The 57,671-nt window shown below is 64.0% G+C and carries 50 protein-coding genes (2 of these 50 only partly in view); 30 read left to right on the top strand and 20 right to left on the bottom strand.

Annotated features, from left to right (window positions below; translation table 11 throughout):
- From D779_RS10550 to D779_RS10540, 3 genes are all read right to left on the bottom strand, one after another.
- Window positions 1-1,017, bottom strand: the beginning of a protein-coding gene (locus tag D779_RS10550; RefSeq protein ID WP_081763452.1) for a dynamin family protein. The gene continues 1,824 nt to the left of window position 1, outside the view; only the first 1,017 of its 2,841 coding nucleotides appear in the window; it begins with the start codon at window positions 1,015-1,017; its stop codon lies off the left edge, out of view.
- A gap of 265 nt (window positions 1,018-1,282) precedes the next feature.
- Window positions 1,283-1,657, bottom strand: a complete 375-nt coding sequence (locus D779_RS10545) for a helix-turn-helix domain-containing protein (RefSeq protein ID WP_043753463.1) — start codon at window positions 1,655-1,657, stop codon at window positions 1,283-1,285.
- 23 nt (window positions 1,658-1,680) lie between these two features.
- Window positions 1,681-1,983: a type II toxin-antitoxin system HigB family toxin gene (locus D779_RS10540; protein WP_043753558.1), complete on the bottom strand. Its 303-nt coding sequence runs from the start codon at window positions 1,981-1,983 to the stop codon at window positions 1,681-1,683.
- A 510-nt stretch (window positions 1,984-2,493) separates the two neighbouring features.
- Between D779_RS10540 and D779_RS10535 the strand changes: the two genes are divergently transcribed.
- Window positions 2,494-2,775 (top strand): BrnT family toxin, encoded by a 282-nt coding sequence (locus tag D779_RS10535; protein ID WP_043753557.1) that lies wholly within the window; start codon window positions 2,494-2,496, stop codon window positions 2,773-2,775.
- A complete protein-coding gene (locus D779_RS10530) occupies window positions 2,762-3,049 on the top strand; it encodes a BrnA antitoxin family protein (RefSeq protein ID WP_198295704.1) in 288 nt (95 codons plus the stop codon). The genes D779_RS10535 and D779_RS10530 overlap by 14 nt, the downstream gene beginning before the upstream one ends.
- A gap of 46 nt (window positions 3,050-3,095) precedes the next feature.
- Here D779_RS10530 and D779_RS10525 read toward each other — a convergent pair whose 3' ends face one another.
- From D779_RS10525 to D779_RS10515, 3 genes are all read right to left on the bottom strand, one after another.
- Entirely contained in the window at window positions 3,096-3,290 is a 195-nt protein-coding gene (locus D779_RS10525; protein WP_043753461.1) for a CPXCG motif-containing cysteine-rich protein, read from the bottom strand.
- Window positions 3,291-3,388: 98 nt separating this feature from the next.
- Window positions 3,389-4,930 carry a glucose-6-phosphate dehydrogenase gene (gene zwf, locus D779_RS10520; protein WP_052348033.1) on the bottom strand — a complete coding sequence of 514 codons (1,542 nt, stop codon included), beginning with the start codon at window positions 4,928-4,930 and terminating at the stop codon, window positions 3,389-3,391.
- A gap of 420 nt (window positions 4,931-5,350) precedes the next feature.
- A complete protein-coding gene (locus tag D779_RS10515) occupies window positions 5,351-6,676 on the bottom strand; it encodes an ABC1 kinase family protein (RefSeq protein WP_043753460.1) in 1,326 nt (441 codons plus the stop codon).
- Window positions 6,677-6,993: 317 nt separating this feature from the next.
- Between D779_RS10515 and D779_RS10510 the strand changes: the two genes are divergently transcribed.
- Entirely contained in the window at window positions 6,994-7,683 is a 690-nt protein-coding gene (locus tag D779_RS10510) for a histidine phosphatase family protein (RefSeq protein ID WP_043753458.1), read from the top strand.
- 107 nt (window positions 7,684-7,790) lie between these two features.
- On the opposite strand, the gene D779_RS10505 is transcribed toward D779_RS10510, so the two are convergent.
- On the bottom strand, window positions 7,791-9,950 hold the full coding sequence (locus D779_RS10505) for a methyl-accepting chemotaxis protein (RefSeq protein ID WP_043753456.1): 2,160 nt from the start codon (window positions 9,948-9,950) through the stop codon (window positions 7,791-7,793).
- Window positions 9,951-10,206: 256 nt separating this feature from the next.
- On the bottom strand, window positions 10,207-11,064 hold the full coding sequence (locus D779_RS10500) for an NAD(+)--dinitrogen-reductase ADP-D-ribosyltransferase (protein WP_043753454.1): 858 nt from the start codon (window positions 11,062-11,064) through the stop codon (window positions 10,207-10,209).
- 180 nt (window positions 11,065-11,244) lie between these two features.
- Between D779_RS10500 and nifH the strand changes: the two genes are divergently transcribed.
- The 13 genes from nifH to D779_RS10435 all read left to right on the top strand — a co-directional run bounded on the left by nifH (window position 11,245) and on the right by D779_RS10435 (window position 28,205).
- Entirely contained in the window at window positions 11,245-12,126 is an 882-nt protein-coding gene (gene nifH / locus D779_RS10495) for a nitrogenase iron protein (RefSeq protein WP_043753453.1), read from the top strand.
- Between the two features lie 120 nt (window positions 12,127-12,246).
- Complete coding sequence (gene nifD / locus D779_RS10490) at window positions 12,247-13,731, top strand: nitrogenase molybdenum-iron protein alpha chain (RefSeq protein ID WP_043753451.1); 1,485 nt, start codon at window positions 12,247-12,249, stop codon at window positions 13,729-13,731.
- Between the two features lie 134 nt (window positions 13,732-13,865).
- Window positions 13,866-15,437: a nitrogenase molybdenum-iron protein subunit beta gene (gene nifK / locus D779_RS10485; protein ID WP_043753449.1), complete on the top strand. Its 1,572-nt coding sequence runs from the start codon at window positions 13,866-13,868 to the stop codon at window positions 15,435-15,437.
- A 93-nt stretch (window positions 15,438-15,530) separates the two neighbouring features.
- A complete protein-coding gene (gene nifT, locus D779_RS10480; protein WP_043753447.1) occupies window positions 15,531-15,749 on the top strand; it encodes a putative nitrogen fixation protein NifT in 219 nt (72 codons plus the stop codon).
- A gap of 79 nt (window positions 15,750-15,828) precedes the next feature.
- Complete coding sequence (locus D779_RS10475) at window positions 15,829-16,029, top strand: 4Fe-4S binding protein (RefSeq protein WP_043753445.1); 201 nt, start codon at window positions 15,829-15,831, stop codon at window positions 16,027-16,029.
- Between the two features lie 136 nt (window positions 16,030-16,165).
- The gene (locus tag D779_RS10470) at window positions 16,166-16,873 is read left to right on the top strand and encodes a dinitrogenase iron-molybdenum cofactor biosynthesis protein (protein WP_043753444.1); all 708 of its coding nucleotides are present in this window, start codon (window positions 16,166-16,168) and stop codon (window positions 16,871-16,873) included.
- Window positions 16,870-17,139: a DUF6129 family protein gene (locus tag D779_RS10465; RefSeq protein ID WP_043753442.1), complete on the top strand. Its 270-nt coding sequence runs from the start codon at window positions 16,870-16,872 to the stop codon at window positions 17,137-17,139. Before D779_RS10470 ends, D779_RS10465 begins: the two co-directional genes overlap by 4 nt.
- A 20-nt stretch (window positions 17,140-17,159) precedes the next feature.
- Window positions 17,160-17,921 carry a 4Fe4S-binding leucine-rich repeat protein gene (locus D779_RS10460; RefSeq protein WP_043753551.1) on the top strand — a complete coding sequence of 254 codons (762 nt, stop codon included), beginning with the start codon at window positions 17,160-17,162 and terminating at the stop codon, window positions 17,919-17,921.
- A 35-nt stretch (window positions 17,922-17,956) separates the two neighbouring features.
- Window positions 17,957-18,928, top strand: coding sequence for a hypothetical protein (locus D779_RS10455; RefSeq protein WP_232424151.1), 972 nt, complete (start codon window positions 17,957-17,959; stop codon window positions 18,926-18,928).
- Window positions 18,929-19,307: 379 nt separating this feature from the next.
- Entirely contained in the window at window positions 19,308-21,368 is a 2,061-nt protein-coding gene (locus D779_RS10450; protein WP_043753437.1) for an EAL domain-containing response regulator, read from the top strand.
- Window positions 21,369-21,492: 124 nt separating this feature from the next.
- Window positions 21,493-25,500, top strand: a complete 4,008-nt coding sequence (gene hrpA, locus D779_RS10445) for an ATP-dependent RNA helicase HrpA (RefSeq protein WP_043753435.1) — start codon at window positions 21,493-21,495, stop codon at window positions 25,498-25,500.
- A gap of 315 nt (window positions 25,501-25,815) precedes the next feature.
- Entirely contained in the window at window positions 25,816-27,315 is a 1,500-nt protein-coding gene (locus D779_RS21095) for an MraY family glycosyltransferase (RefSeq protein ID WP_052348032.1), read from the top strand.
- Between the two features lie 212 nt (window positions 27,316-27,527).
- Complete coding sequence (locus tag D779_RS10435; RefSeq protein WP_043753433.1) at window positions 27,528-28,205, top strand: OmpA family protein; 678 nt, start codon at window positions 27,528-27,530, stop codon at window positions 28,203-28,205.
- Window positions 28,206-28,261: 56 nt separating this feature from the next.
- Here D779_RS10435 and cydX read toward each other — a convergent pair whose 3' ends face one another.
- The 6 genes from cydX to D779_RS10405 form a co-directional block, all read right to left on the bottom strand.
- The gene (gene cydX / locus D779_RS21645) at window positions 28,262-28,381 is read right to left on the bottom strand and encodes a cytochrome bd-I oxidase subunit CydX (protein WP_043753432.1); all 120 of its coding nucleotides are present in this window, start codon (window positions 28,379-28,381) and stop codon (window positions 28,262-28,264) included.
- A 99-nt stretch (window positions 28,382-28,480) separates the two neighbouring features.
- Window positions 28,481-29,623, bottom strand: a complete 1,143-nt coding sequence (gene cydB, locus D779_RS10425) for a cytochrome d ubiquinol oxidase subunit II (protein ID WP_043753430.1) — start codon at window positions 29,621-29,623, stop codon at window positions 28,481-28,483.
- A 12-nt stretch (window positions 29,624-29,635) separates the two neighbouring features.
- Window positions 29,636-31,240, bottom strand: coding sequence for a cytochrome ubiquinol oxidase subunit I (locus tag D779_RS10420; protein ID WP_043753428.1), 1,605 nt, complete (start codon window positions 31,238-31,240; stop codon window positions 29,636-29,638).
- Between the two features lie 342 nt (window positions 31,241-31,582).
- The gene (locus D779_RS10415) at window positions 31,583-31,960 is read right to left on the bottom strand and encodes a NifB/NifX family molybdenum-iron cluster-binding protein (protein WP_043753426.1); all 378 of its coding nucleotides are present in this window, start codon (window positions 31,958-31,960) and stop codon (window positions 31,583-31,585) included.
- Between the two features lie 48 nt (window positions 31,961-32,008).
- Window positions 32,009-32,416, bottom strand: coding sequence for a DUF6858 family protein (locus tag D779_RS10410; RefSeq protein ID WP_043753548.1), 408 nt, complete (start codon window positions 32,414-32,416; stop codon window positions 32,009-32,011).
- A gap of 283 nt (window positions 32,417-32,699) precedes the next feature.
- On the bottom strand, window positions 32,700-33,407 hold the full coding sequence (locus D779_RS10405; RefSeq protein ID WP_043753425.1) for a Crp/Fnr family transcriptional regulator: 708 nt from the start codon (window positions 33,405-33,407) through the stop codon (window positions 32,700-32,702).
- Between the two features lie 234 nt (window positions 33,408-33,641).
- Here D779_RS10405 and D779_RS10400 point away from each other — a divergent pair, with 234 nt between their 5' ends.
- From D779_RS10400 to soeC, 7 genes are all read left to right on the top strand, one after another.
- Window positions 33,642-35,537 carry an ATP-binding cassette domain-containing protein gene (locus tag D779_RS10400; protein ID WP_043753423.1) on the top strand — a complete coding sequence of 632 codons (1,896 nt, stop codon included), beginning with the start codon at window positions 33,642-33,644 and terminating at the stop codon, window positions 35,535-35,537.
- Between the two features lie 181 nt (window positions 35,538-35,718).
- Complete coding sequence (locus D779_RS10395) at window positions 35,719-36,570, top strand: ATPase (protein ID WP_043753422.1); 852 nt, start codon at window positions 35,719-35,721, stop codon at window positions 36,568-36,570.
- 108 nt (window positions 36,571-36,678) lie between these two features.
- The gene (gene metA, locus D779_RS10390) at window positions 36,679-37,773 is read left to right on the top strand and encodes a homoserine O-succinyltransferase MetA (protein ID WP_043753420.1); all 1,095 of its coding nucleotides are present in this window, start codon (window positions 36,679-36,681) and stop codon (window positions 37,771-37,773) included.
- Window positions 37,774-38,155: 382 nt separating this feature from the next.
- Window positions 38,156-38,431, top strand: coding sequence for a hypothetical protein (locus tag D779_RS10385; protein WP_043753418.1), 276 nt, complete (start codon window positions 38,156-38,158; stop codon window positions 38,429-38,431).
- Window positions 38,432-38,607: 176 nt separating this feature from the next.
- A complete protein-coding gene (gene soeA, locus D779_RS10380; RefSeq protein WP_043753416.1) occupies window positions 38,608-41,505 on the top strand; it encodes a sulfite dehydrogenase subunit SoeA in 2,898 nt (965 codons plus the stop codon).
- Window positions 41,506-41,593: 88 nt separating this feature from the next.
- Window positions 41,594-42,316: a sulfite dehydrogenase subunit SoeB gene (gene soeB, locus D779_RS10375; RefSeq protein WP_043753414.1), complete on the top strand. Its 723-nt coding sequence runs from the start codon at window positions 41,594-41,596 to the stop codon at window positions 42,314-42,316.
- A gap of 59 nt (window positions 42,317-42,375) precedes the next feature.
- Window positions 42,376-43,353 (top strand): sulfite dehydrogenase subunit SoeC, encoded by a 978-nt coding sequence (gene soeC / locus D779_RS10370; protein ID WP_043753412.1) that lies wholly within the window; start codon window positions 42,376-42,378, stop codon window positions 43,351-43,353.
- Window positions 43,354-43,389: 36 nt separating this feature from the next.
- On the opposite strand, the gene D779_RS10365 is transcribed toward soeC, so the two are convergent.
- From D779_RS10365 to D779_RS10350, 4 genes are all read right to left on the bottom strand, one after another.
- Entirely contained in the window at window positions 43,390-44,859 is a 1,470-nt protein-coding gene (locus tag D779_RS10365) for an FG-GAP-like repeat-containing protein (RefSeq protein WP_043753410.1), read from the bottom strand.
- A 3-nt stretch (window positions 44,860-44,862) separates the two neighbouring features.
- Window positions 44,863-45,669: a hypothetical protein gene (locus D779_RS10360; RefSeq protein WP_043753408.1), complete on the bottom strand. Its 807-nt coding sequence runs from the start codon at window positions 45,667-45,669 to the stop codon at window positions 44,863-44,865.
- Window positions 45,670-45,811: 142 nt separating this feature from the next.
- The gene (locus D779_RS10355) at window positions 45,812-46,465 is read right to left on the bottom strand and encodes a CpsD/CapB family tyrosine-protein kinase (protein ID WP_043753406.1); all 654 of its coding nucleotides are present in this window, start codon (window positions 46,463-46,465) and stop codon (window positions 45,812-45,814) included.
- A gap of 261 nt (window positions 46,466-46,726) precedes the next feature.
- Window positions 46,727-48,805: a M1 family metallopeptidase gene (locus tag D779_RS10350; RefSeq protein ID WP_043753404.1), complete on the bottom strand. Its 2,079-nt coding sequence runs from the start codon at window positions 48,803-48,805 to the stop codon at window positions 46,727-46,729.
- 186 nt (window positions 48,806-48,991) lie between these two features.
- On the opposite strand from D779_RS10350, the gene D779_RS10345 reads away from it, so the two are divergent.
- Both D779_RS10345 and trhP read left to right on the top strand, forming a co-directional pair.
- Window positions 48,992-50,080, top strand: coding sequence for a ChaN family lipoprotein (locus D779_RS10345; RefSeq protein ID WP_094300781.1), 1,089 nt, complete (start codon window positions 48,992-48,994; stop codon window positions 50,078-50,080).
- Window positions 50,081-50,136: 56 nt separating this feature from the next.
- Window positions 50,137-51,372, top strand: coding sequence for a prephenate-dependent tRNA uridine(34) hydroxylase TrhP (gene trhP / locus D779_RS10340; RefSeq protein ID WP_052348037.1), 1,236 nt, complete (start codon window positions 50,137-50,139; stop codon window positions 51,370-51,372).
- 14 nt (window positions 51,373-51,386) lie between these two features.
- On the opposite strand, the gene D779_RS10335 is transcribed toward trhP, so the two are convergent.
- Window positions 51,387-51,821 carry a YcgN family cysteine cluster protein gene (locus tag D779_RS10335; protein ID WP_043753400.1) on the bottom strand — a complete coding sequence of 145 codons (435 nt, stop codon included), beginning with the start codon at window positions 51,819-51,821 and terminating at the stop codon, window positions 51,387-51,389.
- Between the two features lie 449 nt (window positions 51,822-52,270).
- Between D779_RS10335 and D779_RS10330 the strand changes: the two genes are divergently transcribed.
- The 5 genes from D779_RS10330 (at window position 52,271) to D779_RS10310 (ending at window position 55,848) form a co-directional block, all read left to right on the top strand.
- A complete protein-coding gene (locus D779_RS10330; RefSeq protein WP_043753398.1) occupies window positions 52,271-52,762 on the top strand; it encodes a methylated-DNA--[protein]-cysteine S-methyltransferase in 492 nt (163 codons plus the stop codon).
- Window positions 52,762-53,661, top strand: a complete 900-nt coding sequence (xerD, locus tag D779_RS10325) for a site-specific tyrosine recombinase XerD (protein WP_043753396.1) — start codon at window positions 52,762-52,764, stop codon at window positions 53,659-53,661. The genes D779_RS10330 and xerD overlap by 1 nt, the downstream gene beginning before the upstream one ends.
- Before the next feature lie 103 nt (window positions 53,662-53,764).
- Window positions 53,765-54,247 carry a YajQ family cyclic di-GMP-binding protein gene (locus D779_RS10320; RefSeq protein WP_043753394.1) on the top strand — a complete coding sequence of 161 codons (483 nt, stop codon included), beginning with the start codon at window positions 53,765-53,767 and terminating at the stop codon, window positions 54,245-54,247.
- Window positions 54,248-54,280: 33 nt separating this feature from the next.
- Window positions 54,281-55,024 (top strand): disulfide isomerase DsbC N-terminal domain-containing protein, encoded by a 744-nt coding sequence (locus D779_RS10315; RefSeq protein ID WP_043753392.1) that lies wholly within the window; start codon window positions 54,281-54,283, stop codon window positions 55,022-55,024.
- A gap of 44 nt (window positions 55,025-55,068) precedes the next feature.
- Window positions 55,069-55,848, top strand: coding sequence for a PP2C family protein-serine/threonine phosphatase (locus D779_RS10310; RefSeq protein ID WP_043753390.1), 780 nt, complete (start codon window positions 55,069-55,071; stop codon window positions 55,846-55,848).
- Window positions 55,849-55,905: 57 nt separating this feature from the next.
- On the opposite strand, the gene mutS is transcribed toward D779_RS10310, so the two are convergent.
- Window positions 55,906-57,671, bottom strand: partial view of a DNA mismatch repair protein MutS gene (mutS, locus tag D779_RS10305; protein WP_043753387.1) — the 3' portion only. It continues 832 nt past the right edge of the window; only the last 1,766 of its 2,598 coding nucleotides appear in the window; its start codon lies off the right edge, out of view; the stop codon is at window positions 55,906-55,908.

Here is a 57,671-nt window from a genome sequence, read left to right as displayed (position 1 = left end):
GCTGCTCAGTTCATTGAGCGTCGACTCGATCTCATCCCGAATCCGCCGTTCCTCACGCTGTACTCGCTGCGCGATTGTTTCAGGATCTTCATCGTTGTCTTCAGCGGCGGAAAGATGCTGCTCGTAGGTCTTGTCGACCTGCGTGATGACGAAGATAAGCTGCTTGACGGTTCCACGTCGCAGTAGGGTCAACATGAAATCTTTCTCAGACTGACCGTAGGCGACCCCCGACTGGGTCAGAAATAAAACCGCGTCAACGTCTTCGACGGCCTTTTCTGTCAGCGTGACCCGGAAGCGCTCTGTATCGTCCAGCCCAGGCGTGTCGACGAGTAAAACCCCCTCATCGAGTAACGGCGATGGTGATGTGATCTCGATCCCTTCGACAAGACAGTGGTGTGGACGGGTGCCCGAAGTGAACTCCTTCAACCGGCGGCGAAATGCATTCTCCGATTTCCGGTCGCCCGGCTGCTCCAACACGAGTTCGACACTGTGGCCTCCGAGCTTGATGTAGTTCATTTCGATCGAGGCGAGATCAAAGGTTTCGACCACCTCCCCATCGGAGTTCTTCCGTGCTTTGCCGTCGAAGCTCATCCACATCTTCATGCGATGAGCATCGATATGCTTTGGATCCTCTTGGTAAAGCTGGCGTAGACCATCCCACACCTCCCTCCCGACAAAGCGGATCGTCGCCTTGACTGTTGCGCCATGGCGAAATGAGGTCACGGCTGCCGTTTCAGGGCTGGTATCCTCGCCAGCCAACCGAGCCCCTAACAGTTCATTGACGAAAGCTGACTTTCCAGCTTTGAAGCGTCCAACGACGGCAACCTTGTACCAGTCAGGAACGACTTGGCTCGTCAATATCTCCCCAAGCGCCTCCGCCGTTTTCACGCAGTCGTGGCCTATTCCCCAGGTTGGCTCCCGTGGATCGAGCACTCTATCGGCGAGGACATCCCTCAGAGATGCAACTTGACTCCGCAGGCTTTGGATCTCAGTGCGAAGTTGTTTTGGCGACTTCATGTTCTGTTGTTCCTTATTTATTCCTTACATTCAACGCAAGTGGCATAGAGGCCGAATCACCCGGTCGTCACCGGCCTTCAAACTGCCTTTTCAAATCATTAGAACCATCCTACCAAGTAATCCCGATTCGGCTGATGCCCCGCGAGAGGAAGAGGATGGACCCAACGCCCCTGGAATTCCTTGACAGTTGGCATTCCTCGCAGGGTTACTCGATACCCTGGTGCGTCAACCGCTCCAGCGCAATTCCGGGCTAGATACTTGACTCTCACCCCGATGCGGTGTCCTGAGGTGGTCTGATCAGGCTTTCTGCGGGAATGCCCAGATCCCGATGCAGACGCCAGATCATCTTGAGGGTCAGTGGGCGCTTGCGGTTCAGGATTTCGTAGACGCGATTGGGTCGGCCGATCATCGGCTCCAGATCTTTCGGTGCCAGTCCTTTCTGCTCCATCTGGAATCTGATGGCTTCTATCGGGTCCGGTAGATCGAGCGGGAAATTCCGCTGCTCGTAGGCTTCCACCAGGGTCACAAGAATGTCGAGTCGCTCGCCCTCTGGCGTGTCGATCTGGGCCGTCATCAGGCTTTCGATGTCGCTAAGCGCCGCTCGGTAGTCGGCTTCGGTCTTGATGGGCTTGATGTCCATGAGTTGCGAACGGCTGCTCCGATTCAAATGGTTTGGGCGTCAATGTCGTCGTATTGGGCGTGGGTTCCGATGAAGCGGATGTAGACCACCCGATAGGGGTAGTTGATCCAAACGACTAGCCGATACTTGTTTCCACCCAGGTTGAATACGACACGACCGTCTTTGAGAATGCTGGCGTTTCGGAAATCGGCTTTCACATCGGCGGGTGTCGCCCAATCTGCCCGGCAAGTGGCTCGGTACCAAGCGAGTGCAGGCTCCTTGGCATCCTGAAATGGCGGTTGCTCGTCCCAGAATGCCTTGAGAGTGGAAAGGGCGATGACGCGCATGCTCGACAGGCTAGTCCCGAATTGGGACTTGTGCAAGGCCGATATTTTCGACCTGGAAGCGGGTCTGGGGCTTGTCCACGAGCCTGGTATATTCAAGTCGATAGAGCGAAAGGGGCGGAAGAAGGGGCGGAAGGGTCAAGGGGCGGAAGGGTCAGGTGGAAAGGGCACAGCAGCCGGCAGGGTCAGAAGGCGGCAGGGTCAGAAGGCGGCAGGGTAAGGTCTTGAATCCCAGTCACAGTTGCTGTTGGATAGTTCCCGTTTCTTCCTCGCTGCTCGCGTTTCCCGCTAAATTACGCCATTCCTTGCCGCGTCAACCGCTCCAGCGCAATCTCTAAAGCGCAGTCGGCAAACAGCCGACCATTCCAGGTTTCAGCATCAGGATCGCCAAGAAAACGCTTCGACCCTCCAGGTCGGGCTGGTCCCGCTGGCTCGCCGATTCCTTTGCCATACATCCCCAGGAGGTGTCAGCGAACATCGCTGGCTGATATTTTTGTTACTACAATAATGTTCGTGGATATCTCCTTCGACCCAACCAAGGATGCCTGGAACCGCGCCAAGCATGGCGTCTCTCTTGCGTTGGCGGCGGACATCGAATGGGACACTGCGTTGGTCTGGACCGACACGCGTGAAGACTACGGGGAAGAGCGCCAATGTGCGCTGGTGTTATACGGTGTGCGCCTGTACTTCGTAGCCTTTGTGGATCGGGAAGACGGCCGGCGCATCATCAGCCTGCGCAAGGCCACCAACCAGGAGCAAGCCCGCTATGTCCGAGACGTATTTGACGACCCGTAACGGCCGCAAAATTCTCCTCAACACTCCGGAAGAAGACGCCGCCATCACGGCGGCGGCCGAATCCGACCCGGACGCTCGGCCCATGACCGATGAGGAATGGGAGGCGGCCAAGCCGACGGCATGCCTCGGCCGTCCTCGCGCAGAGCAGCGCAAGGTCTCGACCACCATCCGCTTCGATGCCGACGTGCTGGCCGCGATGAAGGCCACGGGACCGGGGTGGCAGACGCGGATCAACGACATCGTGCGCGAGTACGTCAAGACTCGAACTGGGTGAGGTATCAAGTACCCTATTTTTCGCCTTTCTTCTCTCTCCGCTCGGTTCAGCCGCCCTCGCGGGTCAGTTCGACGTGCAAATGGTCGCCGATAGGATCGACTTCGACAGCGACTTGAATGGGGGAGCAGCAGACTTGGCAGTCTTCGACGTAGATCTGGTTGCCGACGCCGGTCTCGATGCTGAGCTCGAGTTCGACGCCGCACCAGGGGCATGCCGAGCGATAGGGTTCGATTGGGTTCATCGGGTTGGCCCTCGGTAACCGGCGGCGGAGCAGGTCGGGTGCGAGGCGGTTGGTGTGCGCGCCGACCTTTCGGCTGGCGCGCGGTGCGATGGAGGGGATCAGGTGCCCTGGCCGGGCGTGAGGATGCGCCGCCATTGACGTCCGTCGTTCTTGAGCAGGTCGCCGGCGGCGGAGGGTCCCCAGGTGCCGGGGGCATAGTTCGGGAATTCGCGGGCGGGCAGGGCGGACCAGACGTCCTGTACCGATTCGACGATCTCCCAGCCCTTCTCGACGGTCTCGGCGTGTTTGAAGAGCGTGGCGTCCCCGTTCATGCAGTCGTAGATCAGGGTCTCGTAACCGGTGGCGGGCGCGTTGCCGAAGTAGTCGGCATAGCAGAAGTCCATGTTGACGGTGCCGACCCGCATCCGCGGCCCTGGGACCTTGGCGCCGAAACTCATCTGGATGCCCTCGTTGGGCTGGATGCGCAGGACCAGCATGTCGGGCGAGATCTGGTCGACATCGGTGTCCTTGAACATGATCTTGGGGGCACGTTTGAACTGGATGACGATCTCGGTGTACTGGGCGTTGAGTCGCTTGCCGGTACGCAGATAGAAGGGCACGCCGGCCCAGCGCCAGTTGTCCATGGTGAGCTTGAGCGCGGCGAAGGTCTCGGTTCCGGACTTGGCGTCGACGCCGGGCGAGGAGCGATAGGCGGGGACCTTTTCGCCGTCGGGTATGGTGCCGGCGTCGTACTGGCCGCGCACGGCGTGGGTCAGCACCTGTTCGGGCGTCAACGGCTGTATGGCGTCGAGCACCTTGTTGATCTCGTCGCGCACCGCCTGCGAGTCGAAGGAGTTCGGCGGTTCCATGGCGAGGAAACCGAGCAGCACCAGCAGGTGGTTTGGGATCATGTCGCGCAGTGCGCCGGCCTTGTCGTAGTACTCGCCGCGGTGCTCGACGCCGACCGACTCGGCCACCGTGATCTGCACGTGATCGATGTGCTGGCGGTTCCACAGTGGCTCGATGAAGGCGTTGGCGAAGCGGAAGACCATGATGTTCTGCACGGTCTCCTTTCCCAGATAGTGGTCGATGCGGTAGATCTGATCCTCGTCGAGGGTCTCGTGGAGCATCCGGTTGAGTTCCTGGGCGGATTCCAGGTCGGTGCCGAACGGCTTCTCGATGATCACACGGCGCCAGTCGTTCGGGGTCTCGGCGGTGAGTCCGACGGTGCCGAGGTGGCGGGTGATGTCGCCGAACAGCGACGGCGGTACCGCGAGATAGAACAGATAGTTGCCGTCGGTGCCGCGCTCGGCGTCGATGTGCGTCAGGCGCTCGCACAGTTCGATATAGCTCGCCTCTTCGAGGAAGTTGCAGCGCATGTAGTGGATGCGCTCGCATAGTCGAGCCCAGGTCGCCTGATCCCAGGCCGAGCCGACGTGCTTCTTGACCTCCTCGCCCATCATCGCGCGGAAGCCGACGTCATCGATGTCCAGGCGGTCGAGTCCGACCACCGCGAAGGTCTCGGGCAGCAGACGCCCGTGGAACAGATGGAAGAGCGCGGGGACGAGCTTGCGCTTGGTGAGATCGCCGCCGGCGCCGAAGATGATCATCACGTTCGGCGGGGCGGGTGGGGCGTTTTCGGAACTCAATCGCTGCTGCATGGGGGGCTCCTTCCAAACTGCGTCGTCCGTGATCCGCGCCGTTCGGCGTCCGGACTCCCGTTCCGGCGCCAACGGGGCAACATCAGTGCCGCAGTCTGAATGTTGAAGGTGACGACCGATCGATGCCGCCCGTCGCCGCGCGTTCGAGACGGCGCAGCGCGAGAAATGGCAAGACATGGGTGCAGATCTCGAAAGCCAGCGCAGATGCCGTTGAATCGCGCCCTTATATTTCTCTCTGCCCCATTCCTCGCAAGATTGCGCCATCCCGTGCCGCATCAACCGCATAGAGCTTGATGCTGCAGCCCTTGCCGGTGGAACGGCCGCGCTCCGGCGCTGGGACGGTGCCCCTCGTCGTCCAGGGCGAGCGGTTCCGCCAGTCCGTTGGTGGCGAAACCGGCCGATGGCGGTCTCTCGGCCGTCCTACAGATAGGGGTCGAGCAGGAGCGGCAGGTCCACGCGCGCCCGCAGCCGACGGCAGAGCATGAAGGCGCCTAGGAACTTGCGGTATAGAAACATGCTGGACGGATCGGGTAGCTGGCTGAAGGCGCCCTCTTCATAGAGCTGCTGGCCGCGATCGTAGATGCGCTTGAACAGGTCGGATGCGCCGAAGTCGTAGAGTCCCTGGTGCCGCATCATCTCGCTCGACAGACGCATGAGGTCGAGCATCGCCTCGACCTGTTCGCGCGGCGCGTCCTCGCGGGCGAAGCCAAGCGCGATCGCGCTCTCGTGCATGGCCTCGCGGTTTTCCGCCATCGCGGCCCGGATCAGGTCGCGATAGCCGGAGACGATGGCCGGCGGGACCGGGTGGGTGGCGCCGAAGTCCAGCAGCACGACGCGCCCGGTGTCGGTCTGATAGAGAAAATTGCCGAAGTTCGGGTCGGTCTGCACGAGACTGAATTCGAACAGTTCGCGCAGGACGAGCGTCATGACGAGGTTGGCGGCGCGATCGCGCTCCTCGCGGGTGAAGGCCGTCTCGGCCAGCCGGTCGATCGGGATGCCCTCGGCGAAATCCATGGCCAGGATGCGCCCGGTGCTGAAGTCTCGATGCACCGCGGGGACGAGGAAGTCGGCACCGTCGCCGACGAGACGGCGATAGGCGTCCAGCGCGTCGGCCTCGGCCGCGTAGTCGGCCTCCTGGTGCAGCTGGCGGCGGGCCTCGTCGAGCATCGGTTTGAGGTCCATTCCCTTCGGCATCATGCCGATGGCGCGGCTGAGGAGGCTCAGGTTGTCCATGTCGCTGTCGATGCTCTCGCGCACGCCGGGGAACTGGATCTTCAGCGCCAGATGGCGGCCGTCCGCGGTTTCCGCCCGATGCACCTGACCGATGGATGCCGCCGCGACCGGGTTGAAGCCGAAGCGCCGGAAGCGCCGATTCCAGTCCTTTCCGTATTCGGTCTCGAGCAGGGGCGCGAGCTGGCTGAGCGGCATGGGTTCGGCGCGATTGCACAGGGCGCCCAAGATGGCGGCGGCTTCGGGCGTGAGCGCGTCCGATCCGTCCATGGACATGAGCTGGCCCATCTTCATCACCGCACCGCGCATGTGCGCGAGCCGGTCGGCGAGGCGCTGAAAGGTCTCCGGACTCAATTCGATGGGGTTCGATTGACCGTTCCCGCGCCGGGCGAGATCGATCAGGCCCCGCACGCCGATGCCTGCCGCCAGGTCGGTGGTCGCGCGCCCGAGGTGCCATAGACGATCGAGGCGCGTGCTCGGGACGGCGCGACCGCCTGTCAGTGGGGCCTGTGTCATGGCGTCTCCTGGACAGATGTCGAGAATGCCGGCCGCTTGCGCACATGGCGCCGGGCCTGAATCCGGCGGCTGACGGCAAGAGGTCGTGCGGAAGACGTCAGCGCCGGCGGTCGGGTGCAAGACTAGCGGTGACCTCGGATCCGGGGCAATGACAATAGAGGGCCGCCAGAATGTCGAGACGCTCGCCCTCGGGTGTGTCGATCCAGTCCGTCTCGATCCAGCGTTGGAGGATCCGCGATCGGGTGGCATATACGGACTCTCGTCACAACCTGTGACGATACTATGCACGGATCACCACGCCTGGAGGAGGAGCAAGCATGCCAACTCGAATCTATCTCGTCCGCCATGGGGCGACCGAGCTCACGGCCGAGGACCGTTTCGCCGGGTCGACGGATGTCCCGCTCTCCGACGAGGGGCGGCGCCAGGCGGCGGCGCTGGCGGAGCGGCTGAAGTGCGACCGGCTCGACGGCATCTACGCCAGCCCCATGGGGCGCACCATCGAGACCGCGCGGATCGTCGGCGCGCCTCACGACTGTCAGGTTCGGGTCGAGCCCGATCTGCGCGAGATCGCCTACGGGCACTGGGAGGAGCGGACGCGCGAGGAGATCGAGCGCGATTTCCGGGAGGAGTACGACGCCTGGGAGGAGGATCCCCTGACGATCGCCCCGGCGGGCGGCGAGTCCGGTATCCAGGTGCTCGCGCGCGCCCTGCCGGTGATGCGGCGCATCGTTCAGAACCATCGTCATCAGTCGGTGCTCGTCGTGTCCCACAAGGGCACGAATCGGCTCCTGATCAGCAGCCTGCTGGGCTTCGACGCGCGAGGCTATCGCGATCGGCTCGATCAGAGTCCCGCCGCCCTGACCATCCTGGAATTCGCCAACGAGGTTCGCGCCCGGCTGCGGCTGTTCAACGACATTTCGCACTACGAGGCGCTGCCAGGGCGCTGCACCGAGCAGCGGCTGTCGCGCTGGTGGAGCCTGCCCATTCAGGGGAGTGACGGCTCCTGAGCGGCGCTGACCGATATGCCAATCGCAGGTGTGCATTTCAGTATGAGATGAGGTCGCGGCGGGGGATGGGCGGCGGCCATGCCTGCCCGTCCCCTGTCGCCCGGGGTTCAGCTTGACCGAACCTTGAAGGTCGCTGTCAGACGTTCGAGCTGGGCAGCTTGTTCCGTGAGGGTGTGCGCGGCCATCGACGATTGCTCGGCGCTGTCGCTGTTGTGATTGACGACCTCGTCGATCTGCGAGATGGCGTCGCTCAACTGCTCGACCCCGTTGGCCTGCTCGCTCGCCGCGAGCGCGATGTCGCCGATCAGGGAAGAGGTTTCGGCGGCACTGGCGACGATCGCCTGGAGGGCGCTGGCCGTCTCATCGGTCAGTTCCAGTCCCTTGGCCGTGCGGGCGACCGTGCTCTGGATCAGTTGCGCGGTCTGCTGTGCGGCTTCGGCGCTGCGGCCCGCGAGCTGGCGCACCTCGTCGGCGACGACGGCGAAGCCGCGTCCGTACTCGCCGGCGCGGGCCGCCTCGATGGCGGCGTTGAGGGCGAGCAGGTTGGTCTGGGCGGCGATCTCCTCGATCACGTTGGTGATGTTGGTGATGTCGCGGCCGGACTGCTCGATCTCCTGCATGGCGGTTCGCAGTCCCTCCATCAGCCGGTCGCCGTCATGCGCCGAGGTTGCGCCATTCTTCGACAGTTCGTTCGCCCGATCCGCGTTTTCGGCACTCTGACGAATCTGATCCGCCATTTGGCCGATGGTGGCGCTGATCTGGGTGACCGAGGCGGCCGATTCGGTGGCGCCGCTGGCGAGGTCCTGGCTCAGGTCCGATACCGTCCGTGACTTCTCGGTGATCAGCGAGGCGCCGGTTTGAAATTGGGACACCAGGTTGTTGAGGTTCTCGATCATGCGCTTGAGGGCGATTCCGAGCTGGTCTTGCTCGGATGCCAAGGCGACATCCAGGTCGAGATTGCCGCGCGAGATCTGTTCGGCGAGCTGGGCGCGGTCCTGCAGGCTGTCGGCCATGGCGTCGAGGCTGCGGGCGAGTTGTCCGATCTCGTCCTGTGAGGTATGGGTGAGACGCTGCGAGAGGTCGCCGCTCTGAATGACGTGGGCCAGATTGGCGGCGCGCCGGATCGGCCCGGCGATCGAGCGTGCGGCGAGCCAGAGCACCGCCATCGCCACCAGGGCGACCAGGATGCTGACGATGACCTGCATCAGGGTTCCGCGCTGTCCTTGGGCGGTCATGTCGTCGCGCAGGGCATAGGCCTCCGCGAGGACCAGGTTTTTGTCGACGTTGAGCATGACCGACCAGGTGGTGCCGGTGCGGCCCAGTTCGATCGGGAAGAAGACCTCGACCGTTCCTTTCTCCTCGTCGGTGCGGGCGAGCGCCTTCTTCTGCTGGACGATGTCGAGTTTTTGCTGCCAACCCGCGGGGTCGAGCGCCTTGAGGTGCTGGCCGATGGATTCGGGGTACGCGCTGGCCGCGATCACGAGACCTTGCTCGCTGACGATGGTCACGTCTCCCTGGCCATCGTAGATTTGTTTCGAGATCTCCTTGCTGATGCGCTGGACGAAATCGAGGTCGTAGTCGGTCCCGGCCACGCCGATGAATCGGCCATCCGCCATGATCGGTACGGAGAGCGTCGCCAGCCAGACCTGTTTGCCCTGCACGATATAGGGCAGGGGGGCCTGGATGCTTTCGCGGCCCGTCCGGCTCGGGTTGATGTACCAGCCGCCCTTCATGACGCCGTTCGGGTGACGTTCCTGGGAGTCGTACTCGACCAGTGCCTGGACGTCGATCTTGCCGCTGGGGTTGCGGGTCCAGTAGGGGGTGAATCGGCCGGTCTCGTCGTTGTTGCCGTCGCCCGTGCCGCGGAACGCCGCATCGCGGCCATCGATCGCGTTGGGCTCCCAGCAGGAGTAGGTGCCGTTGAACTCTGGGTTGTCCTCGAGGACCTTCAACAGGATGGCGTTGACCTGATCGCGCCCCAGATCGAAATCGGTGCTGGAATGTGAGACGGCGAAGACGTCGGCCATGGTCCTGGCGGTGTCGAGTGCGGTGTCGAATTTGGCCCGAATATCGCCTGCGTATTTGCCGGCGAGGAATTCGAGTCCCTCGAGGGCGGCCTTCTCGGATTGGGTCTCGACGCGTTCGGACACGAGGTTCTGGGTGGACTGGTAGGAGTAGACCCCGTAACCGACGAGAATGCCGGCGGTGGCGAGCAGACAAAGCCCGCCGATGAGCGCAATCTTCTGTTGAATGGATTGGACGACCATCGTTCCTCCATATGTCTTGGATTCGGCGTTCTGTGTGTCTGCTGCCGGCACCTATCCATGGGGCTGAGAAGGTCTTTTTGCAACGTAGCGTGGAATCGACCATTTTGGCAATGATCGTCGATCGATGCTCGATGGGCATCCCGGTTTCGTTCGTGTCGTGATCGACACGCGGTTTTGGAGATTCTCCTAACAAGCGGTCGATTGGGTTCGGTTGGCGGGCTGGCCGATTACGATTCGGCCAGCCCATATATAAGGATCAGAGGGTACTGATACAGACCTCGTAGGCCCCGCCGATGACGACGTATTCGTCCTCCCCCTTGAGCATGCCGGGCAGCAGCTTGTTGTAGAAGAAGATCTTGGACGTCGGCACCTCGGTCACCAGGATGTAGTCGCCGAACTCGTCGGCACGCTCGCGGTTGCTGGTGAAGCTGTTGAGGTTGTTGAAGAGGACGCGGTTGCGCCCGCAGGGGCGGACCTGCAGGATCTCGTGCTCGTCCATGCGGTTGATGCCGCGATAGAGCTTCAGGTGCGCGCTGTCGCCGTGCTCGCGGGCCAGTTCGTACTGGCAATAGGTGTAGAGCAGGTCGAGCTGCGCCTCCAGGGCATTGGTGGCGTAGAGTCCGCGCGTGCCCTGGGACAGGTAGCGGTGATAGATCTCGCCGTCGCGGTCGTGCAGCGGGCCGGCGTGATGGCGCGCCAGGAGGCCGAACCTGCTCTCCGTCCAGCGTTTGAGGACGGCGCCCTCGCGGCCGTCCGAGTCGAACGACCAGCCCCGCACCATCCTCAGATAGTTGGCGTTGATCCTGGACTTGCGCTTACGTCCTGGGGTCAGTCCAGCCTCCTCCAGTTCCTCCAATAGGAATCGAACCGTCATGTAGTCCATGAAGCGCTGGGCGCGCTCGGTCCGCTGCGGCATGGCGTCCAGGGTGCGGAAGAGTCCGGCGTGGAAGTCGCGGATGCCGTCGATCTCCAGCGGCACCGGGTGCTGCTGGAAGGTGAGGCCGCCGAGGATCACCGCCGGGAGGTTGCAGCGGTTGATCGGGAGGTGGGCGCTAGCCGGCAGGCTCGGCGGGGGTAGTTGGTCTTCTTGTTCGGTTTGTCTGTTGTTCTCCATACAGACCCTGCGGCTTTGTCGTGGATGCGACCAACTCGAACAGGCCGTGAGACCGGGTCTACTTCCTTATGAATCAGTGCCTTGAGTTGATTTTCAAAGTTTGGCACAGCGATTGCTCAATGCTCGTCGAGTGTAGATTCGTTCAACGCTCGCATCAGCGAGCCAACAGGAGACCATACCATGGCACTGCGTCAATGCGCCATTTACGGCAAAGGCGGGATCGGCAAGTCCACCACCACCCAGAACTTGGTTGCGGGTCTGGCCGAGCTGGGCAAGAAGGTCATGATCGTCGGCTGCGACCCCAAGGCCGACTCGACTCGTCTGATTCTGCACTCCAAGGCGCAGAACACCATCATGGAGATGGCCGCCGAGGCGGGCTCCGTGGAAGATCTCGAACTCGAAGATGTGCTCAAGATCGGTTACGGCAACATCAAGTGCGTCGAGTCCGGCGGTCCCGAGCCGGGTGTCGGTTGCGCCGGCCGCGGTGTCATCACCGCCATCAACTTCCTGGAAGAGGAAGGCGCCTACGAGGCCGACCTGGACTTCGTCTTCTATGACGTTCTGGGCGACGTGGTGTGCGGCGGATTCGCCATGCCGATCCGCGAGAACAAGGCGCAGGAGATCTACATCGTCTGCTCCGGCGAGATGATGGCCATGTACGCGGCCAACAACATCGCCAAGGGCATCGTGAAGTACGCCAGCTCCGGTGGCGTGCGTCTCGCTGGCCTGATCTGCAACAGCCGCAACACCGCTCGCGAAGACGAGCTGATCATGGAGCTCGCGCGTCAGCTGGGCACCCAGATGATCCACTTCGTGCCGCGTGACAACGTCGTGCAGCGGGCCGAGATCCGTCGTATGACCGTCATCGAGTACGAGCCGACCGCCAAGCAGGCCGACGAGTATCGTCAGCTGGCTCAGAAGATCATCGACAACAAGATGTTCGTGGTCCCGACCCCGATCTCCATGGACCAGCTCGAGGATCTGCTGATGGAATTCGGCGTGCTCGAGGAAGTGGACGAGTCCATCGTCGGCAAGTCTGCAGCCGAAGAAGCGACCGCCTAATCGGCGCTCACTGTCTGCACAGCGGACGCGGCACCCAGGTGTCGCCGTCCACCGCTCCAAATTTCTCTCCGTGCGACTGTCGGCGGATTAGCCGCGGCGCCGAATTCGAGGAAAGCCACCATGGCAAGTTTGACTCGCGAAGAGACCCAGGCCTTGATCCAAGAGGTGCTCGAGGTCTATCCGGACAAGGCCAAGAAGGACCGTGCCAAGCACCTGGCCGTCAACGACCAGTCGGTCGAGCAGTCCAAGAAGTGCATCATCTCCAACCGTAAGTCCCAGCCGGGCGTCATGACCATCCGTGGTTGCGCCTACGCCGGCTCCAAGGGCGTGGTCTGGGGTCCGATCAAGGACATGGTCCACATCTCCCACGGTCCTGTCGGCTGCGGCGCCTACTCGCGCGCCGGTCGTCGCAACTACTACGTCGGTCACACCGGCGTGAACACCTTCGGCACCATGAACTTCACCTCGGATTTCCAGGAGAAGGACATCGTGTTCGGCGGCGACAAGAAGCTCGACAAGCTGATCAGCGAGATCAACGAGCTCTTCCCCCTGGTCAAGGGCATGAGCGTCCAGTCCGAGTGTCCGATCGGTCTGATCGGCGACGACATCGAGGCCGTGTCCAAGAAGAAGGGCAAGGAGCTCGAGAAGCCGATCGTTCCGGTGCGCTGCGAGGGCTTCCGTGGTGTGTCTCAGTCGCTGGGTCACCATATCGCCAACGACGCCATTCGTGACTGGGTCATCGGCAACCGCGACGGCGACAACTCCTTCGAAACCGGCAAGTACGACGTTGCGGTCATCGGCGACTACAACATCGGCGGTGACGCCTGGGCCTCGCGCATCCTGCTCGAGGAGATGGGTCTGCGCGTCGTCGCCCAGTGGTCCGGCGACGGTACCCTGTCCGAGATGGAGCTGACCCCCAAGGTCAAGCTCAACCTCATCCACTGCTATCGCTCCATGAACTACATCAGTCGTTTCATGGAAGAGAAGTACGGGATTCCGTGGATGGAGTACAACTTCTTCGGTCCCACCAAGATCGCCGAGTCGCTGCGTAAGATCGCCGCCTTCTTCGACGAGACCATCCAGGCCAACGCCGAGAAGGTCATCGAGAAGTACACCGCCGAGTACGAGGCCGTCATCGCCAAGTACCGTCCGCGCCTGGAAGGCAAGAAGGTGATGCTCTACGTCGGTGGTCTGCGTCCGCGTCACGTCATCGGCGCCTACGAGGATCTGGGCATGGAAGTGGTCGGCACGGGCTACGAGTTCGCGCACAACGACGACTACGACCGCACCATCAAGGAGATGGGTGACGCGACCCTGCTGTACGACGACGTCACTGGCTACGAGTTCGAGGAGTTCGTCAAGAAGGTCAAGCCCGACCTGATCGGCTCCGGCATCAAGGAAAAGTACATCTTCCAGAAGATGGGCGTGCCTTTCCGTCAGATGCACTCCTGGGATTATTCCGGTCCCTACCACGGCTACGACGGCTTCGCCATCTTCGCCCGCGATATGGACATGACCGTCAACAATCCCTGCTGGAAGAGCCTGCAGGCGCCCTGGCAGAAGCCTGCCGAGGGCGAGGCCGAGGCGATCGCCGCCAGCGCCTGATTGAATTAGCCATCAGCTCTCAGCGGTCAGCCGCCAGCAGTTTCGAGCTGGCCGCTGGAGGCTGGCGGCTGGAAGCCCGATCCCCTTTGTCATGCCGTTCGTCCGCGGATTAGCGGCGCGGTAGGAGCACACTCATGAGCCAGACAGTCGAAAAGATCAAACCCTGCTACCCCTTGTTCTGCGACCAGGACTACAAGGACAACCTCAAGGCCAAGCGCGACACGGTCGAAGAGGTCGAGAGCCTCGACAAGATCGAAGAGGTCTTCCAGTGGACGACCACCCAGGAGTACCAGGAGCTCAACTTCAAGCGTGAGGCCCTGACCATCAACCCGGCCAAGGCCTGTCAGCCGCTCGGCGCCGTGCTCTGCTCGCTCGGCTTCGAGAAGACCCTGTCCTACGTCCACGGTTCGCAGGGCTGCGTCGCCTACTTCCGCAGCTACTTCAACCGTCACTTCAAGGAGCCGGTCGCCTGCGTCTCCGACTCCATGACCGAGGACGCGGCGGTTTTCGGCGGCCAGAAGAACATGTTCGACGGTCTGGAGAACGCCAAGGCGCTCTACAAGCCCGAGTGCATCGCGGTCAGCACCACCTGCATGGCCGAGGTCATCGGCGACGACCTCAACGCCTTCATCGGCAACGCCAAGAAGGAAGGGCACATCCCGGAAGAGTTCCCGACCCCCTTCGCCCATACCCCGAGCTTCGTCGGCAGCCACACCACCGGCTGGGACAACATGTTCGAGGGCTTCCAGCGCTACTTCACGCTGAACCACATGGACGACAAGACCGTCGGCTCGAACGGCAAGATCAACATCGTGCCCGGCTTCGAGACCTATCTCGGCAACTACCGCGTCATGCACCGCATGATGAAGGAGATGGGCGTCGGCTACAGCCTGCTGTGCGATCCGACCGAGGTCCTGGACACCCCGGCCGACGGTCAGTACCGCATGTACGACGGCGGCACCCCGCTGGCCGAGATGAAGGATGCGCCGAACGCCATCGACACCATCCTGCTCCAGCCCTGGCAGCTGCCGAAGACCAAGAAGTTCTCGCAGATCACCTGGAAGCACGAGGTTCCGGCCCTCAACATCCCCATGGGTCTGGAGTGGACCGACGAGTTCCTGATGAAGGTCTCCGAGCTCTCCGGCAAGGAGATCCCCGAGTCGCTGACCAAGGAGCGCGGTCGTCTGGTCGACATGATGACCGACAGCCACACCTGGCTGCACGGCAAGAAGTTCGCCCTCTACGGCGATGCCGACTTCGTCCTGGGCATGGTCAAGTTCCTGCTCGAGCTGGGTGCCGAGCCGACCCACATCCTCTGCAACCATGCCAACAAGCGCTGGAAAAAGGAGGTCGAGAAAGTCCTGGCGTCCTCGCCCTTCGGCGCCGGTGGTACGGTCTACATCGGCAATGATCTCTGGCACCTGCGCTCGCTGTGCTTCACCGACAAGCCGGACTTCCTGATCGGCAACAGCTACGGTAAGTTCATCCAGCGCGATACCTTGCACAAGGGCCGTGAGTTCGAGGTTCCGCTGATCCGCATCGGTTTCCCGATCTTCGACCGTCATCACCTGCATCGCATGACGACGCTGGGCTACGAGGGCGCCATGTACATCCTCACCACCCTGGTCAATGCGGTTCTGGATCGTCTCGACGAGGAAACCCGCGAGATGGGCGTGACCGACTTCAACTACGACCTGGTCCGCTAAGCGTCCAGCCGTCAGCCTCCAGCGGCCAGCTTCCAGCTTCCCGGAGGCTGGAAGCTGGCGGGTTCCGGAATCCAACGAGGATGTGAGACCACGATGCCAAACGTGATGATTCGCAGGAACGACGATGGAGGACTGCTCTTCTACGTCGCCAAGAAGGATATGGAAGAGACCATCGCCTCGGTCGAGACCGACACCCCGGAGGCCTGGGGCGGCGAGGTGGAGCTGACCGACGGCTCGCGCTGGTATATCGATCCCATCAGTCCGCCGCCGGAGTTTCCGACGACGTTGCGCTTCAAGCGCGCCGAGGATTGATCGTCGAGCCGTGTCCAAGCTGTGAGACGGCAATCTGTGATACGGCTCGGACTGTCGACACTTAATCTGGAGTAGTCAAATGGCTCTGAAAATCGTACGAGATCTGTGCACGGCTTGCGGTGACTGCGAGCCGGTCTGTCCGACCATGTCCATCACCCCCTTCAAGGGCGTCTACAAGATCCAGGCCGACACCTGCACCGAATGCGAGGGCGAGGGCGAGCCCGGTACCCCGCAGTGCATGGAGGCCTGTATGGAAGACGACTGTATCGTTCCGGTCTGACCTGACCGAGGGCGAGGGATCGCCCACCGACCGATCCCGAACGCAAGCTGCGTGCCTGCGTTCGCTGGGTAGGGCGCAATAGCGAAGCGTATTGCGCCGTCTATTGGCCCGAGACCAGAGACCGAGGAGATTCAAGATGGCGACCGGATCACTCTCCGAAGACATTGCACTGCGTATCGGCCTCGCCGCGCGCACATTGCCGGATACGGATCCGGCCCGACTGATCCGGGTACTGGCCGACGCCGTCGGCCTCCCTCCGACCGCCGAGAGCCTGGCCGGGCTCAAGGTCAAGGACCTCAAGCAGGCCGCCGACGGCGAGTTCGCCCATCTGGATCAGGCCGAACTCAAGGCCGCGCTCGCCATCCTCAAGGGCGAGGGCATGGAGGACGCCGATCCGCCGCCTCCGATCGAGTCCTATGCCGAGGGCGACATGCCCGACTCCATCCGCGTCGCCTGCGCCTCCAATCACGGCGAGGAACTGGACGGCCATTTCGGCTCCGCTCACTGCTTCCTCGTCTATCAGGTCTCGGCCAAGGAGAACCGTCTGATCGACGTCCGTGTCGTCGACGAGACCAAGGCCGGGGACGACAGGAACGCCTACCGCGCCGGGCTCATCGCCGACTGTCAGGTGCTCTACGTCGCCTCGATCGGCGGTCCGGCCGCGGCCAAGGTGGTCAAGAAGGACATCCATCCGATCAAGGACCCCAATGGCGGCAGCGCCCGCGAGCGTGTCGTCGCCCTGCAGGGCATCCTCGCCGGCAAGGCGCCGCCCTGGCTGGCCAAGGTCATGGGCCAGGCACCCGAGGACCGCATCCGTTTCGACCGCGACGAGGCCGAGGCATGATCGAGGAGACCCGCCTGCAGCAGGTCGGCGAGATCCTGCGCCGCGCCGGTCTCGGCGACCAGACCCTGTCGGTCCTGCGCGAGACCTTCACCGATCTGCACTTCACATCCTGTCTCGACGAGGACGTCGGCGTCGGTGAGCCGGCCCTCCGTGGCGAAGGCTTCAACATCTATCTGGTGGACGGGCGCAAGCACTGCCTGACGCTGACGAACGATCTCGAAGGCGCCACCGGTCTGCTGCTCGCCCAGGTCGAGGACGAGGAGTGATCCTCGCTCAGGTCGCGGTCATGAAGACAGACCAAGTCAAGGCGACGCGATCCTCGGTCGGCGACTGCAACGACTGTCCGCATCGCCGGGATCTGCTGACCGCCGGGCGCTGTACCCCGGGCGACGTCTGCGTCCGGGCCATGAGCGGACGTCAGATCGAACGCTTCTTCCGCGTCAATCCCGCACTGGCCGACGATTATGCCGGGGACAGCTTCTGGGAGCGGCGCGCGATCGCCGCGCGCTATCTCTCGCAGAAGAAACTGCTGCCCCTGATCCGCGACCCGGACGAGGTGGTGCGGCGGGTGCTGGCCTATCGTCTGCCGATCGAGGCGCTCGACGCGCTGATCGGCGATCCGGATCGCGAGGTCCGGGTCACGGTCGCCGACCGGCTGCCGCCGGACCGGGTCGAGCGTCTGGCCACGGATCCCGACTATCTGGTGCGCCAGTACGTGGCGCGTCGGCTCGCGCCCGGGCGTCTGTTCCGCATGATCCGCGATCCCGACCGCCAGGTCCGGGTGACGGTGGCCGAGCGTCTGCCGCTCGAGAGTCTGGGGCTGATGCGCGACGACCCCGAGCCCGAGGTCAGGCTCAAGGTCGCCGAGCGCATCCCGCTCGACGAGGCCGCGCTCATGCTCGGGGATCCCGACTGGCGGGTGCGGGCCCGTCTCGCCGAGCGTCTGCCGCTCGATCGGCTCGAGACCCTGCTCGAGGATCAGGACCCGGACGTGAGGGAGATCGCCGAGGCCCGTGTCGCCCGAGAGGCATTGGGTCGGGACCGCTGATTCGAGAATCCATAACGAATACAACGATGGCGTAAATGACTATGTCGAACACAGCGAGCAACCTGGATCCGGGTCTGGCGTCCGAGCTCGAGTTGAAGGTCGCTGAGGTCTGCCGGTCGGTCGACGTCTCCGAGGGCGTCGCCCCTCTGATCGAGGCCGTCCAGGCCCTGTTGCCCGACGTCGAGGTGCATCATGCGATGACGCGTTCGGGCTGGCATCGTTTCGGCGGCGTGGTCGATCTGGACGGCAACCGCATCGCCCACAACATCACCGAATGGGCCGAATCCGAGTCCGACGGCGAGATCGACGAGTTGCTGTACAAGCTCTCCGAGGTCCAGTATTTCGCGACCCGGCTCAACGGCCAGACCCACTATCTGGTCGTCCAGACCGGCCCCCTCGCGCGCGATTACATCCAGATCGAGATCGAGCAGCTCCAGGAGGTGCTCGACCGGGCGCTTTACGACCCCGACTGGTTTCCCGACAGCATCGCCGAATTCGTCGATCCGACCGACTTCCCGCGTCTCGAGCCCGAGCCGATCGGGGCGCCCAGGCTGTTGTTCCGGCGTCTGGTCCGGGTCTCCGATCTCATGGCGTCCCCGGATACCAGTTCGCGACTGGCGCGCTTCCTCGACGAATGGGATCGCAGTTCGGCCTCCGAGGCCGAGGGTGGCTTCTGCCACCACTGGGTGCTGTCGATCCGCGAGTATCAGGACCGGGATGGCGACGGTCACATGACGGCCAAGCCCGTGCCCGTCCTCGCCGGGGCATTGCCCGCCCTGGCGGATGCCGAGGTCGCGCGCGGCGCCGCCCTGGCGAATCAGATCCACGGCTTCGACCGCGAGGCCGGCTATCCCTTCGCCTGGTATTTTCACATGCTGACCAACCGCAAGGTCTCGCACAAGCTGGCCGAGGCGGTCCACGCCGATCTCATGGGCGCCTACGACTATCTGCCTCCGCGCGATCTCAAGCTGCTGCGCGACTGGTATCAGGACCCCTACGGTCTCTGATTTTCATCCGGTTGGGCCGTCCTGGCCCAGCCGGTCTCGATGTTCGGGATCGGCTCTCTGCCCCGCGTCCCTCGCTTCGGTTTCATCCCCTTGGCCTTCTGCACGCGCCTTTCCGGACGAATCCCTTTCCCCTTTCATCGGCTGCGCGGATAATCCGAACACAACCATTCGTGTGTTCGGGCGCGCCAACCAGGGGCTATGGATGCCTCTTCACGTGCTGTGGCAAGATCGACCGCACGATCCTGTGCCCTCGGGCACGATGAATCAGATGCCAGCATGCGCCACATGGTCGGGTCGTTCGTCCCCGCTGTCGCCATGGCGATCCGGGGCGACGGACATGTTGATGTTGGCGCGAAGCAAACGGAAGATCCCGATCCTCATGAGCTCAGATCCCGCTTCCGATGATGTGGCCGTCATCCATTTCCTGACCTCGGACGAGGCTCTGGCCAGCGCCTTGGCCGGCGTCCTGGACGAGTATGGAGTCTCGCTGCAGGTCCATCGGGACGAGCCTCCGGTTTTCGCCGAGGCGTCAGGAAGGCTCGCGCTCCTCTTGCTGGATACGCGAAGGGTCGAGGGCCCGGATGCCCTTCAGGAGACCGTCTCCGCTATCCTGACCGATCCGGCCTCGGGTATTCGTCTGGTCGTGCTCGCCCATATCGAGGACATACGCCTGCGTCTCGCCTCCATGCGCGCCGGGGCCGATGCCTATCTTCCGCTCGACTCCAATGTCGCGGATCTCGCCGAGCGTCTCGTTCAGATCCTGGGGGTCCAGGCGCCGCGCCCGGATCGGATTCTCGTGGTCGACGATCAGCCGGTCGCCGCGCTCTTCGCCGCGCGTGTCCTGGAAGGGGCCGGCATGGTCACGGAACGGGTGCTGGATCCGCTGCGCGTGATGGAGGTGCTGGAGCGTTTCCCGCCCGATCTGATCCTGATGGACCTTCACATGCCGGGTGCCTCCGGGATCGAGCTCACGGCCGTCATCCGCGCTCAGGAGCGGTACGCCGATATTCCCATCCTCTTTCTCTCCTCGGAGCTGGATCCCGATCAGCAGATGGCGGCCCTGCGCATCGGCGGCGACGATTTCCTCGCCAAACCCGTCGCGCCGGATCGGCTGGTCGCCTGCGTTCGCAATCGACTGGCGCGCGTGAGAATGCGTCTGCATGCGATCCACGCGCCGGAATCCATCGATGGGCTCACCCGGCTGGGGACGCGCGAGCGGCTGCTGAAACGGCTGGACCGGCTGATCGGACAGATCCACTCCGGGGCGGGCGCAACCGCCGGTCGGCTGGCTGGAGGCCATCCCGGGGTTCAGCGGGCGCTGGTCTATCTGCAAGTGGTCGGAGAGGGGCCGGGGCTGGAATTGGTCGCGGCCAAGGTGGCGGCCGAGATGGTCCCGGGAGACTGTGCCGCACGCGTTGCCGATCATGCCGTTGCCGTTCTCATCCATCGTCAGAATGCCGGGTCGCTCGCCGAGTTCGCCCAGGGGCTCGCCCACGAGATCGCTCAGGAGCTGAAGCGGAGCGCGCCCGATGCGCGATTGGGCGCCGGCTGGTATCCCTTGATCGATGATTGTCAGGATTCAGTGACCCTGCTGTCGCGCGCGAGCAAGGCCGCCCATTGGTCCTTGCGCGGTGGCGATCGGCATCTCGGTGAATACGATGCGCGCGAAACGGCGCGTCAGGATGGGCTGGATCGAGTCGGTATGATCGTCGAGGCGATCCTGGCCGACCAGATGCAGATCCTCTATGAGCCCATGGTCGCCTTGGCCGGCATGATGGGCGAGCGCTACGAGCTGTGCCCTCGTGTTCTGGTCGGCGATGGCGAACTGCTGGCGCCGGGCGAGTTCATGCCTGTCGCCGCTCGGGCACAGCTTTCATCGCGTCTCGATCGTTGGGTGCTGACTGCCGGTCTGGAAGCGCTTCAGCGGCGTTGGCGGCAAGGCCGGCCCGTGCAGCTGTTCATCCATCAGTCTTCCGAAGGGATGGCCGGGGAGGGGTGGACCGGCTGGCTGCGGGATCAGATCAATGACCGCGATCTGATTCGATTGCGTCCGGTCATCCAGCTCGAGGCCGCCGATGCCGATCGGAATCTCGAGCTGGTCATCCGCAGGACACGGCAGCTGGCGAAGCTCGGTATCCGTGTCTGTCTCAACGGGATCGATTTCAGCGAGCAGAGCTCGCGCGTCCTGCAGGCGCTCTCGTGCAGCTTCGTGCGTATCACGCGGCGTGTGGTGCAAGGTCCCGAACTGGATGCGATCGCCTGGTTGATCCAATCGGTCAAGGCATCCGGGGCACGGGTGATCGCGACCGGAGTGGACGGACCCGGAACCATCGCGCGTCTCTACAGCTCGGGTGTCGATCTGATCCAAGGTCCCTACGTGCAGCCGCCGAGCTCGGATATGGCATTCGACTTCGCCGTTGCCGAGGCATCGGAGGTTTGATCCTCTCCTCCATCCGCCGGTCTCGGGCGCCGCCTGTGGCGGATACCCCGCGTGCGCGATCGACCCGGTTCGGATCCCGGACGGGAGCGATCGACATAGAATTTGAGTTCGGAAGATTGCTTCGATGACTGCTGTTCCACCCGATTCCGTTTTGTTTCCCACCGAGGAGGATCTCGACGCCTGTCTGATCCGCGACCGCCATGGTGCCCAGGCGCGCCTGCGCGGTCTGCGCAAGCGTCAACGTGCCGGTCAGCCCTTCGATCAGGGGCTGACCAAGCTCTGGCAGGATCTCCGGCGATCCCGCTCGATTCTGGAGCAGCGTCGTGCCTCCGTGCCCGAGATCCGGTATCCGCCCGAGCTTCCGGTCAGCGAGCGCCGCGACGAGGTGGCCGAGCTGATCGCCCGCAATCAGGTGGTGGTGCTGTGCGGCGAGACCGGCTCGGGCAAGTCCACCCAGCTGCCCAAGATCTGTCTCGACCTGGGGCGCGGGATCGCCGGACGCATCGGCCATACTCAGCCGAGACGGATCGCCGCGCGCACCCTGGCCGGGCGCGTCGCCCAGGAACTGGGGGCCGAGACCGGCGGACTGGTCGGCTACAAGGTGCGTTTCCACGACCGGGTGCGTCCGGAGACGGCGATCAAGCTGATGACCGACGGCATGCTGCTCGCCGAGATCCAGCAGGACCGCTTCCTGAACGAATACGACACCCTCATCATCGACGAGGCCCACGAGCGCAGTCTCAATATCGACTTCCTGCTCGGCTATCTGCGCGGTATCCTGCCCAGACGGCCCGATCTCAAGGTCATCGTCACCTCGGCGACCATCGACCCGGAGCGTTTCGCCCGGCACTTCGCGGATGCACAGGGCGATCCGGCCCCCGTCATCGAGATCTCGGGCCGGACCTATGCGGTCGAGGTGCGCTACCGTCCGCCCGAGGAGGAGAGCGCGGCCGAGCGCGACGACGCCATGCAGCAGGCGATCTCGGACGCGGTGAAGGAGCTGGCGCAGAACGGTCCGGGCGACGTGCTGGTCTTCCTCTCGGGCGAACGCGAGATCCGCGAGACCGCCGAGACACTGCGCAAGCACCATCCGCCCTCGACCGAGGTCCTGCCGCTGTTCGCCCGTCAGGGACCGCAGGAGCAGGCGCGCATCTTCCACTCGCACAGCACTCGGCGCGTGGTGCTTGCGACCAACGTCGCCGAGACCTCGCTCACGGTGCCCGGCATCCACTACGTGATCGATCCGGGCTTTGCCCGCATCAGCCGCTACAGCCATCGCACCAAGGTCCAGCGGCTGCCGGTCGAGCGCGTCTCCCAGGCCAGCGCCGATCAGCGCAAGGGTCGCTGCGGTCGCGTCGCCTCGGGCATCTGCATCCGGCTCTACAGCGAGGACAACTTCGCGTCCCGCGCCGCGTTCACTGAGCCCGAGATCGCCCGCACCAACCTGGCCTCGGTCATCCTGCAGATGAAGCTGCTGGGGTTCGGGGCCATCGAGCGCTTCCCCTTCGTGGATCCGCCCGACTCCCGGCTGGTCGCGGACGGCTACCGCACGCTCGAGGAGCTGGGGGCGATCGACGACCAGGGCGATCTGACCCAGCTGGGCCGTCAGCTGGCGCGACTGCCGGTCGACCCTCGGATCGGACGCATGCTGCTGGCCGCCACCGAGCATCGCTGTCTGGAGGAGGTGCTGGTCATCGCCGCCGCGCTCAGCGTCCAGGATCCGCGCGAGCGGCCGCTCGACAAGCAGCAGGCGGCCGACGAGATCCATGCCACCTTCGCCGACGAGGACTCGGATTTTCTCACCTTTCTCAATCTCTGGCAGTTCATCGAGAAGGAGCGCAAGGCGCTCTCGCGCAACAAGTTCATCAAGCTTTGCCAGCGTCATTTCCTGTCCTGGAACCGGGTGCAGGAATGGCGCGACATCCACGCCCAGCTGCGTGAGCAGATGCTGGAGATGGGTTTTCAGCTTTCAGCGGCCAGCCACCAGCCTCCAGCTCAGGAGCTGCAGCCTCAGGCTGGAGGCAGGAAGCTGGAGGCTGATAGCTCCGAAAAGATTCATCGCGCCCTGCTGGCCGGGTTGCTCGGCAACATCGGTTTCCGCGAGGCCGAGCGCGAGTTCCAGGGGGCGCGCAACAGCCGCTTCTTCGTGCATCCGAGCTCGGCGCTCTTCGCCAAGCCGCCCAAATGGGTGATGGTGGCCGAGCGGGTCGAGACGACGCGCCAGTACGGACGCATCGCCGCCAAGATCCAGCCGGCCTGGGTGGAGGAAACGGGACGTCATCTGGTCCAGCGCAGCTATTCGGAGCCGCACTGGCAGTCCAAGTCGGGCCAGGTCGCGGCCTTCGAAAAGGTGATGCTCTACGGCGTGACTCTGGTGCCCAAGCGGCGCGTCAACTATGGTCCCATCAATCCGGCCGAGTCGCGCGAGATCTTTCTGCGCTTCGGTCTGGCCGAGGGCGACTTCGATACCCGCGCGCCCTTCTGGCGTCACAATCGAGATCTGATCGACCACGTCCACCATCTGGAGGCCAAGTCGCGACGGCGCGACATCCTGGTCGACGAGGAATCCATCTATGCCTTCTATGCAGAGCGGATCCCGAGCGGCATCTATTCCAAGCCTCTGTTCGAGCAGTGGCTGAAGCAGGCGTCCAGGAAGGATCCCAAGATCCTGCACATGCGTATGTCCGACCTGATGCGCCACGAGGCGGCGGACATCACCCAGCAGGCGTTCCCCGACAGTCTCCAGGTCGGGGCGACCGCGCTGCCGCTCGAATATCACTTCGATCCTGGTGATCAGGCCGACGGCGTGACCCTGGTCGTGCCGCTGCCGCTGATCAATCAGGTCTCGCCGGAACGGCTCGAATGGCTGGTGCCGGGGCTGATCGAGGAGCGCATCACCGCCCTGCTGCGCGGTCTTCCCAAGCAGATGCGCAAGGCGTTCGTGCCCATCCCGGATACCGCCGCCCGTCTGGCCGCGCGGCTCGAGCCCACGGACCGTCCCCTGATCCAGGCGCTCGGCGAGGAGCTCAAGGCCATGACCGGCGTCCAGGTTCCGGAGGACGCCTGGGACCAGAGCGACATCCCCGAGCATCTGCGGATGAAGATCCGGCTCGTCGACGAATCCGGGAAGCGGCTCGCCGTCGGCGACGATCCGGTCCGGCTCAAGCGCCGCTTCGGCGATCAGGCGCAGGAGGGATTCGCCCACATCCCGACCAGCGGTCTGGAACGCGAGGGAGTCACACGCTGGGATTTCGGCGAGTTGCCGGAGCATCTGGAGCTGACCCGGGCCGGTATCCGCATGCGCGGTTTTCCGGCTCTGGTCGATCGTGGCGACAGCGTGGCGATCCAGGTGCTGGATTCGGCCGAGAGCGCCGAGCTCGCCCAGCGCGATGGACTCAGGCGCCTGCTGATGCTGCATCTGGGCGCCGATCTGCGCCGGCTGCGCAAGGACCTGCCCAATCTGGACCGTATGCGGCTGCAGTATGCCAAGGCGCCCAGCCCGACCGGGAGCCAGGGGGGCAAGCCGGTTGGCGCGGGGAAGGAGGCCGATCTGGCGGACGAGCTGGTCGCACTGGCCCTGGATCTGACCTTCGTCGAGGATCTTCCTCCCATGCGGACCCAAGAGGTCTTCGAACGGCGTCTGGCCGAGCGTGGGTCGCGGCTCTTCGGAACGGCCAGGGAGGTCTGCATGCTGATCGGCGGTATCCTGACGAGCTACCAAGAGCTGCGCAAGCGGCTCGCCAATATCACTCAGGTCAATTGGATGCCGTCGGTGATGGATATCCGTAGTCAGATGGATGCTCTGGTCTTTCGCGGCTTCCCTCGGCAGGTGCCCTATGCGCGTCTCAAGGACTATCCGCGCTATCTCAAGGGGATCGGGCAGCGTATCGATCGTCTCGGCCATGCGCCTGGGCGGGATCGGCAATGGATGGCCGAGATGTCCGAGCTCCAGGATCGCTGGCGCGAGCGTGACGCCACGGCCCGGAAGGCGGGGCGTCGGGATGCGCGACTCGACGAGATCCGCTGGCTGATCGAGGAACTGCGGATCTCGCTGTTCGCCCAGCAGCTCGGTACGCCCGGACCCGTGTCGGTCAAGCGCATCCAGGCGCGCTGGCGAGAGCTGGGGCTGTGAGCGGTCGGTAGGCCCGGGCACGTCTTCGGTCGGCGCGATCCGCGGGTCGCTTCCTGCCGCACGATCCGAGGTTCCGTGGACGGGTGATTCATTGGTGCGTGTAAATTGGTATGGTTGGCGCCCGATCTTCTCTCTCGCAGCCTGTTTCGCGATTGGGAATTCGCAACCAGAATCGCCTTGAGTCTGCTTATGCAAGCCATCTATGTGTTGCTCGTGGCTTTGTTCGTCTCGATGCTGTTGATTCCCCCGCTATCCCGTTTGGCCATTGCGTTGGGGATAACGGATCGGCCGGATGCAAGGAAGATACACACCAGAGTGACGCCCAGGACGGGAGGTATCGCGATCGTCATCGGTACCCTGATCCCGGTCCTCTTGTGGGCGCCGATGCGGGCCGACCTCCATGCCTATGTGCTGGGTGCGTTCGTCATCTTCGTATTCGGGATTCTGGACGATCGATTGAATCTGGATTACAGGCTGAAGCTCCTCGGTCAGGTCGCGGCCGCGCTTATCGTGACACTCGTCGGTGGCGTCCTGATCCAGCGGGTGCCCTTGCTGGGCTTCGATCTTCTGCCTTTCGCGCTGAGCTTGCCTTTGACGGTGTTCGTGCTGGTGGGCTTGACCAATGCAGTGAATCTTTCCGACGGCCTGGACGGCTTGGCGGGAGGCCTGAGCCTGCTCGCCCTTGGCTGTCTGTCCGTGTTGGCCTATCAGTGCGGGGATTCTGCGGCGCTCATGGTCGTCTTCGCCATCATGGGGGCGACTTTCGGCTTTCTGCGCTTCAATACCAACCCGGCGCAGATCTTCATGGGCGATACCGGCAGCCAGTTCCTGGGGTTCAGCACTGGCGTCATGGCCTTGATCGTCACCCAGCGGCCGGATACCGCCGTGAGCGCCCTGGTGCCGATCCTGATTCTCGGTCTGCCGATCCTGGACACCGTGAACGTGATGGTGCGTCGGATCGCCGAGGGCCGCTCGCCATTTTCGGCCGATCGGCTTCATTTGCATCATCAGTTGCTGGCATTGGGCTGGAGCCAGTATCAGGCGGTGGTGGCCATCTATATCGCGCAGGCCGTCTTGATATTGCTGGCCTATGTGTTTCGCTACAGCGCCGATCTGGCCCTCGCTCTGATCTATGTCGGCTTTTCGATCCTCATGCTGGTCGGCATCGAAGCCCTGTCTCGGAGAGGTTCTCGGGCCGATGCCGGCGCCGAGTCGAGGGTCCTAGACGACGACCCGGACGATCGGCGGTTGCTGGAGGCCATCGAGGGTTTCCTGGCCAGATGGTCGTCCCGCCTGCTTTCTTTCGTGGTTCCGCTGGTTCTGGTCGGAGGCGCCTTGGCCGCTCCGGATGTCGGCTCGGATATCGGTGTCCTCACGAGTCTGTTGCTCGCTCAACTCTTGGTGGGTCTCTGGCTGACACCGCGATGGAGATTCTGGAGCGAGCGGCTGGCAGCCTATGTCATCGCGGTCGCGGTCGTCTATTTCTTGTATGAAACATCCATGATGGACGTCCATGGTCGCCTCGTCATGTTCGTTTTCGGGCTGTTGGGTGTGGCGATCGCCCTCTGGGTACGCTTCTCCAATGTCGACTTCAATGTCAGTACGCTGGACATCCTCATTCTCATCGTCGCGGTGGTCGTGCCGAGCCTGAGCGCGTCCTGGTACGCCCGTTTCGGCTGGCTGGCGCTGGGTGTGATCATCCTCTTCTACGCGATCGAGGTCTTGATGTCGGACGCGAGGGGCAAGAGCCTCTGGCTGAGACTGAGCGTCGCCGCCGCACTGGGGATCCTCGCGATCAAGGGTTTCCTGGATTGACTCGGTCGCCGATCCTGTGGGGGCCTCGGTCTTGCGCCTTCGGGCGGGCGCTGATCGTCATCTGCCCCCTTGGCGTCATCAGTTATGATGCGGTCTGGGCCCGACTCTACGGCTCGTCTCGGATCCTGCTTTCCGAGCGCAGGGCTCGCGGCGCGATTTCGCTGCCCGGGTCCGGATCATCGACTCAATCCAATCTATCGAAGGGGGCATTCATGAGCTCAGCTATCTCAAAACGTCTGGCCATTGCGGGGACCGTCGCCGTTCTCGTCTCGGGCTGCGCGGCCGATGGCTCGGGGATGACGGAGACCGGCCGGGGCGCGGCGATCGGGACGGCCTCCGGGGCGGCGGCCGGCGCGCTGATCGGCTCCTTGAGCGCCGATGCGGGCAAGGGGGCGCTGATCGGCGCGGTCGGAGGGGCCTTGCTGGGGACGGCGGTGGGTTCCTACATGGAGCAGCAGCGTCAGGACTTCGAGAAGGTGCTCGCCCCCGAGATCGCGAGCGGTGTGATCTGGGTCGAGAAGCTGCCGGACGATCAGCTGTTGGTCGGCATGACCGGGGCGACCAGCTTCGAGGTGGATTCGGACCGGATCAAGTCCGGCTTCTACAGCACCATGGACAAGATCGCGCGGGTGGTGAACAAGTACGGCAAGACCCAGCTGGCGATCGCCGGTCACACGGACAATACCGGGTCGGCCGAATACAACATGGATCTCTCCCGGCGGCGCGCGGCCGCGGTCGAGAACTATCTCGCGAGCGACGGGGTCCATCCGAGCCGCATGGAGTCGCGTGGCTACGGGATGACCAGGCCGGTGGCGAGCAACAACACCGAGCAAGGGCGTCGTTTGAATCGACGTGTGGATATCGTCATCATTCCCATCCGCGCGAGCTGATTCGATCAGATGAAAGCCGCAGAGCGGTCGCGATGCCGCCCTGCGGATCGGTGACGTCAGGTCTTATCCGGGTCGTCGGAGGAGCCGAGGCTCAGTTCCGATTCGTACCACATGACGTTGATGATGCCGAATGCCAGCGCCAGAAGGACGCCTAGAATCCACGAGAAGTACCACATTGCGTTCTTCCTCTCCAATCTCCAAGTGATCCGATCCTGGTTCTTTGCACCGCCCGGTCGCCGGGACCGGGCGGGCTTGCAGCTTGTCTCGGTGCCGTATCAGTAGGCGAGATGGTCCTGCGCCTCGATCTCCTCGACCGTCACCCGGCGCCACATCTTGGTGTAGGTCCAGGTGGTGTAGGCGAGGATCAGGGGCACGAAGATGACCGCGGCCCAGAACATCACCGTCAGGGTGAGATGGCTCGATACCGAGTCCCAGACGATCAGGCTGCTGTTGGGGTTGGTGCTCGACGGCATGATGAAGGGGAACATGGCGGCACCCGCGGTCATGATGATCCCGGTCAGGCCCAGGCTGCTGGCGACCAGTCCGAGTCCGGGACGATCCGACATGGATGCCAGGATCGCGAGCCCTAGTCCGCCGAAGCCCAGCAGCGGGAAGATCAGGGTCAAGGGATAGTCTGCATAGTTGGACAGCCAGGCGCCCGACTCCTGGACAACCTCCTTGGTGAGCGGGTTGGGGATGGCGTCGAGACCCGGCATGGAGACGACCCGGAATCCGTCGATCCCCAGGCTTAGCCAGACGCCCGCCAGCGCGAAGGCGCCGATCGTGACCAGGCCGGCCTTCTTCGCGGCCACCTTGGCCCGGCTGGAGATGGGATCGGCGGTACGGACCTGCAGCCAGATGGCCCCGTGCATGACCAGCATGCCGACGCTGACGACGCCCGCGAGCAGGGCGAAGGGGTTCAGCAGGCCGAAAAAGCTGCCGCTGTAGTAGGGGCGCAGCAGGCCGTCCAGATGGAAGGGGACGCCTTGCAGCAGGTTGCCGAAGGCGATGCCGAACACCAGCGCGGGCACGGCGCCTCCGATGAAGAGCCCCCAGTCCCAGGCGCTGCGCCAGCGCGGATCGGCGATCTTGCTCCGGTAGTCGAACCCGACCGGCCGGAAGAAGAGCGCGAACAGCGCTAGGAGCATGGCGAAATAGAAGCCCGAGAAGGCGGTGGCATAGACCAGCGGCCAAGCGGCGAAGATGGCGCCGCCCGCCGTGATCAGCCAGACCTGATTGCCGTCCCAGTGGGGTCCGACGGTATTGATGATGACCCGGCGTTCCTTGTCGTTCTTGCCGAGGAAGGGCAGCAGCGCGCCCACACCCATGTCGAGTCCGTCGGTGACGGCGAAGCCGATGAAGAGCACGCCGACCAGGATCCACCAGATGAATTTCAGCGTTTCGTAATCGAGGATCATGATGTTTCCTCCTTATTCGGCCGGTTTCTGAGGGGCGGTCGCGGGCGACATGCCGCCTGCGGGGTGGTTTTCGCGCTCGTGGTGATAGCGTCCCGTGTGCAGCGAGCTCGGGCCCAGGCGGGCGAACTTGAACATGAGGAAGATCTCGATGATGAAGAGCCCCGTGTAGAAGAGGATGAAGCCCGAGAGGCTGATCATCAGATCGGTCGCGGTGAGACTGGATGCGGCGATGCTGGTCGGCAGGACCTCGCCGATCGCCCAGGGCTGACGCCCGAATTCGGCGACGAACCAGCCGGTCTCGGCGGCGATCCAGGGGGCGGGGATGCTGACGACGAACAGCCACAGCAGCCAGCGCTTGTCCTGGATGGAGCGTCGGGCGTTGAAGTAGAAGCCGAGCAGGAGCAGCAGCAGCATCCAGACCCCGGCGCCGACCATGACGCGGAAGGTCCAGAACAGCGGCGCCACCTCCGGGATCGAGTCCTGGACGGCCATCTGGATCTGCTCCTCGGTGGCCTCGGCCGGGTTCTCGACATAGCGCTTCAGCAGCAGTCCGTAGCCAAGATCGTCCTTGTGCTCCTCGAAGGCGCTCCGGTTGCCGGGTGTGTCCTCGCCGTTGCGCAGGCGATCGAGGTAGTGATAGGCGATCATGCCGCTGCGGATGCGAACCTCGTGCTCGCGCATCAGGTCCTTGAGGCCGGTCACCTCGGTATCGAGCGAGCGGGTGGCGATCAGGCCCAGGAGCCAGGGCACCTTGATGGCGTTGTGGGTCTCCTGGTCGTCGTTGTCGGGGTTGCCGTAGATGGTGAAGGCCGCCGGTGCGGGTTCGGTCTCCCACTCGGCCTCGATCGCAGCCAGCTTCACCTTCTGCACGTCGCCGACCTCGTAGCCGGACTCGTCGCCGAGCAGGATGACCGAGAGGATGGAGGCCAGGCCGAAGCCGACCGCGACCGAGAAGGATCGCTTGGCGAAGGCCAGGTCGCGGCCCTTGAGGATGTACCAGGCACTGATGCCGAGCACGAACATGGAGGCGGTGACATAGCCGGCGGCGACCGTGTGCACGAACTTGACCTGGGCGACCGGATTGAAGAGCAGCTCCATGAAGCTGGTCATCTCCATGCGCATGGTCTCGTAGCTGAATTCGGAGCCGACCGGATTCTGCATCCAGCCGTTGGCGATCAGGATCCAGAGCGCGGATAGATTCGAGCCCAGCGCGGTCAGAAAGGTGACGGTCAGGTGCTGGCGCTTGGACAGACGTTCCCAGCCGAGGAAGAAGAGACCGATGAAGGTCGATTCGAGGAAGAAGGCCATGAGGCCCTCGATCGCCAGCGGTGCGCCGAAGACGTCCCCGACATAGTGGCTGTAGTAGGCCCAGTTGGTGCCGAACTGGAACTCCATGGTGAGTCCGGTGGTGACGCCCAGGGCGAAGTTGATGCCGAAGAGCTTGCCCCAGAACTTGGTCATGTCCCGATAGATCTCGCGACCGGTCATGACGTAGACGCTTTCCATGATCACTAGAATCCAGGAGAGACCCAGTGTCAGGGGAACGAACAGGAAGTGATACATCGCCGTGGCGGCAAATTGCCATCGCGAGAGTTCGATCATGGTGCTGTCGAGCATGAGCGATTCTCCTGGAAACGAGAAACCTGATTGGCAAATGGTTCGAAATGAACGCTGAGATGATTCCCCTTCCAGAGCCGCGAGAGGCTGGGACGGTGATCGGGTTGGCCAGCGCTCGGTCGCAGACTAAATGAGTCTCCGGGGGGCAGGAATGACCTACCGCAACCCGCAGGATAAAGACCCTTAGTCGACTGAGTGCCCTAGCGAGAGTGAATCCGACGAGCGGTATCGGCTGAGTTGTCCGGGTGCCACCGGGAAGTCGGGTTCCGGTCGATCAGGCGGACACATAGATTGGGGAGACGCTCCGAAATCGCAAGTGCTTCGGAGCGCTGCGGTGCGAGATCAGCGGTGGCCGGCGTTCAGCTGAACGGAATCCTGGTGATGTGCCGCCGCCGTCGGCAGTGGGCGGCCTGCGGCCAGGTCCGTTGCAGCGTTCATGGGGTCGGTGGCGCTGGTGGCATGCACTCTGATGCCTTGTCGCGACAGCCGCTCGATGAATCCGCGACCGGCACTCTGGGTGATGACGGCGTCCAGGCCCAGTTCGAACAAGGGATGGTTTCCTCCCTGATATTCGTGCATCGACATGTCCGGCGGAAGATCGAGCCGATCGATCTCCACTGGCTCGGAGCGGCCGTCGGCTTCCAGGATGAGGAAGCGTCGGGTCTTGCCGGCGTGTCCCGTGATGGTCCGGAAGTTCTGGCTGGTGACTGCAATACGCATCGCTTACTCCACGCAAGAAGGCTGTTGTAGGCTCGGGTCTCCGCCGCGTCAGGCGATCGCGTTCCGCATTTTCAGCAATCCGCTGGCCCAGTCTTCCATGGCGGCGTTCGCCACAGGCATGGGGGCTTCGAGGAAGGTAACCAAGAAGCCATGCTCGGTTTCGGCCACGCCGATGGAGCGAGGACGTCCAGCGAGCGCTTGGGGGCTCGGCAGGGAGATGCCGAAGCAGAAGACCACGTTCTTGGCGGCCCGGATGCCTTCGCCGCAATGGCCCTCGGGCAGATTGCGGGTGTGGGCGAGATGGTCGAACTCGGCGATGAAGATCGCCGCTCGGTGCGCCTCGATACAGGCCCTGAAATAGCCGCAGATGGCATCCACCGAATCGAAACTGGTCTCGCTGCGGCCGAACTCCAGGGTGAAGACTGGATATTCTGCGGTTGAGAGTGTCTGCTTCATGGCGGACTCCATCGGCGGGGGGTTGCTGGAGCATCGCGCAGCAGGCGTATGGCCGTGGCCGATACAGCGGGAATCAGGATGCGACCGCGCGCCACCCTGGGGTCCACTCGGAGTCATGCGTCCCGCTTCGGTCGGGGATTAGGCGGCCGTTCGCGAAAGAATGGCTGCAGATTAAGCCCAGGTTACGGCGTGATCATTGAAAACGATCAAGCCGCAGACAGCGTGGAGCCAGCGGCGATCGCGTTCCTTTCGTGTGCGTTCGGTCGAGTCGCTCCGTTTCGGATCAATCCTCGGCGATACGCGTGAGATTGGGGATGTCGAGCAGGAACAGATTGGGCGCGGTCTCCACCAGCAGGCTCTGACGCTTGAATTCGGCGATGGTGCGGCTGGTCGTCTCCGTGGTGACGCCGAGCATGGCTCCCATGTCCTCGCGACTGAAGAGATGGCACTCGCTCGACTCCCGGTCGCGTGCCAGGCGAAGCAGCAGCCGGGCCACGCGCTGACGCGCGGATCCGGTCGAGAGTTCGGTGAGCCAGGCGTCCGCCTCGCTCAGCGCGCGCTGCCAGCGCGCCATGAGCTCGCGATGCAGATCCGGCGTCTCCCGGCCCAGATCGCGCACCAGGCGCGCCGGGAAGCGGCAGACCTCGGTCATCTGCAGGGCGACGGCATCGTGGTGGTAGGCATCGTCCAGGATCGCCTCCAGTCCCAGCACGTCGGTCGGACGGGCGATACGCACGATGCGCTGGCTGCCGTCGGGCAGGTACTGAACCAGCTTGAGCACACCGGTGCGCACGGTGAACATATGGTCCCCCGTGTCTCCGGCATGGTAGAGGCTGGTGCCTGGCTTCAGCGTGTATTGGTCGATAGGGTCGTGGATCCGCTCGAAATCCTGTTCCTTCAGACCGGCGAACAGGACCGATGTGCGCAGCGAACAGTTTAGGCAGTTTGCCTCGCCCGACCAGGCGTCCCGCAGAGTCACGCTTTTCGTCATCGAGTTTGTTTGATCCCTGGACATGCGCACGGCGTCGGTGCGCGCGAGGCTGTAATACTAACCGATTTGCCGTGGTCGACGTTCGGGTGATTTCTGTCATTGAAATAACGCAAATCTTGGCCTCCGTTCCGAGGTTGCGTCGCATGGGTGCTCTCTTTAATCTCGTTCGCATTCGCGTCTCTCTGACCCCTCTCGTTCCTCCGCGTTCAATCTCCCACTCTCCCAGGAAATCAGATGCCATTGCTCAGTCTCGACTCGATCGGTTTGTCCTACGGTCTTCCTCCCCTGCTGGAGGACGTCTCCTTCACTATCGAGCGCGGAGAGCGGATCTGTCTGATCGGTCGCAACGGGGCGGGAAAATCCACCCTGCTCAAGATCATCGCCGGCGAGGTGCAGGCCGACGGCGGCCATCTGCGTCGGGATCAGGGGCTGCGCATCGCCTGTCTGGCCCAGGAGATCCCGCGCGGACAGGAGGCGAGCGTTTTCGATGTCGTGGCCGGAGGGCTGGGCGAGCTGGGCGCGGTCGTTCAGGAGTATTTCAGGCTCTCGCACGCGCTCGGACCGGGCGCCTCGGAGGATCAGCTGGCGCATCTCGCTCGGCTGCAGCATCGATTGGACGATCAGGGAGGTTGGGAGATCGAACAGCGTACCGAGCGGGTCGTCTCGCGGCTCGGTCTGGATGCCGACGCCCGCTTCGAAGCCCTTTCCGGCGGTCTGCAGCGGCGGGTGCTCTTGGCCCGAGCCCTGGTCACCGAGCCCGATCTCCTGCTCCTCGACGAGCCCACGAACCATCTCGACATCGACGCCATCGACTGGTTGGAGGAGTTCCTGCTCGGGTTTTCCGGATCCCTGCTGTTCGTCACCCACGACCGGCGTTTCCTGCAGCGGGTCGCGACCCGCATTCTCGAGCTGGATCGCGGGCGCGTCACCGACTGGCCGGGCGACTACGCCAACTATCTGCGTCGCCGCGAGGAGCGGCTCCATGCCGAGGCGCTGGCCGCCGAGCAGTTCGACCGCAAGCTGGCCGAGGAGGAGGTCTGGATCCGTCAAGGCATCAAGGCGCGTCGGACCCGCAACGAGGGGCGCGTGCGCGCCCTCGAGGCGATGCGCGATGAGCGCCGCGAGCGGCGCGAGTTGCAGGGAACCGCTCGGCTGCGGATGACCGAGGCCGACCGCTCCGGCAAGCTGGTGGTCGAGGCCGAGGGCGTCGGCTACAGCTGGGGCGACCGCCCGGTCATCCGCGGGCTCGATACCCTCATCCTGCGCGGCGACAAGATCGGTATCATCGGTCCGAACGGTGCCGGCAAGAGCACGCTGCTCAAGCTGCTGCTCGGCGATCTGGAGCCCCGGCAGGGCGTCATCCGGCGCGGCACCAACCTGCAGGTGGCTTTCTTCGATCAGATGCGCGCCCAGCTCGATCTGGAGAAGAGCGTCCAGGACAATGTCGCCGAGGGCAGCGACCAGATCGAGATCGAGGGCTCCAGTCGTCACGTCCTTTCCTATCTCAAGGACTTCCTCTTCACCCCCGAGCGCGCGCGCCAGCCGGTCAAGGCGCTTTCGGGGGGCGAACGCAACCGGCTGCTGCTGGCCAAGCTCTTCACCCGTCCGGCCAACCTGCTGGTGCTCGACGAGCCGACCAACGATCTCGACGCCGAGACCCTCGAACTGCTCGAGGAACTGCTGATCCAGTTCAGCGGCACCCTGCTGCTGGTCAGCCACGACCGTGCGCTCCTGGACAACGTGGTGACCAGCACCCTGGTGTTCGAGGGCGACGGGGTGGTTCGCGACTATGTCGGCGGCTACGAGGACTGGCTGCGCCAGCGCCCGGTCGCGGAGCCGGTGGTCGAGGCCAAGGCCGAGTCGGCGCCTAGACCGGCCGAGAAGTCGTCCAAGCCGAAGCGCTCCTCCGACAAGCTCAGCTACAAGGAGACGCGCGAGCTGGAGGACCTGCCTGGGCGTATCGAGTCGCTCGAATCGGAGCAGGCCGAGCTGCATGCGCGCATGTCCGATCCGGCGCTCTATCAGGGCGATCCGAGCGAGGTAGTGCGGGTCAAGGAGCGTCTCGCCGAAGTCGATGCCATCCTCCAGGAATCCTATGTGCGCTGGGAGGCGCTGGAGGCGCGGCTTTGACATGAATCAGCTGGCGGCGATTCAGGCGATGCGCGGCTCGAGATGGCTGGTCAGTCTCGCGCGCGCTGCATTAGTATCGATTCATTCATATCAGTCGGATCGACGTGCCCGGCGAGTCTTGGCACGAGGTGCGGGCTCCTTGGTCCGGCATTTCAACCAACGCCTCATGGAGGCCTGATCCTTGAAGTTCTCGGTCGACGAATTCCGCGCCTGGAAGCATAAATGCGTGACCCTGCTCGGCATGTCCGGGGTCGGCAAGACCTATCTGTCGGCGATGCTGCGCCGCTATGACTGGTTCCACTATTCGGGTGACTACCGGATCGGCACCCGTTACCTGGACGAGCCGATCCTGGACCTGATCAAGGCCCAGGCGATGCGCGAGCCCTTCCTGCGCGAGCTCCTGCGGCGCGACTGGATCGCCATCCGCAACAACATCAAGGTCACCGACCTGGGGCCCGTGTTGAGTTTCGTCGGCAAGCTCGGCAATCCCGAACTGGGCGGTCTGCCGCTGGAGGAGTTCAGCCGCCGTCAGGCCCTCTACCGATCGGCCGAGATTGCCGCCATGCTGGATGTGCCGGACTTCGTGCGCAAGGCGCAGGACATCTACAGCTACGCCCATCTGGTCAACGACGTCGGCGGGAGTCTGTGCGAGCTCGACGAGCCGCGGGTCATCGATATGCTCGCCAAACACAGTCTCATCCTCTATATCCGCGTACCGGAGGCGGACGAGATCAAGCTCATCCAGCGCGCCCAGGCCGATCCCAAGCCGCTCTACTATAGACCCGAATTCCTGCAGGTCGCGGTCAAGGACTATCTGGCCCTGAAGGGGCTCGACTATGTGGCCGAGATCGAGCCGGACGACTTCACCCGCTGGGTCTTTCCGCGCCTGTTCCATTCGCGGGTGCCGCGTTACGAGGCGATCGCACGTCCCCATGGCTATACGGTGTCCTCCGAGGACGTGGCCAGGGTCCGCGACGAGCAGGATTTCCTGGCGCTCATCGAGTCGGCGATCGCCCACTCCGAGACCGCCTGAGCCGGCCGGCCGAGAGGCCGCTCGTCCCCGTGACCGACACCGGCGCCCTGGCTGGAGACGCCGTCAGGGTGCCCGAATCCTTACCGAGTCTGCATATCGAGGAACCCCATGCCGATCGTCGCCCACAACGCCCTGCCCACCTTTGCCCGGCTGCGCGAGGAGGGGCAGCAGATCCTCGCCCCCGACCTGGCCCTGCAGCAGGACATTCGCGAGCTGCACGTGGGTCTGCTCAACATGATGCCGGACGCGGCCCTGGCGGCGACCGAGCGCCAGTTCTTTCGTCTGATCGGTCAGAGCAACCAGATCGCGCAGTTCTACGTCCATCCCTTCAGCCTTCCCGATCTGAAGCGCGGTCCGGAGGCGTCCGAGCATATCGGCCGGTTTTACGAGTCGTTCGAGAAGATTCGCGAGGAGGGGCTGGATGCGCTCATCATCACGGGTGCCAACGTCACGGGGCCCGAACTGGCCGACGAACCCTTCTGGAGGCCCCTGATCGAGGTGGTCGACTGGGCCTACGACAATGTTTGCTCCACCCTCTGCTCCTGTCTCGCGACCCATGCCGTGATGCAGTTCCGCTATGGCCAGAAGCGTCAGCGGCTGCCCGAAAAACGTTGGGGCGTCTTCCCGCATCGGGTCCTGGTGCGTTCGCATCCGGTGGTCAGCAACGTCAACACGCGCTTCGACGTGCCGCATTCGAGATTCAACGACATCAGCCGCGAACAGTTCGAGACGGCCGGATTGCACGTGCTCGCCGACAGCGAGGGGGCGGGCGTGCATCTCGCGGTGAGCCCGGACGGATTCAGACAGGTGTTCTTCCAGGGCCACCCCGAATACGACATGATTTCGCTGCTGAAGGAGTACAAGCGCGAGGTCAAGCGATTTGCGGCTGGTGCGCGCAGCGACTACCCGCCGTTTCCGGAAAACTATTTCGGGCTGCAGGCGCGGGCCATCCTCGACGAGCACCGCGCTCATGTGCTCGAGGCCATGAATCGGGGGGGCGATACTCCCGCGTTTCCGGAGGATCGGATCGCGACGGCGCTTCACAATACCTGGCACGACACGGCGGAAGGCGTGGTCGGCAACTGGATGGGGCTCGTCTATCGGGTCACCCATCACGACCGGACGCGGACCTTCATGTCGCACGTGAGTCCCGATGATCCATTGGGTCTCGGCTGGGGCGAGGGAAGCGACGCGCTATCATGACGTATTGACACAACAATAGTGTGTCTTTTGCGGCTCGACCGGCATCGATGTCCCCCTTCGCCGGCGCCGATCCTGGTCTGGTTATGTCTTTTATGCCTATTTTGTTGGTAATTTGATACGCCTGCCCGGCGCTTAACGGGGACCCAGTTCCAAAAGGCGTTAATAGCGTTCAGTGCATCACGTTTTTCCGCAAAAAGTCGCGAATCAGGGTTGTCCCTTGTTGCGTTTAGGTACTAGAATGAAGTCGTGAGATGCTGCATGCAGCCTAAATGATACAGCCGTGTTGTTTGTTTTGTTGGTTCGGCGGGGTTTTATGAGCAGCTCTGGCGGTGTCTCGGGTGGGACTACCGATTTCATGAACCAGATTCCGAGAAGGTCAGACATGTTTGACGCGACAGAAAATGCGATTCGCTACAAATGGGACCCCCGTACATGGACAGGGTTCAAGTTACGATTCGATGCCGAGGGTGCCGCCAAGGGTGGCCACTGCTGCTTCCACGTCGAGGATTGGAACTGCCGTACCGTCACCAGCGAGTGGCCGTGCGAGGATCTGGACGAGGCTTTGGAGGTGCTGAATCACTTCTTCACCCTCGATTGCAAGAAGGAGCGCGAGCGCCTGAATTCCTGGCTGCCGGCCGAGTATCGCGACGCCGCCTAAGTTTTCCTCCGTTCGTCGATCTCGTTGAAGGGCCGCTTGCGGCCCTTCTTTTTGTCTCGATGGAATCGGTCTCGCTCGAAAATCAATGACAATTATTGACTGCGTTTGAAAGATTCAGCATCGGAATATTAGAATGCAGCGATTGTTCCGCCGCATTCCACGCAAAGGTGTTATCCATGCAGGATCCAGTCAGCTACTCGGACGGCGCGGTCGGCCGGGTCGAGGTCAAGGAGACCACGTGTTACATGTGTGCCTGCCGTTGCGGCATCCGTGTGCACCTGCGTGACGGCGAGGTCCGTTACATCGACGGCAATCCCAAGCACCCGCTGAACAAGGGCGTCATCTGCGCCAAGGGCAGCTCCGGGATCATGAAGCAGTATTCGCCGGGGCGGTTGACCAAACCGCTGCGTCGCAAGTCGGGGGCCGAGCGTGGCGAGAGCGCCTTCGAGGCCATCTCCTGGGACGAGGCCTTCGGGATGCTGGAGGAGCGACTCGGCAAGCTGCGCGCCGAGGATCCCAAGAAGTTCGCCCTCTTCACCGGCCGCGACCAGATGCAGGCCCTGACCGGCATGTTCGCCAAGCAGTTCGGCACGCCCAACTATGCGGCGCACGGCGGATTCTGCTCGGTCAACATGGCCGCGGGGCTCATCTATACCATCGGCGGTTCCTTCTGGGAGTTCGGCGGCCCTGACCTGGAGCGCGCCAAGCTGTTCGTGATGATCGGCACCGCCGAGGACCATCACTCCAATCCGCTCAAGATCGCCATCTCGGAGTTCAAGCGTCGGGGCGGGCGCTTCATCTCCATCAACCCGATCCGTACCGGCTACTCGGCGATCGCCGACGAATGGGTCCCGATCAAGCCCGGCACCGACGGCGCCCTGATCATGGCGATCACCCACGAGATCGTCAGCAAGGGTCTGTTCGACCGCGAATTCCTCGTCCAGTACACCAATGCCGCCGAGCTGGTGGTGAACGACCCGAGCCGGGACGATCACGGTCTCTTCTATCGCGCCGAGATGCACGTGGAGGAGGGCTGCTTCGATCCGCAGAACAAGCTCTGGTGGGAACGCGAGCTGGACGGTCCCATCAGCACCCATACGCCGGGCGCCGATCCGCGGCTCATGGGAAGCTATACCCTTCCGGACGGTACGCCGGTCAAGCCCTCCTTCCAGCTCCTCAAGGAGCGACTGGAGCAGTACACGCCCGAGTGGGCGGCGCCCATCACCGGCATCCCGGCCGACACCATCCGCCGGCTCGCCCACGAGATGGGCGTGACCGCGCGCGATCAGAAGATCGAGCTGCCGGTCAAGTGGACCGACTGCTGGGACAACGAGCACGAGTCCGTCACCGGCAACCCGGTGGCCTTCCATGCCATGCGCGGCCTGGCGGCGCACTCCAACGGCTTCCAGTCGATCCGCGCGCTCGGCATCCTCATGACGGTGCTCGGGACCATCGATCGACCCGGCGGTTTCCGTCACAAGGCCCCCTATCCGCGCCCGATCCCGCCGTGCCCCAAGCCGCCGCACGGTCCGGAGGCGGTCCAGCCCAACACCCCGCTCGACGGACTGCCGCTCGGCTGGCCGGCCAAGCCCGAGGATCTGTTCGTCGACGACGCGGGCGAGGCGGTGCGGCTCGACAAGGCATTCTCCTGGGAGTATCCGCTCTCGGTCCACGGTCTGATGCACAACGTCATCACCAACGCCTGGCGCGGCGACCCCTATCCGATCGACACGCTGCTGCTGTTCATGGCCAACATGGCCTGGAATTCGAGCATGAACACCAGCGAAGTGCGCAAGATGCTGGTCGACAAGCAGCCGAACGGCGAATACAAGATCCCCTTCCTGGTCGTGTGCGATACCTTCGCCTCCGAGACCGTGGCCTTCGCCGACCTGGTGCTGCCGGATACCAGCTATCTGGAGCGTCACGACGCGCTCTCCATGCTCGACCGGCCCATCTCCGAATACGACGGCCCGGTCGACTCGGTGCGCATTCCGGTGCTGCCGCCCAAGGGCGAGTGCAAGCCGTTCCAGGACGTGCTCATCGAACTCGGCTCGCGGCTCAAGCTGCCCGCCTTCACCAAGGAGGACGGCAGCCGCAAGTACCGCGACTATCCGGACTTCATCGTCAACTACGAGACCTCGCCCGGCTCCGGTATCGGCTTCCTCGCCGGCTGGCGCGGTCAGGGCGGCGACAAGGTCCTCAAGGGCGAGCCCAATCCGCGCCAGTGGGAGATGTACGCCCAGAACGGCTGCGTCTTCCATTACGAGCTGCCGCGCAACTACCAGTACATGCGCAACTGGAACAAGGGCTATCTGCACTGGGCGCGCGCCCACGGCATGATCCGCTATGCCGAGCCGATCACCCTGCATCTCTATTCCGAGGTGCTGCAGAAGTTCCGGCTCGCGGCCCAGGGCAAATGGCCTGGGCGCAAGCCGCCCGAGCGTCTGCGCAAGCGGGTCGAGACCCATTTCGATCCCCTGCCGTTCTATTCCGATCCGCTCGAGACGCAGATGACCGATACGCGGCGCTATCCGCTCAATGCCCTGACCCAGCGGCCGATGGCCATGTATCACAGCTGGGACAGTCAGAACGCCTGGCTGCGCCAGATCCACAGCCACAACTATCTGTTCCTGAGCCCGCGCGTGGGCATCGAGAACGGCTTCGAGGACGGCGACTGGATCTGGGTGGAATCGCCCCACGGCCGGGTGCGCTGCATGTGCCGCTTCTCGGAGGCGGTCGAGCCGGGCACGGTCTGGACCTGGAACGCCATCGGCAAGGCATCGGGCGCCTGGGGGCTCAGCGCCGACGCCGACGAGTCGCGCAAGGGTTTCCTGCTGAACCATGTGATCGCCGAGGAACTGCCCCCGCACGAGGCGGGCGAGCATCTCTCCAACGCCGATCCGGTCACGGGCCAGGCGGCCTGGTTCGATGTGCGGGTGCGGGTCTACAAGGCCGAGGAGGGTGATCCCAAGATGACCTCGCCCCAGTTCAAACCCATGCCGCGTCTGCCCGGTCAGGAGAAGAAGCGCGGTAAATGGCAGGCCTACGTCGCCGGCGTCTTCGGCAAGAAATGAACCCCAACGACCAGCTCGCCACTTCCCGATCGCCGGTATCGCTCTTCGAGCCGGCGGCCGAAGGCTGGCGGCGGCTGGAGGCTGAAATATGACTCAACTCGCGCTCGTCATCGATCTGAACGTCTGCGTCGGCTGCCATGCCTGCGTCACCTCCTGCAAGGAGTGGAACACCTCAGGCTGGGCGGGGCCCATGGTCGACCAGGATCCCTATGGCGCCTCGCCGACCGGGACCTTCTTCAACCGGGTGCAGACCTTCGAGGTGGGGACCTTCCCCAATACCGAGACCGTCCACTTCCCCAAGAGTTGTCTGCATTGCGAGGAGCCGCCTTGCGTGCCCGTGTGCCCCACCGGCGCCTCCTACAAGCGCGAGGACAACGGCGTGGTGCTGGTCGACTACGACAAATGCATCGGTTGCAAATATTGCTCTTGGGCTTGCCCCTATGGCGCCCGCGAGGTGGATGCCGAGCAGAAGGTGATGAAGAAATGCACCCTGTGCATCGACCGCATCACCGACGCCAAGCTCTCCGAACGCGATCGCAAGCCGGCTTGCGTGCTGGCTTGCCCGGCCGGGGCGCGACTGTTCGGCGACGTGCACGACCCCGACTCCGAGGTGTCGGTCGCGATCCGCGAGCACGGCGGCTATCAGCTGATGCCCGAATGGGGCACCAAGCCCTCGAATCACTATCTGCCGCGTCAGAAGGCCCGGATGCACATCGATCCGGACGAGCTCACGCGCGTGGACAACCCGCTGCGCAAGGAAGATCTCACCAGCTACACGGGCGAGGAGACGCTCGACGACGTGGCTTGGTAGTCAGTGCCCAGCGTTTCATCGGCGACTCATCCGGACATCAGACATTCAGGAACGACCTCATGCATCCAGCCTTTTCAGTCATCCTTCTGACCACGCTGATCGGCGCCGGTCAGGGTCTCTATCTGGCCATGGTGACGGGTCAGCTGTACGCGATCGCCCGCTTTCTGCCACTGCAGAAGGATCAGTTCTATGCGCTCGGAAGCCTGGTCGCGCTGGTCATGCTGGTCGCCGGTCTGGGCGCCTCCTTCTTTCATCTGGGGCGACCCGAGCGCGCCTGGCGCGCGGCCTCCAAATGGAAGACCTCCTGGCTCTCGCGCGAGGTCATCGCCCTGCCGTTGGTCATGTTCCTGGTCTTCGCCTATGCGCTCGCCCATCTGATGGAATGGACCGAGCCGCTGTTCCGGGTCGGCCAGTCGCTCGACGTGGACGTGACCCTGCTGCTCGGCCTGTTGGGCACGCTGGCGAGCTTCGCACTCTATGTCTGCACCGCCATGATCTATGCCGGGGTCAAGTTCCTCGAGGAATGGCATACGCCGCTGACGGTCACCAACTTCATCTTCTTCGGCGCCGCGTCCGGATTCATGCTGGCCGCCGCCTATTCGGCCTATGTCGGCAATCCGCTGGTGACATTCTTCGGCACCTGGGCGGCCATCCTGACGCTCGTGGCCCTGGTCTCTCGGGTCGCGCATCTCGCCCGCAATGCGCGCATCAAGCACAAGAGCACGATTCAGACGGCCATCGGTGTGCGTCATACGGTCCTGACCCAGAGGGCGCAGGGGGCGACCGGCGGCAGCTTCAACACCCGCGAGTTCTTCCACGGCCGCAGCGACCGTACCCTTGGTCTGGTGCGCGCTCTCTATCTGATCCTGGTGTTCCCGGTGCCGATCCTGCTGATCGGCGCGGCCTACGTCACCGAGTCCTCGACGCTGCCGATCCTGGCCTTCGCCGTTCAATTCCTCGGGCTGCTCCTGGAGCGCTGGTCATTCTTCGCCGAGGCGCGCCATCCGCAGAATCTCTACTATCAGTCGGTGGCCTGATCGGCGTCGTTGAGCGGAAAGGGGCTGGGAGAAGCGCTACTGCCCGAGTGTCGGGGCGGGCGTCGTCGCGTTCTGCACGGAATGCTCGCGCTCGCTCTTGATTACCGGCCAGAATCCCGCATCCTCCTGACCCTCGGAGAATGAATAGCTCTGGAACTCATCCAGAGGGACGAAGCCCTGCTCGGCATCCTCCACGAGACCGACGATTCCGTAGCTTCCGGTTCCCATGCCGATGAGGATCTCGTCTCTGCCGTCGAGATCGATATCGCCGGCCGCCGGACGGGTCTCGCCATTGACGAGTCTGTATTCGGGCAGGTCGATTCCGGCGACGAGTCCGCTGGAGACGAGCGTGCCGGATCGATAGTCGAATATCTCCACCAGACCGTCCCCGGCAGGCGCGAGCCCGATGATGATCTCGTCCCGGCCGTCGCCGTCGACGTCGCCGAGTGCCGGTCGGGTCTCGCCGATCAAGGACGCATAGGAGCCCCAGGTCAGGTTGCCGTCGACACTGTTCGTAGACCGGAGATATTGGCCCTCGATCGTGCCTTGAGTGGAGAGGCTCGTGTCATTTAGTTTCTGCTCCAGCATGAGTCCCATTTGGACGACGAATGTGCCTCCAGGCAGCATGCCTGGGGTGTTTTCGATTTTGCTGAACCCGACGACCAGATCGGCGCGGCCATCGCCGTCGATGTCGCCAAGCGCGGGAAAGGTCTTGCCTCCGGCCTCGAAATAATCCGGCCATTCCACCGAGGTCCAGCCGAGCGAGGCCAAGGCGCCGTTGGCGTAGCCGAAGATCTCGATCATGCCCATGCCGCCGGTTCCGAGGCCGATGACGATCTCGTCGCGCCCGTCCCCGTCGATGTCTCCGATCGCCGGATAGGTCTCGCCGTTGGCGGCGTTGTATTCGGGCCAGGAGACGTTCCCCCAGGTCAGGACGGAGAAGTCGTCGTCCAGAACCTGGAAGACCCCATCCAATGGTGCGCCGTCATTCCGGGCGGCATGGCCGATGACGACCTCGTCGCGGCCGTCTCCGTCGATATCGCCGACTGCGATTCGCGAATCTCCCTCGCTCTGTAGCGTGCCCTGGGCGCCGACGGACAGGGTTCGTTCGAACTCCTGGTTCCTGTTGTCGACCTCGATCCAATTCTGCTCGCCGACGCCCGCTTTGGCGCCAAGAACGTAGCGGAATTCACCCGAGGTGATCTCGTTCGAGAAGTCCGATGCCTCGAGATGGCCGTCCGAGGCCTTCACGGCGAAATAATAGATCTGGCTGGGATCCGGTGGCGAGAAGGTATAGCTGGTCTGGCTCTTGTCGATCTCGATGGGAGGGTCGACATAGTCGCCCGTTTGCGTGCCGTAATAGATCTCGTAGTAATTCACCCTTGCGTCATTGACGGGGTCCCACTCGAGGACGATGGAACCGGCCTCGCTCGCGAGGGCCGAGGTGCTAAAGAAGGCGGTGGCGATGACAATGGCCCGAGGTGGACGATGCGCGTGAATCTTCATCTTTCATACTCCATCGGAGCCGGCCGTTTGACTGGATGCTCCGGTCGTGCCGTTCGGGGGGGATCGCATATCGGTCTGATGATTGAGCCGTTTGGCCAGGGGGGCTGCGTCGGGAATGGTGCCCAGTATGGGCAGTCCGAGATAACGGGCGATTTGGCGTTCGGATCGGAACGAGGGGTCGGAGAATTCGCGGGCCGCGATGATGACCGTCATAGCCAGCAGCGAGAGTGCCAATATCCACAATGCGGGCGGCAGTCGTTCGGGGCGCCACAGCACCGGGCGAGAGCTGACCTTGAGCGTGCCCATCTCAAGACTCGGCGCCGTGACGCCGGGTTGCTGCTTGGCATGCTGCAATGCCTCGTTGAACCGGGCCAGGAGTCGTTCGCTGTAATAATCCACCAGGTGACGCCCAAGGGGTTCTCGAGGACCTTCATAGGCGAGTCTCAGCTCCGAATCGCCGGTCTTCGAGAGCGTCAGCGAGCGATACACGAGCCGGCGAAGATCCATGATGTCATGGATCCTGTAGCCAGCGTCTTGCAGGAGTGCGCCCTGCCGCGATAGGTCCGTGAGGGCGAACCCCTCCTGAAAGAGGAGATCGGGCTTGGCGATCAGGTCCTCGAGATCGACCGAGGATACCGGATTCTTCGCCACGAGGACGTTTCCCGAATATGAGAATGTACGCGCCACGGTGGCGGTGCGGTCGAACAGTGGCGAGGCGACCAGATAGACGGCCAGTGGAATCAGTGCCAGGAATAGCCAGCTCCCATGTGTCTTCAGGGCATTCAGGAGGCGTGTGAAATAGAAATGCATATCGTCATTTTCCTGCGTTCGCGCGGTATGGAAGAACTCTGTCGGCGCGGCGCTCTCGATGGGTCGTGCCGCCGTCGGAGCGGCTCATGGGTCTCATGGCATCCATTAGGAATGGCTCAGTTCTTACGCCAGGTTCGCCCAGTCAGCTGCTCTGAGATCTCTTCCGCTGATTGGTGACCACGCCCAGGACATCGACGCCGGCGATCTCCAATGACATATAGGCCTTCTTCACGGCCTGTCGTGGGGTCTCGCCCTTCATCACGACCAGCGCCACTCCATCCACCATGCGTGCCAGCATGACGGGGTCCATCATCATTCGATTGGTCGGGAAGATGGAACCAGCGTCGATCAGCACCAAGTCATACCGATCCCTTGCCTGATCGATGAGCTGCCCCCCGATGAGGAGCAGGTCGCTGCCTGTGCGCGCATGGTCTCCATGGTCGGTTGGGGCGAGCAGGACGTCCAGGTCATAGCCTTCCGGCCTCGATGTCAGATCCCTGAGGTCGGTCCGCTGGATCTTCTCCATCGGATGGATCGGCTCCAGTCCGAAGAAGCCGTGTATCGCCGGCTGATACCAATTGAGATCGAGCAGGATGACGCGTGAGTTTCCCATCTGTGCGGCGGTCGTGGCGAGCGAGGCGCTGATCAGGCTCTTTCCCTCGCCAGCGGTCGCGCTCGTGCATAGGATCGTCTTCCCCTGGTCGCCGCTCAAGGCATGCTCGACCGATACGAGCACCCGTTTGATTTCGGCGATCTGTTCGAGCGCCTGGCGACAGTTCGCATCGAATTGAGTCATTGTTCGGTAATTCTCAGCTGTGACTAACGATTGTGTGAGGCGAGTCGGAATATTTAGACTCAGATAGTATCGGGTTCAAGGTTCCGTCGTCGAAGGGCGCTAGACCGGTCGCAGCCAGCCCTATCTGTATCAGAATAGATGGGCGGGCTGTGATGCGCCGCGCTTTTTGGCCAAGAGGCGTGAGTCAGGACAGGATGTTTCGCGCCCCGCGTCGAGTGCGATGCCGCCGGTCGCGAGCCTTGTCGGGCCGCGCCTCACCAGCTATGGTCGATCCGGCTCGAAGCGATGGACGAGCGCCGAATCGCCCGACGGCCATTGGCCCTTGAGTCGGTTGGTCGCCTCGGGTCCGGAGAACAGCAGGTAGCTGTAGCGGCCGTAGTGCGGAACCTTGCGCGCCAGGGCCGGCAGTGCCTCCGGTGTGGCGGTCGCCAGCCAGGCCAGGGGGCGGTTCCCTGAGCGGCGGGTCAGCACCAGGCTTTCGCCGTCCGGATGGGGGCGAGTATCGGCGAGTTTCAGCTGGCGCTGCGACGGATCCAGCGCGAATCCCTCCGATCCGGCGGCGAACTCGCCGATCAAGGCGTTCTCCCAGCCGAGTAGCAGCACGGCCCCTTCCTTCGGTAGCCCGGAGAGTTCGGCGTCGCTGCGAATCTCCCACTTGGATTGGGTGTCCTTCCATGCCTCGGCGAGCCGGCGATATCCCCGCATCAGCGTCTGCGGTGCACGAGCCGGCAGGACGATGATGCCCCGGTCGGTCCCTAAGAGGTTGCTGAGGGTCACCGGCGTTTCGCCCGGCAGCAGCTGGCGGAAGAGATCGAACTCGGGGTCGACCGCGACCTGGGTCGGTGCCGAATCCAGCTTGGCGGTGAAGTGGGTCTCGCGGCCGTCGCCCCTGAGATTCATGTGAATCGGTGGTCCTTCCCTCAGATCGATCCGGACTGGGATCAGTAGCGGGAAGGGTGGCTCGGTCTGGTCCTGGCGGACGGTTCCCGTGACCTGGAAACCCTCCTTCGTCTGCATGCTCTGGACATTGGACAGGGTCAGCCGGGGTGCGCCGGAACGTCGGGTCCAGGCGTCGAAGAACTTGCCTAGATCCTGTCCGCTGACCGACTCGAATGCGCTTCGCCAGTCGGCGAAGCCGGCGGCGCGAAAACGGTTGTCGGCATAGAAGCGGCGCAGACCTTCTCTGAAGACATCGTCGCCCAGTCGGCGTCTCAGCATGTGGAAGAACATGGCGCCCTTGTTGTAACCGATCGCCTGCGAGGCGGATCCGTGCTTGGCGCGGAATTCGGTCAGCGGGAAGTCCTTGCCGGTTCGGACATAGTCGCCATAGTCCTTGAGCATGTCGCGGCGCTGTTCGACCCCCCGGCCCTCGCGTTCCTTCAGCCAGTAATCGGCCAGATAGTTGGTGATGCCCTCGCTCCAGTTGCCGGAGTCGTCGTCGACGTAGACACCGTTGCCCCACCAGTTGTGCAGGATCTCGTGGGGATAGGATGTGTGGATGATGAAGGGCAGGCGGATGACCCTGGGGCCGAGCAGGGTGAAGGAGGGCATGCCGTAGCCGCTTTCCCAGAAGTTCTCGACCAGGGCGAACTTGGTGTAGGGGTAGGGGCCGATCATGTCCGAATAGAGGCGCAGATAACGCCGGGTCGCCTCCAGATAGCGCTCGGCCAGCTCGGGGTCGGGCCGGCGCAGATAGACCTGGGCCTCGATGCCGTCCGCGTCCGCGCGATAGAGATCGAAGGGGGCCGCGACCAGATAGATGTCGTCCTGGGGATGGTCCTCGCGCCAGCGCGAATGCCCGTTCGCCGGATCGCCCGGCCCCTCGCCCTGGGAGACGGCGATCCAGCCCTCGGGCAGCCGGACGTCGATCTCGAAGGCTTGGAGCGCGTCCGGAACCCGCGGATACCAGGCGCTGAAACCGTCGAGGAAGACGCCGTCCGGCTGGATGGTGCCCGGCGAGGCCTGGCGTGAGCGTCCCATGCCGGCGTCGATCGACTCCAGGTCGTGCCGGATGATGCCACCATAGGTTAGAGTGACCGGTCCGGTCTCGCCGAGCTGCAGCAGGTAGCGATCCAGGTGATGCCAGCGGCCGTTCGGGACCAGCTCGGCGTCTCCCGATTCGACGCGCGGATCCAGTCCGGAGTGCAGCAGGATCGGCCATTCGGTCCGGTCGTCCGGGAAGCGGATTCGGTCCTGGACCGCGATGGAGCCCGTGTCCGGGTCGATGCCGACGCTCAGCCGATGGCCGATGAGGGGCGGATCGGCCAGCGCCGTCAAGGGCAGGACGAGCAGAAGCACCAGGCGCGCGAGCGAGGGGAGGGGAATACTGATCGGTGACATGGATCTCTATCCGGAATCGCTGGTCGAGGGATGAGTCTGATTCAAGAATCGGCGCCCGCGGGTGCCGCAACCAAGGGCCGTCATCCGTCAGGGCGGCTGGGGGAGCGCGTGTTTGACAAACGACATTCGGTCTTGGCCCTCGTGGCTTCGTTGTTCGGTCTCGGTGGCGTGGCCTGCTCGACGAGCATGGCCGATCAGCCGGCGTCCGCGGACGCACTCGCGGGCAATCGCACCCAAGTGGTCGAGTCGGCCCGGATCTCCGACATGGGCTGGCTGATCGATCGTCTCGCCGATCGGCGCCTGATCTTCGTCGGCGAGAGTCACGACCGCTACGAGGATCATCTGAACCAGCTGGCGATCATCCAGGGGCTGGTCGCCAAGGGTAAGACTCTCGCGATCGGCATGGAGTTCTTCCAGCAGCCCTACCAGCAGCCCCTGGACGACTATGTGGCGGGCAGGATCGACGAGCTCGAGCTGCTGCGCCGGACCCAGTATTTCGACCGCTGGCGCTACGACTATCGGCTCTATCGTCCCATTCTGCGCTATGCGCGGGAACAGGGTCTGCCGCTGATCGCGCTCAATCTGCCCGCCGAGCTGACCCGCAAGGTCGGCGAGGTCGGCATCGCGGGTCTCGACGCGGCGGAGCGCCGATCGATTCCGTCCGAGATCGACCGCGAGGATCCAGCCTATCGCGCGCGTCTGCGCCGCGTCTTCGAGCATCATCCGGTCTCCGAACAGCGCAACTTCGAGCACTTCCTCGAGGTGCAGCTGCTGTGGGACGAGGGCATGGCCGAGCGTGCCGCCGACTATCTGAAGGCGCATCCGGACCGCACCCTGGTGGTCCTGGCCGGCGTCGGCCATCTGGAGTCGGGGCAGGGCATCCCCAAGCGGCTGCTGCGCCGCGTCCAGGTACCCTCGGCGATCGTGCTGAGCGGCAGCAACCGCACCCTGGACCCGGCGGATGCGGACTATTTCCTCTATCCGCCCGCCGTCGAGCTGCCGCCGTCCGGTCTGCTCGGCATCCGGCTCGACGACGCGGATCCGGGCGAGGGCGTCCGGGTCGCCGGATTCGGCGAGGGCAGCGGGGCCAAGGCGGCCGGCATGGAGGAGAACGACCGCATCCTGAGCATCGGCGGGCAGCCGATCGCCAGCTATGCCGACATCCGGATCGCCCTGATCGACGCCGAGCCGGGCGATCGTCTGCCGGTCGAGGTCTTGCGCCAGCGGCTGGTCGGCGGCGACCAGCGATTGAATCTGCAGGTGGAATTGCATTGACGACGACCCCCGAGTGCCGGCCGGAGCTGCTGTCTCCGGCCGGAACCCTGCGCAACATGCGCTACGCCTTCGCCTACGGCGCCGACGCCGTCTATGCCGGGCTGCCGCGCTACAGCCTGCGGGTGCGCAACAACGACTTCGATCTGGAGAACCTCGGGGTCGGGATCGCCGAGGCCCACGACCAGGGCCGGCGCTTCTATCTGGCCGCCAACCTCATGCCGCACGGGGCCAAGCTGCGCACCTTTCTCGACGACATGGAGCCCATCGTCGCGCTCGGTCCGGACGCGCTCATCATGGCCGACCCCGGGCTCATCCTGCTGGTACGCGAGCGCTGGCCCGAGATGGCGATCCATCTCTCGGTCCAGGCCAACACGGTCAATGCCGCCTCGGTCCGTTTCTGGGAGCGGCAGGGACTGAGCCGGGTCATCCTCTCGCGCGAGCTCTCGCTCGACGAGATCGATCAGATCCGCGACGCCTGTCCGGACATGGAGCTGGAGGTCTTCGTCCATGGCGCGCTCTGCGTCGCCTATTCGGGGCGCTGTCTGCTCTCCGGGTATTTCAACCACCGCGACGCCAACCAGGGGTCCTGCACCAACGCCTGCCGCTGGGACTACCGTCTGGCCGGCGCCGCGCCCGTGTCCGGCGACTCCGGTTCCGGGCGTCATCCGGCCGCTGACGAGGTCTATCTGCTGGAGGAGGCCAAACGTCCCGGCGAGTACCTGCCGGTGTTCGAGGACGAGAACGGCACCTATATCATGAACTCGCGCGACCTGCAGGCGGTCGCCCACGTCGGACGCCTGGTCGCCATGGGTATCGACTGTCTCAAGATCGAGGGCCGGACCAAGTCGCACTACTATGCAGCCCGGACCGCCCAGGTCTATCGCGCGGCCATCGAGGACGCGCTCGCCGGCCGGTCCTTCCGGCCCGAGCTGATCCGGGATCTCGAAGGGCTCGCCAACCGCGGCTACACCGAGGGCTTCTACCGCCGGCATGCCGCCGCCATGGATCTGCAGAACTATGTCGACGGCGCCTCGCGCAATCAGCGCCGGCTCTTCGTCGGCGACCTGATCGGGGGCGACGGCGAATGGGCCGAGATCGAGGTCAAGAACCGCTTCGCCGTGGGCGACGAGCTCGAGATCATGGCGCCCGCGGGCAATCGCGTCTTCCGGCTCGAGCGCATGCGCGACCTGGACGGGGGCGACCTGGAGGTCGCGCCCGGTGCCGGCTGGCGGGTGCGGATTCCGCTGCCGGCGCAAGCGGACGCGATGGGGTTGCTCGCGCGCGTACTCTGAGCCCGATCCGGGTCTTACCGGACCCAGTCGATCAGATTCATCAGGGGATTCTCGCCCGATTCAGGTCCGATCGCGCGTCCGCGCACGCTCTGGCCGGCCTCGAAGACGGACTGTGGATCTCCTGTGAGCAGCGGATGCCAGTCCGGGAGCGCCTTCCCCTCGGCGAGACGCCGATAGGCGCAGGTCTCGGGCAGCCAGGACGGGGTCTGCAGAACGTCCGGAACCAGGGTCACGCAGTCATGCATCCGCCGGGCGCGGTCCTCGTAATCCTTGCAGCGGCAGCTGTCGAGATCCAGCAGGGCGCAGGCGATGCGGGAGTAGACGATGCGGCCCGTCTCCTCGTCCTCGAATTTTTCGAGGCAGCACTTGCCGCAACCGTCGCAGAGCGACTCCCACTGCTCGGCCGTCATGGATGCCAGTGGTGTCGTTTCCCAGAATTCTTCGCTCATCTCGTTCGTTGCCTTCTATCGTTCTTTGGTACTCGATCGCTGGCGGGCGAGTATAGCGGAAGCGGAGACCGGCTATCCCCGGCGGATCCGCTTGACGAGCGAATGGGCGGCAGTGTTGTGCACATCTTGCCGCGACTGACGTGTTCGCGTCTTACGAGCCAAAACCCTCGGCTTTCCGAATGCCTGTTTTTTGACTTAACTCTCTGTAATAGAAGATATTCGTGCCGGTCATCAATGCTCTGTCTCGGTCCCCATGAAATCCTCGCGATTCGATCCTTCATGCCTCGCTTGCGAATCACTCACAGACTTATCCACAGGTTTGTGCTCGGCATCCGATGGGTTTTGAAGGCTGCGGCAAGGCTTATAATCGTCTCGAAATAGCCGGATCGATGCGATTTCGGCGATCGCGGCCCATGCGTGCGCCCACTCTGCTGCGAGGGAGAGGTTCGATGCCATCCAATCTTTTAGACACCCCGATCGGCACCATCCTAATCCATTGGCGGGATCGGACCCTGACCGGAATCGATCTGGAACCGAACGAGCGCGGGCGGATGGAGGCCGCGTCCGCCTCCTCGCCTGTGCCGGAGTTCATCGCCGGGCCGCTGAGGGATTATTTCGCCAGCCCGGAGGTCCCTTTCGATCTTTCGCTCGAGCTCTCGGGCACGGACTATCAACGCCGGGTCTGGTCGCTCCTGCGCGGCATTCCCGCCGGCCAGACCAGGACCTACGGCGAACTGGCGCTCGCGCTCGGCAGTGCGGCGCGCGCGGTCGGTCAGGCCTGTCGCGCCAATCCCTGTCTCATCGTCGTTCCCTGTCATCGGGTCGTGGCCCGTCAGGGTCTGGGTGGCTTCGCCGGCGATACGAGCGGACGCCGGCTGGGCGTGAAACGCTGGCTGCTGAGGCACGAGGGGATCGATCTACAGGGAGACGGGAAGGGCTGATGGCGGCGGACGATCGCGCGATCATCGAAGGATTCGCCGACGCCCTCTGGATGGAGCGCGGACTGAGCCGGAACACCCTGTCGGCCTACCAGTCCGACCTGCGGGCCTTCGCGCTCTGGGTCGCGCGCGAGCGCGGGCGCGATCTGGCCCAGGCGCAGCGGGAGGATCTGCTGGGGTATCTGACCCTGCTCGCCGACCAGGGACGCAAGCCGCGCTCGACGGCGCGTCTGCTGTCCTGTCTCCGGCAGTTCTATCAGCATCTGCTGCGTACGGGTCTGATCGCCGAGGATCCGAGCGCGCGGGTGGATTCGCCCAAGCTGGGCCGGCCGCTGCCAAAGAGCCTCAGCGAGTCCGAGGTCGAGGCCCTGCTCGGCGCGCCCGACACCCAGGATCCCCGCGGACATCGCGACCGCACCATGCTGGAGGTGCTCTATGCGAGCGGTCTGCGCGTCACCGAGCTGGTCACCCTGACCCCGAGTCAGGTGAGCCTGACCCAGGGCGTAGTGCGCATCATGGGCAAGGGCGGCAAGGAACGGCTGGTCCCCCTGGGGGAGGAGGCCTGCGCCTGGCTGAAGGGCTATGTCCAGGGGCCGCGCATGGATCTGCTCGGCGGTCGGGTCAGCGACTATCTGTTCCCGACCGCTCGCAGCGATTGCATGACGCGCCAGACGTTCTGGCTGCTGATCAAGCGCTATGCGATCCAGGCGGGCGTGGTGAAGCCGCTGTCCCCGCACACGCTGCGTCATGCCTTCGCCACCCATCTGCTCAATCACGGTGCGGATCTGCGCGTCGTCCAGATGCTGTTGGGCCACAGCGACCTTTCAACCACGCAGATCTATACCCATGTCGCGCGTGAGCGGCTGAAGCAGTTGCATGCGCGTCATCATCCGAGAGGCTGAGCACGCTGCGTCGGTCAGGCCGGGGCGGCAGGTTGCGGGCGCATCGCGGTTGCGAACGCGTTATAGTTAACCGCTTTCGGCGTTACAGCGAGACATTCATTTCATGCCCTCTTTCGACATCGTCTCTGAAATCGACCTTCAGGAGGTCCGCAACGCGGTCGATCAGGCCAATCGCGAAATCGGCACACGCTTCGACTTCAAGGGTGTCGACGCCAGCTTCGAGCTGACCGACGACAAGATCCTCATGACCGGCGAGCAGGAGTTCCACCTTCAGCAGATGATGGATATCCTGCGCCAGAAAATGGTCAAGCGTAAGGTCGACATCGACAGTCTGGATCCCAAGGATCCGGTATCGACGCTCAACGCCGCCCGCCAGGAGATCCATCTCAAGCAGGGGATCGATTCGGACACGGCCAAGAAGATGGTCAAGGCGATCAAGGCCAGCAAGCTCAAGGTCCAGGCACAGATCCAGGGGGACCAGCTCAGGGTCACCGGCAAGAAGCGCGACGACCTTCAGGAGGCGATCGCGCACCTGCGCGGGCAGGATTGGGGACTGCCGATACAATTCAACAACTTCAGAGACTGAAAGCTTTCTGAATCCATTAGAGACTCCTTGCCCATGATCAGATTTGGTGATTTCGCGTTGTTGGCCGGCTCGCTGGCCCTGGTTTCCTCGCTCGCCGTCGCTTCGCCGGAAGACGATATTCGAGCCTCGCTGAAGAAGGTGATTCCGGAGGTCGAGATCACCAACATCCAGCCGTCCCCGGTCAAGGGACTCTACGAGGTGATGGCCGGCAACGAACTCATGTACGTCACCGGAGACGGTCGCTATTACATCAACGGCCGCATCGTCGACATCACGACCCAGCCAGTACCGACGGATCTGACGGAGCAGCGTCTGGCCGCCGTGCGCAAGAAGCTGGTCGACGAAATCGGGGAGGATCGGATGGTGATTTTCGGATCTCCGGAGGCCAAGCATACGGTCACCGTCTTCACCGATATCGAGTGCGGCTATTGCCGCAAGCTGCACAATCAGATCGCCGACTACGAGAAGGAAGGCATCCGCGTGCGCTATCTCTTCTTCCCGCGCGCAGGCAAGGACAGCCCCGCCTATGACGAGGCGGTCTCGGTCTGGTGTGCCGGGGATGCCGATGCCCGTCGTGCGGCCATGACCAAGGCCAAGTCCGGCGAGCAGATCCCTGCCAAGACCTGCGACAATCCGGTCGATGCCCACATGGCGCTCGGGCGTGACCTCGGGCTGCGCGGCACGCCGGCCATTCTGACCGAGGACGGTCAGCTGATTCCCGGCTATGTCCCGCCCAAGCGTCTCGCGGCCGAGCTCGACGGCAGCAGCGGGAGCTGAGCGATCTGACGGGCCCTATCGACTTGCCTCGAGAATCGAGATCCATGGAGCGTCGTCCCATCAGTGCCTTCCGATTGGAGTTCGCCTGGCGAACGGACAAGGGGCGGGTCCGTCAGCGTAACGAGGATGCGGTCGCCGTTCATCCCGACCTGGGGCTGGTGATCGTCGCCGACGGTGTCGGCGGCGCCAGCGCCGGTGACGTGGCCAGCCATCTGGCGACCGAGACCATCTCGGAGCGCTTCGGGCGTCTCGCGACGCCGCGCTCCGATCCCGAAAAGGCCCGTCTCTATGTCGAGGCCGCCGTGGAAGAGGCCAATATCAGCATCTGGCGCCACAGCAAGCAGAGCATGGACTGCACCGGGATGGGTACCACAGTGGTGGTGGGATCGTTCGGCTGGGACTGGATGGCCTACGCCCATGTCGGCGATTCGCGCATCTACCGACTGAGCGATTCCGAGCTCGTCCAGCTCTCGCGCGATCATTCCTTCATCCAGGAGGTCGTGGATCAGGGCTTCTTCACCTCGCGCGAGGACGCGCGCCGCTACGGGATCGGGGAGAACATCCTGACCCGGGCGCTCGGCTCGGCGCCGGGAGTGGGTGTCTCCTCCGATCTGGTCGAGATCCGGGAGGGCGACCTCTTCGTCTTCTGCACCGACGGTCTGACCGGCATGGTTCCCGAGGAGTGGATGCGCCAGATCCTCCTGGCGGTGGGCGAGAACTCGCTCGAGTCCGCGGCCGATGCCCTCGTTCGATTGGCCAACGAGCGCGGCGGAACCGACAACATCACGCTTGCCCTGGTCAAGGTCGGCGAGCGTGTCGACTGATCCGGTTTTCGGCCGCCAGCGACCGAGGCGATTTGCAGAAGGCGGTCGACCCCTATCCTACGACTGGCGGCTCTCGTCGGTCTCGTCCACCATCCCCTTCAACCGATACAGCTGCTCCAGCGCCTGGCGCGGCGTCATGCCGTCCGGGTCCAGCTCGCGCAGCGCATCGCAGACCGGCGGTTCCGGGGCCGGTTCGGGCTCAGGGTAGGGCGGAAACAGCGACAGCTGGACCGCCTCGCGTTCGGCGTGACGATGGGCCGAATCCTCCAGCTCGCGCAGACGGTTCCGGGCGCGCTGGATCACCTCGGCGGGAACGCCGGCCAGCGCCGCGACCGCCAGTCCGTAGCTCTGGTTGGCGGGCCCCTCGCGCAATGCGTGCATGAAGACGATGGAGCTGCCGTGCTCGACCGCGTCCAGATGGACGTTGACGATCCCCGGATGTTCGTCGGGCAGGGTCGTCAGCTCGAAGTAGTGGGTCGCGAACAGGCTGTAGGCGCCGATCCGGGTCGCCAGCTCCACGCTGCAGGACCAGGCCAGCGAGAGCCCGTCGAAGGTGCTGGTGCCGCGGCCCACCTCGTCCATCAGCACCAGGCTGCGCTCGGTGGCGTTGTTGAGGATGTTGGCGGTCTCCTCCATCTCGACCATGAAGGTCGAGCGCCCCCCGGCCAGGTCGTCGGAGGCACCGATGCGCGAGAAGATGCGGTCCACGGGTCCGATGGTCGCCGATGTGGCCGGGACATAGCTTCCGGCATGGGCGAGCAGCACGATGAGCGCGTTCTGGCGCATATAGGTCGACTTGCCGCCCATGTTGGGGCCGGTGATGACCAGCATGCGGCGTTCGGTGTCCATGAGCAGATCGTTGGCGACGAAGGGCGTGTCGATCACCCGCTCGACGACCGGATGCCGGCCCTCGCGGATCTCGATGCGCGTCTCTTCGGTCAGCGTCGGGCAGGACCAGTTCAGCGACTCGGCGCGCTCGGCCAGGTTGGCGACGGCGTCGAGCGCGGCGATCCCGGCGGCGCTCGTCTGCAGCTGGGCCAGCCGCTCGGTCAGGCGGCCGAGCAGTGCCTCGTAGAGCGCCTTCTCGCGCGCCAGTGCCCGCTCGCGGCTGCTCAGCACCTGGTCCTCGAAGCGTTTGAGTTCGGGCGTGATGTAACGCTCCGCGCCCTTGAGGGTCTGGCGTCGGACGTACTCGGCGGGGACCTGATCGGCCTGGGTGCGGCCGAGCTCGATGTAGTAGCCGTGCACCCGGTTGTAGCCGACCTTGAGTCCCTGGATGCCGGTGCGCGCGCGTTCGCGCGTCTCCAGGTCGATCAGGAAGCGGTCGGCGTTGTTCGAGAGGTCGCGCAGCTCGTCCAGTTCCGGGTCGTATCCGGGGGCGATGACGCCGCCGTCGCGGATCAGGACCGGGGGCTGCGGGAGGATGGCGCGGGTCAGCAGGTCCAGGGTCTCGGGATGCTCGCCGATCTCGGTCTCCAGGCGCGCCAGCAGCGGATCGTCGAGCTCGGCGATCCGCCCGCGCAGCGCGGGAAGCACCGCGAGCGAGTCGCGCAGTACGGCCAGGTCGCGCGGCCGCGCCGATCCCAGCGCGACGCGGGCGAGGATGCGCTCCAGATCGCCGATCTCGGCCAGGTGTTCCCGCACGGGGGCGATGCGCCCCTGGTCGGTCAGGGTGCGGATGGCCGCGTGGCGTTCGCGCACCGAGTGCGGATCGCGCAGCGGACGGTTGAGCCAGCGCCGCAGCAGCCGGCTGCCCATGGCGGTGGCGGTGCGGTCGAGGATGCCGGCGAGCGTGTGCTCGGGGCGTCCGGTCAGGCTCTCGG

The organism is Imhoffiella purpurea (assembly GCF_000585215.1).
Classification (GTDB): Bacteria; Pseudomonadota; Gammaproteobacteria; order Chromatiales; family Chromatiaceae; genus Imhoffiella; species Imhoffiella purpurea.
Note: the sequence above shows the minus strand (reverse complement) of the source record. Positions and strands in the feature narration are given on the sequence as shown.

Coding starts and splice junctions, on each gene's coding strand:
- D779_RS10545 (WP_043753463.1), bottom strand. CDS start 1,657: ATGGACATCAAGCCCATCAAGACCGAAGCCGACTACCGAGCGGCGCTT.
- D779_RS10540 (WP_043753558.1), bottom strand. CDS start 1,983: ATGCGCGTCATCGCCCTTTCCACTCTCAAGGCATTCTGGGACGAGCAA.
- D779_RS10525 (WP_043753461.1), bottom strand. CDS start 3,290: ATGAACCCAATCGAACCCTATCGCTCGGCATGCCCCTGGTGCGGCGTC.
- zwf (WP_052348033.1), bottom strand. CDS start 4,930: ATGCAGCAGCGATTGAGTTCCGAAAACGCCCCACCCGCCCCGCCGAAC.
- D779_RS10515 (WP_043753460.1), bottom strand. CDS start 6,676: ATGACACAGGCCCCACTGACAGGCGGTCGCGCCGTCCCGAGCACGCGC.
- D779_RS10510 (WP_043753458.1), top strand. CDS start 6,994: ATGCCAACTCGAATCTATCTCGTCCGCCATGGGGCGACCGAGCTCACG.
- D779_RS10505 (WP_043753456.1), bottom strand. CDS start 9,950: ATGGTCGTCCAATCCATTCAACAGAAGATTGCGCTCATCGGCGGGCTT.
- D779_RS10500 (WP_043753454.1), bottom strand. CDS start 11,064: ATGGAGAACAACAGACAAACCGAACAAGAAGACCAACTACCCCCGCCG.
- nifH (WP_043753453.1), top strand. CDS start 11,245: ATGGCACTGCGTCAATGCGCCATTTACGGCAAAGGCGGGATCGGCAAG.
- nifD (WP_043753451.1), top strand. CDS start 12,247: ATGGCAAGTTTGACTCGCGAAGAGACCCAGGCCTTGATCCAAGAGGTG.
- nifK (WP_043753449.1), top strand. CDS start 13,866: ATGAGCCAGACAGTCGAAAAGATCAAACCCTGCTACCCCTTGTTCTGC.
- nifT (WP_043753447.1), top strand. CDS start 15,531: ATGCCAAACGTGATGATTCGCAGGAACGACGATGGAGGACTGCTCTTC.
- D779_RS10475 (WP_043753445.1), top strand. CDS start 15,829: ATGGCTCTGAAAATCGTACGAGATCTGTGCACGGCTTGCGGTGACTGC.
- D779_RS10470 (WP_043753444.1), top strand. CDS start 16,166: ATGGCGACCGGATCACTCTCCGAAGACATTGCACTGCGTATCGGCCTC.
- D779_RS10465 (WP_043753442.1), top strand. CDS start 16,870: ATGATCGAGGAGACCCGCCTGCAGCAGGTCGGCGAGATCCTGCGCCGC.
- D779_RS10460 (WP_043753551.1), top strand. CDS start 17,160: ATGAAGACAGACCAAGTCAAGGCGACGCGATCCTCGGTCGGCGACTGC.
- D779_RS10455 (WP_232424151.1), top strand. CDS start 17,957: ATGACTATGTCGAACACAGCGAGCAACCTGGATCCGGGTCTGGCGTCC.
- D779_RS10450 (WP_043753437.1), top strand. CDS start 19,308: ATGAGCTCAGATCCCGCTTCCGATGATGTGGCCGTCATCCATTTCCTG.
- hrpA (WP_043753435.1), top strand. CDS start 21,493: ATGACTGCTGTTCCACCCGATTCCGTTTTGTTTCCCACCGAGGAGGAT.
- D779_RS10435 (WP_043753433.1), top strand. CDS start 27,528: ATGAGCTCAGCTATCTCAAAACGTCTGGCCATTGCGGGGACCGTCGCC.
- cydX (WP_043753432.1), bottom strand. CDS start 28,381: ATGTGGTACTTCTCGTGGATTCTAGGCGTCCTTCTGGCGCTGGCATTC.
- cydB (WP_043753430.1), bottom strand. CDS start 29,623: ATGATCCTCGATTACGAAACGCTGAAATTCATCTGGTGGATCCTGGTC.
- D779_RS10420 (WP_043753428.1), bottom strand. CDS start 31,240: ATGCTCGACAGCACCATGATCGAACTCTCGCGATGGCAATTTGCCGCC.
- D779_RS10415 (WP_043753426.1), bottom strand. CDS start 31,960: ATGCGTATTGCAGTCACCAGCCAGAACTTCCGGACCATCACGGGACAC.
- D779_RS10410 (WP_043753548.1), bottom strand. CDS start 32,416: ATGAAGCAGACACTCTCAACCGCAGAATATCCAGTCTTCACCCTGGAG.
- D779_RS10405 (WP_043753425.1), bottom strand. CDS start 33,407: ATGACGAAAAGCGTGACTCTGCGGGACGCCTGGTCGGGCGAGGCAAAC.
- D779_RS10400 (WP_043753423.1), top strand. CDS start 33,642: ATGCCATTGCTCAGTCTCGACTCGATCGGTTTGTCCTACGGTCTTCCT.
- metA (WP_043753420.1), top strand. CDS start 36,679: ATGCCGATCGTCGCCCACAACGCCCTGCCCACCTTTGCCCGGCTGCGC.
- D779_RS10385 (WP_043753418.1), top strand. CDS start 38,156: ATGTTTGACGCGACAGAAAATGCGATTCGCTACAAATGGGACCCCCGT.
- soeA (WP_043753416.1), top strand. CDS start 38,608: ATGCAGGATCCAGTCAGCTACTCGGACGGCGCGGTCGGCCGGGTCGAG.
- soeB (WP_043753414.1), top strand. CDS start 41,594: ATGACTCAACTCGCGCTCGTCATCGATCTGAACGTCTGCGTCGGCTGC.
- soeC (WP_043753412.1), top strand. CDS start 42,376: ATGCATCCAGCCTTTTCAGTCATCCTTCTGACCACGCTGATCGGCGCC.
- D779_RS10365 (WP_043753410.1), bottom strand. CDS start 44,859: ATGAAGATTCACGCGCATCGTCCACCTCGGGCCATTGTCATCGCCACC.
- D779_RS10360 (WP_043753408.1), bottom strand. CDS start 45,669: ATGCATTTCTATTTCACACGCCTCCTGAATGCCCTGAAGACACATGGG.
- D779_RS10355 (WP_043753406.1), bottom strand. CDS start 46,465: ATGACTCAATTCGATGCGAACTGTCGCCAGGCGCTCGAACAGATCGCC.
- D779_RS10350 (WP_043753404.1), bottom strand. CDS start 48,805: ATGTCACCGATCAGTATTCCCCTCCCCTCGCTCGCGCGCCTGGTGCTT.
- D779_RS10345 (WP_094300781.1), top strand. CDS start 48,992: ATGGCCGATCAGCCGGCGTCCGCGGACGCACTCGCGGGCAATCGCACC.
- trhP (WP_052348037.1), top strand. CDS start 50,137: ATGCGCTACGCCTTCGCCTACGGCGCCGACGCCGTCTATGCCGGGCTG.
- D779_RS10335 (WP_043753400.1), bottom strand. CDS start 51,821: ATGAGCGAAGAATTCTGGGAAACGACACCACTGGCATCCATGACGGCC.
- D779_RS10330 (WP_043753398.1), top strand. CDS start 52,271: ATGCCATCCAATCTTTTAGACACCCCGATCGGCACCATCCTAATCCAT.
- xerD (WP_043753396.1), top strand. CDS start 52,762: ATGGCGGCGGACGATCGCGCGATCATCGAAGGATTCGCCGACGCCCTC.
- D779_RS10320 (WP_043753394.1), top strand. CDS start 53,765: ATGCCCTCTTTCGACATCGTCTCTGAAATCGACCTTCAGGAGGTCCGC.
- D779_RS10315 (WP_043753392.1), top strand. CDS start 54,281: ATGATCAGATTTGGTGATTTCGCGTTGTTGGCCGGCTCGCTGGCCCTG.
- D779_RS10310 (WP_043753390.1), top strand. CDS start 55,069: ATGGAGCGTCGTCCCATCAGTGCCTTCCGATTGGAGTTCGCCTGGCGA.